The sequence below is a fragment of the Vibrio sp. V33_P6A3T137 genome, assembly GCF_009904835.1.
In the GTDB taxonomy this organism is placed as follows: Bacteria; Pseudomonadota; Gammaproteobacteria; order Enterobacterales; family Vibrionaceae; genus Vibrio; species Vibrio metschnikovii.
This window is the reverse complement of the sequence record NZ_WXWK01000141.1, coordinates 1-42,247: the sequence shown is the minus strand read 5'-3', so window position 1 is coordinate 42,247 and position 42,247 is coordinate 1. Positions and strand designations below refer to the sequence as shown.

General features: G+C 43.5%; 32 protein-coding genes and 1 pseudogene. 22 read left to right on the top strand and 11 right to left on the bottom strand.

Features of this window, described 5'->3' with window-relative positions; all coding sequences use genetic code 11:
* Positions 1–1,456: methyl-accepting chemotaxis protein (locus tag CAG60_RS13735; protein WP_161439184.1), on the top strand; the 1,456-nt coding region annotated here is incomplete at its 5' end.
* 168 nt (positions 1,457–1,624) lie between these two features.
* Here CAG60_RS13735 and rplY read toward each other — a convergent pair.
* Positions 1,625–1,903, bottom strand: a complete 279-nt coding sequence (rplY, locus tag CAG60_RS13730; RefSeq protein WP_004395389.1) for a 50S ribosomal protein L25 — start codon at positions 1,901–1,903, stop codon at positions 1,625–1,627.
* A gap of 179 nt (positions 1,904–2,082) precedes the next feature.
* On the bottom strand, positions 2,083–3,822 hold the full coding sequence (locus CAG60_RS13725) for a DEAD/DEAH box helicase (RefSeq protein ID WP_154168338.1): 1,740 nt from the start codon (positions 3,820–3,822) through the stop codon (positions 2,083–2,085).
* Positions 3,823–3,908: 86 nt separating this feature from the next.
* Between CAG60_RS13725 and rsuA the strand changes: the two genes are divergently transcribed.
* The 3 genes from rsuA to CAG60_RS13710 all read left to right on the top strand — a co-directional run bounded on the left by rsuA (position 3,909) and on the right by CAG60_RS13710 (position 6,675).
* Entirely contained in the window at positions 3,909–4,604 is a 696-nt protein-coding gene (gene rsuA / locus CAG60_RS13720; RefSeq protein ID WP_161439183.1) for a 16S rRNA pseudouridine(516) synthase RsuA, read from the top strand.
* Positions 4,605–4,807: 203 nt separating this feature from the next.
* On the top strand, positions 4,808–6,016 hold the full coding sequence (locus CAG60_RS13715) for a Bcr/CflA family multidrug efflux MFS transporter (RefSeq protein WP_161439182.1): 1,209 nt from the start codon (positions 4,808–4,810) through the stop codon (positions 6,014–6,016).
* Positions 6,016–6,675, top strand: coding sequence for a DUF2913 family protein (locus tag CAG60_RS13710; protein ID WP_161439181.1), 660 nt, complete (start codon positions 6,016–6,018; stop codon positions 6,673–6,675). The genes CAG60_RS13715 and CAG60_RS13710 overlap by 1 nt, the downstream gene beginning before the upstream one ends.
* A gap of 205 nt (positions 6,676–6,880) precedes the next feature.
* On the opposite strand, the gene CAG60_RS13705 is transcribed toward CAG60_RS13710, so the two are convergent.
* The 3 genes from CAG60_RS13705 to CAG60_RS13695 form a co-directional block, all read right to left on the bottom strand.
* Entirely contained in the window at positions 6,881–7,720 is an 840-nt protein-coding gene (locus tag CAG60_RS13705; protein ID WP_161439180.1) for a lipase secretion chaperone, read from the bottom strand.
* Complete coding sequence (locus CAG60_RS13700; protein ID WP_224214109.1) at positions 7,720–8,634, bottom strand: lipase family alpha/beta hydrolase; 915 nt, start codon at positions 8,632–8,634, stop codon at positions 7,720–7,722. Before CAG60_RS13700 ends, CAG60_RS13705 begins: the two co-directional genes overlap by 1 nt.
* A 161-nt stretch (positions 8,635–8,795) precedes the next feature.
* Entirely contained in the window at positions 8,796–10,223 is a 1,428-nt protein-coding gene (locus tag CAG60_RS13695) for a DUF2867 domain-containing protein (protein ID WP_161439179.1), read from the bottom strand.
* A 181-nt stretch (positions 10,224–10,404) separates the two neighbouring features.
* Here CAG60_RS13695 and CAG60_RS13690 point away from each other — a divergent pair, with 181 nt between their 5' ends.
* The 15 genes from CAG60_RS13690 to nspC all read left to right on the top strand — a co-directional run bounded on the left by CAG60_RS13690 (position 10,405) and on the right by nspC (position 30,176).
* Entirely contained in the window at positions 10,405–11,781 is a 1,377-nt protein-coding gene (locus CAG60_RS13690; RefSeq protein ID WP_161439178.1) for an MATE family efflux transporter, read from the top strand.
* A gap of 125 nt (positions 11,782–11,906) precedes the next feature.
* A complete protein-coding gene (locus tag CAG60_RS13685; RefSeq protein ID WP_004395380.1) occupies positions 11,907–12,578 on the top strand; it encodes an ABC transporter ATP-binding protein in 672 nt (223 codons plus the stop codon).
* Positions 12,559–15,018, top strand: coding sequence for an ABC transporter permease (locus CAG60_RS13680; RefSeq protein ID WP_161439177.1), 2,460 nt, complete (start codon positions 12,559–12,561; stop codon positions 15,016–15,018). The genes CAG60_RS13685 and CAG60_RS13680 overlap by 20 nt, the downstream gene beginning before the upstream one ends.
* An 8-nt stretch (positions 15,019–15,026) precedes the next feature.
* Complete coding sequence (locus tag CAG60_RS13675; RefSeq protein WP_237667792.1) at positions 15,027–16,133, top strand: lipocalin-like domain-containing protein; 1,107 nt, start codon at positions 15,027–15,029, stop codon at positions 16,131–16,133.
* Positions 16,134–16,759: 626 nt separating this feature from the next.
* Positions 16,760–17,953 (top strand): Na+/H+ antiporter NhaA, encoded by a 1,194-nt coding sequence (nhaA, locus tag CAG60_RS13670; RefSeq protein ID WP_161439175.1) that lies wholly within the window; start codon positions 16,760–16,762, stop codon positions 17,951–17,953.
* Between the two features lie 491 nt (positions 17,954–18,444).
* Positions 18,445–20,736, top strand: a complete 2,292-nt coding sequence (locus CAG60_RS13665; protein WP_161439174.1) for a putative monovalent cation/H+ antiporter subunit A — start codon at positions 18,445–18,447, stop codon at positions 20,734–20,736.
* A complete protein-coding gene (locus CAG60_RS13660) occupies positions 20,733–21,164 on the top strand; it encodes a Na+/H+ antiporter subunit B (protein WP_161426553.1) in 432 nt (143 codons plus the stop codon). The genes CAG60_RS13665 and CAG60_RS13660 overlap by 4 nt, the downstream gene beginning before the upstream one ends.
* 5 nt (positions 21,165–21,169) lie before the next feature.
* A complete protein-coding gene (locus CAG60_RS13655) occupies positions 21,170–21,523 on the top strand; it encodes a Na+/H+ antiporter subunit C (protein WP_154168320.1) in 354 nt (117 codons plus the stop codon).
* On the top strand, positions 21,520–23,016 hold the full coding sequence (locus CAG60_RS13650) for a Na+/H+ antiporter subunit D (protein ID WP_161439173.1): 1,497 nt from the start codon (positions 21,520–21,522) through the stop codon (positions 23,014–23,016). Before CAG60_RS13655 ends, CAG60_RS13650 begins: the two co-directional genes overlap by 4 nt.
* Entirely contained in the window at positions 23,013–23,486 is a 474-nt protein-coding gene (locus CAG60_RS13645; RefSeq protein ID WP_161426555.1) for a Na+/H+ antiporter subunit E, read from the top strand. The genes CAG60_RS13650 and CAG60_RS13645 overlap by 4 nt, the downstream gene beginning before the upstream one ends.
* A gap of 6 nt (positions 23,487–23,492) precedes the next feature.
* Entirely contained in the window at positions 23,493–23,768 is a 276-nt protein-coding gene (locus tag CAG60_RS13640) for a monovalent cation/H+ antiporter complex subunit F (protein WP_040904345.1), read from the top strand.
* The gene (gene mnhG, locus CAG60_RS13635) at positions 23,761–24,171 is read left to right on the top strand and encodes a monovalent cation/H(+) antiporter subunit G (protein WP_040904343.1); all 411 of its coding nucleotides are present in this window, start codon (positions 23,761–23,763) and stop codon (positions 24,169–24,171) included. The genes CAG60_RS13640 and mnhG overlap by 8 nt, the downstream gene beginning before the upstream one ends.
* Positions 24,172–24,735: 564 nt before the next feature.
* Positions 24,736–27,621, top strand: a complete 2,886-nt coding sequence (locus tag CAG60_RS13630) for a pyridoxal phosphate-dependent class III aminotransferase (RefSeq protein ID WP_161439172.1) — start codon at positions 24,736–24,738, stop codon at positions 27,619–27,621.
* 14 nt (positions 27,622–27,635) lie between these two features.
* On the top strand, positions 27,636–28,880 hold the full coding sequence (locus CAG60_RS13625; protein ID WP_161439171.1) for a carboxynorspermidine synthase: 1,245 nt from the start codon (positions 27,636–27,638) through the stop codon (positions 28,878–28,880).
* Positions 28,881–29,045: 165 nt separating this feature from the next.
* On the top strand, positions 29,046–30,176 hold the full coding sequence (gene nspC / locus CAG60_RS13620; protein ID WP_161439170.1) for a carboxynorspermidine decarboxylase: 1,131 nt from the start codon (positions 29,046–29,048) through the stop codon (positions 30,174–30,176).
* A 76-nt stretch (positions 30,177–30,252) separates the two neighbouring features.
* On the opposite strand, the gene CAG60_RS13615 is transcribed toward nspC, so the two are convergent.
* Positions 30,253–30,765, bottom strand: a complete 513-nt coding sequence (locus CAG60_RS13615; RefSeq protein ID WP_004395364.1) for a glycine cleavage system protein R — start codon at positions 30,763–30,765, stop codon at positions 30,253–30,255.
* A gap of 178 nt (positions 30,766–30,943) precedes the next feature.
* On the bottom strand, positions 30,944–31,840 hold the full coding sequence (locus CAG60_RS13610; RefSeq protein WP_004395363.1) for a DUF3943 domain-containing protein: 897 nt from the start codon (positions 31,838–31,840) through the stop codon (positions 30,944–30,946).
* 286 nt (positions 31,841–32,126) lie between these two features.
* On the opposite strand from CAG60_RS13610, the gene CAG60_RS13605 reads away from it, so the two are divergent.
* Both CAG60_RS13605 and CAG60_RS13600 read left to right on the top strand, forming a co-directional pair.
* Positions 32,127–33,377 (top strand): CinA family nicotinamide mononucleotide deamidase-related protein, encoded by a 1,251-nt coding sequence (locus CAG60_RS13605; RefSeq protein ID WP_161426560.1) that lies wholly within the window; start codon positions 32,127–32,129, stop codon positions 33,375–33,377.
* Positions 33,378–33,569: 192 nt separating this feature from the next.
* Positions 33,570–33,836: a hypothetical protein gene (locus tag CAG60_RS13600; protein ID WP_040904342.1), complete on the top strand. Its 267-nt coding sequence runs from the start codon at positions 33,570–33,572 to the stop codon at positions 33,834–33,836.
* Between the two features lie 26 nt (positions 33,837–33,862).
* Here the strand turns inward: CAG60_RS13600 and yfaE are convergent, their stop codons facing one another.
* The 4 genes from yfaE to ubiG form a co-directional block, all read right to left on the bottom strand.
* The gene (yfaE, locus tag CAG60_RS13595) at positions 33,863–34,141 is read right to left on the bottom strand and encodes a class I ribonucleotide reductase maintenance protein YfaE (protein ID WP_004395361.1); all 279 of its coding nucleotides are present in this window, start codon (positions 34,139–34,141) and stop codon (positions 33,863–33,865) included.
* Positions 34,141–35,274, bottom strand: coding sequence for a class Ia ribonucleoside-diphosphate reductase subunit beta (gene nrdB / locus CAG60_RS13590; RefSeq protein WP_004395360.1), 1,134 nt, complete (start codon positions 35,272–35,274; stop codon positions 34,141–34,143). Before nrdB ends, yfaE begins: the two co-directional genes overlap by 1 nt.
* Positions 35,275–35,350: 76 nt before the next feature.
* Positions 35,351–37,633, bottom strand: coding sequence for a class 1a ribonucleoside-diphosphate reductase subunit alpha (gene nrdA, locus CAG60_RS13585; protein WP_161439169.1), 2,283 nt, complete (start codon positions 37,631–37,633; stop codon positions 35,351–35,353).
* Positions 37,634–38,133: 500 nt separating this feature from the next.
* Complete coding sequence (gene ubiG / locus CAG60_RS13580) at positions 38,134–38,841, bottom strand: bifunctional 2-polyprenyl-6-hydroxyphenol methylase/3-demethylubiquinol 3-O-methyltransferase UbiG (RefSeq protein WP_158138394.1); 708 nt, start codon at positions 38,839–38,841, stop codon at positions 38,134–38,136.
* A 350-nt stretch (positions 38,842–39,191) separates the two neighbouring features.
* Between ubiG and gyrA the strand changes: the two are divergent.
* Positions 39,192–41,748, top strand: a pseudogene (gyrA, locus tag CAG60_RS13575) (DNA topoisomerase (ATP-hydrolyzing) subunit A); the annotation flags it as partial.
* Positions 41,749–42,247 lie beyond the last annotated feature (499 nt).

The window sequence follows — 42,247 nt, the reverse complement described above, 5'->3', positions numbered from 1 at the left end:
CGCTATTGCAATTCGAGATGTTGCCATCGCCCGAAATAGTAGTGAGCTTAATAGATTAGAAAATGAGATAAAAAATTTAGAGCGTTTTTATCGAGACTCTGAAAATAACATGCAAAAAATGATCGCCAGTGGTGTGATATTTACGCCGAAAGAGCAGGCTATCTTACGCAGTATTGATCAAATCCAGCAAAAAACCTTACCCATGGTGCAATCGATCATCAGTGATAAGAAAAGAGACATTAATGCGAATGTAGCGCTCCTTGATCAGGTTCGTCCGGCATTTGTTGAATGGTTGAATAGCATCAACCAGTTTATTGACTATCAAGAAGAGTTGAATCAGCAGATGACGCCCGCGGCTCGTGAACAAGCAAGCGGTTTTCAAAACTTAATGTTACTGCTATCTGCGGTCGCGATTGTTATTTCACTGCTTGTTGCTATGGTGATTGAACGAAGTTTTCGTCAATCATTGGGTGGTGAGCCTTATGAAGCCCAGCAGGCGATCAAACGCTTATCAAAAGGGGATTTAACCCACCGCTATGGGCAACGAGCGAAAGACAGTATTTTCGATTCGTTGTCGGGTATGTCATTAACTTTAACCGCTATCGTCAGTAATATTGTTCAAGCTTCAACCAAGATCGTTGGTCAAGTTTCAGAGGTCTCTGATGGGTCGAGTCGAGTTTTGAGTTCGGCCAAGCAGCAATCAAATTTAACCGCAGATACGCTTTCACGATTAGAAGATATGCGTCATACGATTGATCAAATCGCGGATATTGCTAAACAAACCGAAAGTAATTCGGTCATGACGACAGATAATGCTCATCACGGGCGCGAATTAGTCTTCTCGGTCGCGAAACAAATGGAAAAAATTGCTCTTACGGTCAACTCAACCGTTGAACAAGTCAAGTTACTTGAAGCAAAGACCAAAGATATTGGTGGAATATTAAATGTGATCAGTGGTATTTCAGAACAAACCAATCTACTCGCATTGAATGCCGCGATTGAGGCTGCACGAGCCGGAGAATCTGGTCGAGGATTTGCTGTAGTGGCTGATGAAGTGCGTCAATTAGCTAAGCGTACCGGAGAAGCGACTTCGCAAATTGAATCATTGATCAGTGAAGTTCAGTCTCAAACGGCGATCAGTGTTAAGGCCATGCAAGCAACACAACCTCAGGTCGAAGAGGGTAATCAAAAAACCGCGCAAGCCAGCGATCTACTGATTAATATAGAAAAACAAGCCAAAGATACGCTTCATCGGATTCGAGAAGTGGTTTCAGCGACGGATGATCAAGTGGCTGTGGTTGGAGAGGTAGTTTCAGCGATGGGGCAAATCTCATCAATGTCGAGTGAGTCGATCCAATTGATGGCAGCCAATGAAAATGCGGGGCACGAGTTAAATCGTTTGGCTAACGAACTTAAAAAAGAGGTCGCTTACTTTAATATTTCGCACAACGGCTAACGCGATGATATATGAGGGTAGGGCTTTAAAAGGAAGCCCTTAAAACGGTGAAACCCCGATGTTGGTAGCATCGGGGTTTCTGATTTTTAGATGGTTTGGATGGTAAGGCCAAAAAATCTTATTTATGCAAAAGGTTGGATTTTATCCAACAAATTCCTTGGTAGGGAATTAGATACGGATGAAGTCCATGTGCTCAACTTTTGGCTTGAACACGTGACGTTGAACGTCTTGAGGCTTAACTTTAACTTCAGTACCGTCGATAACTAGAGTAATCGCTTCGTAGAACTCTGGCTTATCCATTTGGTTGATCACATCATCGTGTTTTAGAGCGATAGATACTGGCGCTGCTTCACCACCGTAAACGATAGCTGGGAATAGACCAGTGTGACGTAGGCGGCGGCTCGCACCTTTACCTAGTTCAGTACGCACTACTGCATTGAATTTCATAGTATTTACTCTCAAATTAGTAAAAAAATAGTAAGTGTGACAGCATCAATGCGACCTTGTGCTGTCGTAGCGCTTCGTTAGCGATAATAATCACTCTCAAAACGAGCGCGGATACTAACATTCTACGTTAGGATGAGCAATAAAAATGATGGCTTCATACTAGGCAATCCCCAGCATGGTTAATCACTGAGCTCATCGGCAAAAATTTTATCCCTCAGTGCCCAAAATCGGCCATTTTTTCGTGCGATAACGAATTGTGGTGGTCGAAAACGGTGCTGATGATCGACGACTTTACTCGGTGATGCGGCGTCAAATGCTCGATGTTTATCGGCCAGATGGGGGCGAACGAAACGCTGTTTAAAGATAGCTTTTTGTTTTGGGGTTGTGAGTGACCAAAACTCGTGCACTTGGGCGTTATTCTCACCAAGATAAGTCACTCGAAGATGGTTTTTTCCTTTGCTATCTTTATGAACGCTGAATGTCATGGTGAGACACTCAAACACTAATGCATCTTTTAAGCTTAATGCCTCTTTAAGCTTTTTATCCGGATCCACTAGCGTCGCTTGGCATTCGTGACAAATTCGCGCGGCGATGTCGTTATCGGCTCCGCATTGATTGCAATATTTGGCACGAAAACGGTAGCCGCAATGTTCGCGCTCTGCAGTCTCTTTATCTTCAAAATAGCCTTGGCATCGCCGCCCATAGTGTTCGAGAAGAAAGCCGTTCGCATCCAGTTTGCCCCAAAAGTTATTATTAAAGCCGCAAGCAGGACAAGGAATAGTAATGATTTCACTATTAGAGTCGGGTTTCGGGTCGCCGACTTCGGGTTGATACAGATCATACTGATTACCCGCATAATCAAGCACCAAACATTCGGTTTTTCCCGGAGCGAGACGTAAACCTCGACCGACGATTTGTTGGTATAAACTCACCGACTCGGTGGGCCTTAGAATAGCAATCAAATCGACATGTGGAGCATCAAAGCCGGTGGTTAATACTGAGACATTGACCAAAAATTTGATCTCTTGCTGTTTAAAACGTTGGATGATCCGATCGCGATCTTGTGATGATGTATCGCCAATCACTAAGGCGGATTGTTGTTCAGGCAGTAAACTAAGGATCTCTTGGGCGTGACGAACCGTAGCCGCAAAAATCATTACCCCTTGCTTGTTGTGCGCTAACTGAATAATTTGTTGAACGATTTGTGGTGTTGCGCGTTTGGATTGCTCGATAACCAGATCGAGTTCAGATTCTTTGTATCGTCCGCTAGTCGTTGGGCTTAACTGAGAGAAATCGTAGCTGAGGATAGGCGCATCAATCAGACGCGCTGGAGTTAAGAAACCTTCATCCAATAAGTAGTGGATCGGTAATTCAAAAATGCAATCTTTGAAAAAACGTGGCTCTTCACTGCGCACGAGCCCACGAGTGTGGTACTGATAGATCCATCCCATGCCTAGTCGATAAGGGGTTGCGGTTAAACCGAGCACCTTCATCTTTGGGTTGAGGGTCAATAAGTGGCTAATGACTTTTTGATAGCTGCTGTCTTTATCATCGGGGACTCGATGACATTCATCAATCACTAATAACGAAAATGGCTGTTGAAAAGTCGATAAATTTCGTACCACAGACTGCACGGAAGCAAACACCACCGCATGTTCGCTCTCTTTTCGTCCTAGTCCGGCTGAAAATATGCCACCAGTGAGCCCATAGCCTTCATATTTGGCATGGTTTTGTTCCACCAGTTCTTTAACATGGGCAAGAACTAATACTCGCCCTTTAGCTAAACGTGCTAATTCAGCAATTACTAAGCTTTTTCCTGCACCGGTAGGGAGGACAATCACCGCAGGGGTACTGTGCTGACGAAAGTAATGAATCACGGCTTTGACTGAATCCGCTTGATAAGGTCGTAAGGTATACATAAAGGCAAGGGATTAATTATGTGAAATAGTTCAACTATTTTGAGTGAGGCTTGTATAATACCTGACTTCAAGCAGATGAGGTATTCATGCGTTTAGATAAATTTTTGTGTGATGCGCTCGGCACCACACGTAAAGAGTCGACTCAACTTTTAAAAAGTGGCGATGTAACGGTTGATGGTATTGTTCGCAAAAGTGGTTCATGTCAAGTTACCGAGTTATCGCAGGTTGAGTGGCAAGGCAGAGCGCTGACCTTAAGTGGCCCTCGTTATATCATGCTGCATAAGCCTCAAGGTTATGTTTGTTCTCATGAAGACAGCTTCAACCAAACGGTCTTTGTGTTATTGGATGAGGCTAACCAACGGGACTTGCATTTTGCTGGGCGCTTGGACGTTGATACGACAGGGCTCGTGTTAATCACTGATGATGGGCAGTGGTCACATCGGGTGACGTCACCTAAACATCATTGTGAAAAAACTTACCGTGTCTGGCTCGCAGATCCCATTGCCGCCGAGTATACTGAGCAGTTTGCGAAGGGAATTGAGTTACGCGGTGAGCGAGATCTAACCCGACCTGCTCAACTAGAAATCATAGATCAACAACAGGTTTTGTTGACCATTCACGAAGGTAAATATCATCAAGTTAAGCGTATGTTTGCAGCTCTTGGTAATAAGGTCGTTGGGTTACATCGTGAACGTGTGGGCGATATTGTTTTGGACCCTTGCCTTGATCCGGGAGAATCTCGTTATTTGACCGAGTCGGAAATCGCTTCTGTCTGGAACTGATCGCTCAACCTTAGGAAACACGGCCATCGAGTTTCCTTATATTTGAACATACAATTGGCTTCGTAGCGAACGCTTATCCTAAGCCAGTCGCTTATCTCAGCTCGTCGCAATAAAGAAATGGGTTGCTGATCGGCAAGATCAGCGCTTGGGTCGATAGGCTATCGACCAGAGTTAAATCATATTCATTGATAAAACGGAGACTTATGACTTCCAATACTGCCCCCGCTAAATATGATGCTTCTAGCCTTGGCTTTTTGCTGTTTATTGTGTTGGGCGCTATCGGGGCGTTAACCCCACTCGCTATCGACATGTATTTACCTGCAATGCCCGCTATCGCCAAAGATTTAGGTACTACTGCCGGTTCCGTGCAATTAACGTTAACGGCTTATACGGCAGGTTTTGCGATTGGACAATTATTGCACGGCCCGTTAGCGGACAGTTATGGTCGTCGTCCGGTGATGTTGTCAGGGGTATTTTTATTTGCGGTGGCTTCGGTTTTTAGTGCCATGACACACGGTATCGAGGCATTAACTTATATTCGTGCCGCTCAAGGGTTTGCAGGTGCAGCTGCCGCAGTAGTGATTCAGGCGGTTGTGCGCGATATGTTTGATCGAGAAGACTTTGCACGTGCGATGTCTTTTGTCACCTTAGTGGTTACACTTGCGCCGTTAGTTGCGCCATTGATTGGTGGGCATTTAGCTGTTTGGTTTGGTTGGCGTTCCATTTTTTGGGTGTTGGCTATCTTTGCTGTGGTCGTGATGGCGATGGTACTTTGGAAAGTGCCTGAGACATTGGCAATAGAAAATCGTCAACCCTTGCGATTTATGAACACCATGAAAAACTATGCGCAATTATGCCGTAATGGGCAGGCGATGGGGCTGATTTTCGCTGGGGCTTTTTCATTTTCGGGAATGTTTGCCTTTTTGACCGCAGGATCTTTTGTTTATATTGATATTTATGGTGTGACTCCAAACCAGTTTGGTTATCTGTTTGCGCTCAATATTATTGCGATGATCGCGATGACCAGTATTAATGGTCGATTTGTGCGACGCGTTGGTTCGCATGCCATGTTGCGTTTTGGATTATTTATTCAATTATTGGCGGGCGTTGGTTTATTTGTTGGTTGGGCACTTGATTGGGGATTATGGGGAACCGTTCCTTTTGTGGTGTTGTTTATTGGCACCATTTCAACCATTGGCAGTAATGCGATGGGACTATTATTGAGTGGTTATCCTCGAATCGCTGGTACGGCTTCTTCTTTGTCCGGTACATTGCGCTTTGGAACCGGCTCGGTGATTGGTGCCGTGGTTGCCTCAATGCCAAGTGATGTGACTTGGCCAATGATTTTAGTGATGTCAGCATGTTCAGTGCTGTCTGCGGGTTTTTATTGGACATTGGGAAGAAACGCATAGTGGCGAAGTATTATTTAGAAATTCAGAAGCTGGTGAACAGCGCTTTAGAAGAGTTAGCGCAAGAACACGCTGCTGGAAAGTTGGCGAATGCTCCCGTGGCAAATAATCATTTTTTAGTACATTGGGTGACCAAATCTTTAAAAAATCAGCGTTTTGACCGCTGTGTACGCGATGATTTAACCGTTTGGCAAAAAGCGGGGCGCTCGAAGGGGAATCAATCAGGATTGTGGTTGCAATTTCGACGTATTTCGGCGTATTACGCCCAGTTTTTCAATGAGCATGCCGATAATCACTTAACGGATAAGAAAATAGACGCCTTTTTGGACGAAATGGAACAAGCTGGATGGGAAGTCTCAACCTCTGAACCATTAGTGGATTGTGGTAAAGTACAAATATTTATCGAAGGGCAAAACTCCTTCGCGCTTTGCTCAAGGCAGTGTGATGACTGTTTTGATGGCGAAGCCTTGATAAAACCGATGAACTGGTTTGTGCGTGGCCACCATGCCGGATTTGTCGAGAAAGCAGCGGCGGCAGGGTTTATGCTTCATAAACGCACTGATTACAAATCGAACGTCAAATACCATGGCGAATATGTGATTTTTCCAGATAATCAAGGGACCCAATTAGCGGAAATTCCCCTTTCTTTTCAAGCCTCTTAATTTTACCGTTTTAGCCTAAATCAGAGCGACGATTTATCGTGGCTCTGATAAGTATAAAAGTAACGTTTCCTCTTTGAATCTGCATCAGTTGTTGATGATGTTTGCTCACGTCAATCCAATAATTATTCCCCGCAATGGGGGAGTGACTTATCCGATCTCTTACTTATACTATCTTATTGACCAAAGCGCTTATTGAGCACAATGCTTATTGATCAAAGTGAATGCGTTCTAAACTTTGTACACGTCGTAAATCTTGTTCGGAAAACGTGCGACGACGTAGCTCGTCTAACTGTGTTTGTTGCTGATCAGGATGATCGGCTAAACGTTTAACAATTACTTTTCTTTGCTCAACATAATGCTGCCACTGTTGATCAAACTGCTGTCTTGATTGCCCAAGGTGATTAAGACGTTGAATGGTTTCTTCATCTACCCATTCTTTTAAAGCTAGATAGTGGTCTTGTGGATCTTGCTCATCTAATGTGAGAACCGCTTTTAATAAACGATCATTATGTTCATTACGTTGAATGTAATCCGGTTGTTGGTTTATCTGCTCATCCCATAAGCGTTGCGCTTTTTGTTGTGGATAGATTTCAAACAGTTTTTGTTTATCAATCGCGAGCTGTCGAATACGATTTTCTTCAGTAAATAAAGATTGCTGATCGGTAGAAAAATGAACGCCTTGAAGATGAACGATTTTGTCATGCAGACGTTGCCAATCTGCAGCGAGTCCGTTCAGTGATGAAAAGCTTAACTTATCGAGAGCGTGGTGATAGTCGATTAATTGATGAAACAAAGGCTCATCAAAGCTGATTTTTTCATCAATATAATGCGCAAATTGTTGTTTTAATAAGTTAACATCGATCTGATCCATTTCTGATACCAGATAATTCAAGAAATCGCGAGGGGAGGAAAGATCAACGTCACTTTTCAGTACACTCGGTGGTTGGGCGGTCACGGGTTGATCATCATGCAACCATATTGGTGACAATGTCACTATCAATACTCCGAGTGCTAGGGCAACCCTCATGGGTTTATAACGCATCATTACAGTCCAAGTTGTTGCAAACGATTAGCATGTTGACGATAAAGAGTAACGGGTGAAACCTCAAAAAGATGGCGAATGCCTAAAAGCCCATTGACTTCATCGAGATGATTCATTTTATAGTGGGTACCAATGACTTGACCAAGATGGCTACTGCAGACAGAGACCAAGCCATCATTGGGTTCATCAAAAGCAAGGCTTAAAACTCCGATAGGGATGTCGGTGGGGTCAAGCAAGTTAGTAATGGCCGATGAACCAGTCCAAGAAAAATAGTGAACACCATTACTGGCGATCGCTTCACCTTGCCCACAATAGGTTGTCGGAACGCCCTCTGGATAATGACGGTTAAAAGCCAATGAGCCTTCCGTGGTTAAGGTATCGAGCGCCGCTAAGGCATCTTGTTCTAGCCCCTTGCCACCGGAGAGTACGTTGATCAAAGTGACAAAACTATTGGTGATTTTGACGGCTAAGGCCTCAGAAATCGAGTCTTCTGGTACGGTATTTCTCACAATATCAGCGACTCGCGATCCCCAGTTAACACCACCAACGCTAGTCACCGAAGCAACCAGATCAGGACGCACTGAGGCGACATAACGAGCGGTTGGACTGCCTTGACTGTGACCGATAAGATTGACTTTCTCTTTGCCGGTTAGGGCTAGAATGGTTTCAACTTGTGCCAATAGTTGCTCGCCGCGTACTTCTGAGCGGTTAGCGGCTGCGACTTGCGCAGTAAATACGGTAGCACCATCTTTACTGAGTGCATGAGGAATGCCATAGAAGTAATCTATTTTGGCGATACTATCAAAACCGAAGATGCCATGGACCAGTACCAATGGGTAGCGGGTTTCGGTATAGCCACTATTGGCGAATGTCGCTGGTGTGTGAAAGGATATTAATCCAATACAGAGTAGGCTTATCCATCGATATATGACGTTCACATTGATACCCTTGTGTTATTTATTATAAGTTGGCATTGATATTATCAATGTAAAATAGTGTCAATTCTACGCACTGTCGAGGGTTTTCGCCGTGATTGTGACCGGGGTAACTCATCCGTCGGTCAGTGACACCCACGGGTTCATTTTTTGGTTTTTTTCACGATCGCTCTGACCATACCTTTGAAAATAAATAGGTGCGCAGGCATCATCACAAACCAATAAAGAAGGCCACGAAACCCTTGTGGATGCCACCATGCGGTAATAGTCAGTTCACGTTGTTCACCAAGATCTTTAATGGCAAACTCCAGACGACCTAAGCCAGGCCCTTTCATGCCAAACAATAAAGACAAAAAGCGCGGCGGCTGGCAGCGAATCACCTTCCATGAGTCGATAAAATCGCCCACTTGTAACTCGGTTCCTGGTGGGCTGCGTCGAACCGGTTTTCCTCCACCAAATAACACATCGAGCCATTCACGTGTTCGCCACAACGAATTAGCAAAAAAATAGCCTTGATCGCGTTGGCCCATGGTTTTGACGACTTTCCAGAGCTGTTCTGCACTGGCATCGGTGGTTATGGTTGCGCCGGTATACTTAGGATAAAATCCAAACCCCGGTTGCCAACGCTGCATTGCGCCGGGGTCAAAGCCCCAGACATTACTGCGTACAAAGGTACCCTCTTGTTCGATGGTGGACTTCACCGCATCGTAATAACCAATCATCGTTTGTGGATAACGTTGCTGAAGCGCATCGTTATTGGCAATAAAATCATGGGCAAGGCCATCTAATAGGGCTCGTCCGATACTCGACGGAACCGAGGTGACTAATCCAAGCCAGTAAGAGGCCATTCGAGGGGTGAGTAAACCAGTAGACCAAAGCCGAAAGGGTTTATTGGCTAATCGACAAATAACTTCAAATTGTTCACGGTAGGTGAGGGTATCGGGGCCACCTGCTTCAAATTGTTGATGTTGTTCGGGAGTTTCCTGAGCAAGCGCTAACAGGTAATGGTTAAGATTAGCTAAAGCAATCGGGTTGGCTTTTGAATCGACCCATTGCGGTGTGATCAGAATGGGTAAATTATAAACAAAATCGCGCATGATCTCGAAAGCCGCTGAGCCAGGGCCGATGATCACTCCTGCTCTTAATTCGGTTACGGGAACTTGGCTTTGACGTAAAATTTCGCCAGTTTTTTGTCGAGCGGCTAAATGGTCAGAATGGCCGGATGGTGGTTGTAAAGCACTAAGATAAATGACGTGTTTGACTTGGCTGTGTTGTAAAGCTTCACGCATGTTATTCGCTAGGGATAATTCGTAGTCGATAAAATCGCCGCCTTGGGCCATGCCGTGCACTAAAAAATAGACTAAGTCCGCTTGTTTGACCCAGTGACAAGTCTGCTGTTGATTGGCTAAATCAAGATAAATAATGGTGAGATTTTTATGTTTAGGGGTGCGATCGGTAAAATAATCGACTTGCCGAGCCGCAGCGGTGACTTGATAACCTTGTTCAAGTAATAAAGGGATAAGCTGAGAGCCGACGTAACCTGAAGCACCTAATACTAATACTTTTTTCATTTTTATTCCTTGGGATAGGCTAAGGCTTGAGCGTATAATCTTCAGCCACTATTCAGCCTTCTAACTTGACGTTGTAGCGATATCATTTGGTCCAGTAATCTCGATTAAACGGACCGCCGATTGGTATTGATGCGACTCAATATGTCTTTTTCTGGTTAATGTTTGCCATTGAGGTGCTCCGTTGTCCGTTGTTTCACAAGTGATATATTACACCAAAGGTGACTTTTTGCGCCGCTTGATAGCGATTGCTTTGCCGATTACTTTACAAAGCATCATGTTTTCTAGCCGCGGGCTAGTGGATGTGTTGATGCTGGGACAGCTCGGTGAGGCAGAAATTGCGGCGGTTGGTGTGGCGGCAAGAGCTACGTTCGTGACCACAATTATGCTCGTTGGAGTAACGACAGGTGGGGCACTATTAACCGCTCAATATTGGGGAGCAGCGAATAAACAGGGGGTGAGAGAAAGTACCGCCTTAACTTGGTTGGTGTCGATGTTGTTTGCGGTATTAACGGTGGGTTTATTTTTATTTTTTCCACAACAAATTATGGCATTGACCACCGATTCGGCGCTCGTTAATCAACTGGGCAGTCAATATCTCGTTATTACCTCTTTTAGTATGTTAGCGGTTGCCTGTGTCAGTAGTATGGCGGTCGGCCTACGTGCGATGCATAAGCCAGGCATTAGTACTTTTTTCAGTGGTATTGGGATTTTGGCTAACGTATTTTTGAACTGGGTGCTAATTTTCGGCAAATTAGGCTTTCCAGCACTCGGTATTCAAGGCGCAGCGATTGCAACGTTACTCAGTGGTTTTCTTGAGGTGGGCTGTTTGTATGGTTACTTATATTGGAAAAAGCATCTATTAGCTTTTGGATTACTTGATGTAAAAGCGGTCATGGTCTGGCAAACCATTGAACGATTTCTACGCTTATCACTCCCGACGACGTTTAACTTTTTAGCATGGGCTGGAGGGTTATTTTTTTACCACGCCATCATGGGCCAAAGTGGAGTGCAGGGGCTGGCTGCCTTATCCGTCATGACGCCTGTTGAATCGATTTCTTTGAGTTTTTTAATTGGTATGTCTAATGCGGCCGCGGTACTGATCGGCAATCAGTTAGGCGCTAAGCAGTATGATGCGGTTTATTACCAAGCCATTGGTGTTACGGTGCTGAGCCTGCTGTCTGGGATACTGGTTGCTATGGTTCTGTTTATTGTGCAGATCCCTATCTTAAATGCGTTTAGTGCTCTGACCGCAGAAACTCGTCAGTTAGCAGAAAAATTCATTGTGATTTTAAGCCTTGGCATTGTCTTGCGTTCAGTGCCCATGACAGTGATTGTCGGAGTCCTTCGTGCTGGAGGCGATGTCAAATTTTGTCTTGGACAAGATGTGGTTGCGCAGTGGATTATCGGTATCCCTCTGGCGGCGATTGCCGCTATCTATTTTAACGTTAAACCTGAGTGGATTTATTTGTTGTTTTTAGTCGAAGAATTGATCAAATGGGTCGGCTCATTATGGCGAATGATCAGTAAAAAATGGATGCGGAATTTGATCGGAAACTAGACACATAACAACAAGTTGGTGCAATTGTGTTCATATTCTGTGATCTACAGCCAAAATACTTCCTACCCGAAGGGATTTAGTGTAGATTCTCAATCCTAATTTTAAGCAATGGTGTGAGCGGTTTAATGTTACAGCTGATAGACCTGAGCAAAGGTTTTGTGGATGGTGATGAGTTCCACCCTGTGTTACAAGGTGCAGAGTTGACGTTAAATCAAGGTGATCAGTTGGCATTAATGGGTGAGAGTGGCTCTGGCAAAAGCACCTTACTCAATTTGATCGCTGGTTTAGATAGTGTTGATTCGGGGGAGATTTGGTTTCCCGGCTTTGCGATGCACAGTACATCAGAGCATAAACGCACCGCCTTTCGGCGTAATAACATTGGTCATATATTCCAACAGTTTAACCTGTTGCCGACCTTAAATGTCGCCGATAATATCCGCTTCTGTCGGCAACTTAAAGGTTTACCCGAAGACCAAGGTTTATTGAGACAAATTCTCTCCTCATTAGATTTAATGCCGCTTTTAGGTCGTTATCCTGAAGAAGTGTCGGGCGGTCAACAGCAACGAGCGGCAATTGCTCGTGCTTTGTATATGGAACCCAAAATCCTTCTAGCGGATGAGCCAACCGGTAGCCTTGATGAACGCAATGCTGAAGCAGTGATGCGCTTACTGACTTCATTGAGTCGTCAGTTACAATGTACCTTATTGTTAGTCACTCACAGTGAAAAAGTGGCGCAGCACATGGAAGGTTGTATTCGCTTACAAGGAGGAAGGTTGCATGTTATTGCCCGTAGTTAAAGCGTTACTTGGGCATTATCGTCGCTACCCGTTACAAATTTTTCTCGTCTGGCTGGGTTTAACACTCAGTGTTTCTTTATTAGTTGGTGTGACGGCGATTAATCATCATGCGAAACAAAGCTATCAGCATGGTGAAAAACTGTTTGCCAATCCTCTTCCTTATCGCATTCGACCAAAACATATTGCTAATAAAATTCCTCAAGGTTTTTACGTTCAGTTACGTCGAGAAGGGTTCCATCAATGTGTGCCTATTGATCATTATCGCTTAACCACGACAACTGGGACGGAGTTTTCACTTTTAGGGATTGACCCGGTAGCGATGCTCCCCCTTAATAATCGTCAGCCATTCAATGAAATTAGTACGTTAGCCTTATTTAAATCGCCACATCCGATTTTAGTCAGTGATGGCTTTGCAACGTTACAAGGTTGGAATAATGGCGACTACATTCCATTACAAGATGGCAGCCTGCTTGGCCCACTATTGATTGATACCAATGGGTTGATTCATGGTACACGAGTCGTTGCCGACCTTTCATTGGTGCGCAGTATTCGTCAAAGCTCTGGGTTATCGGTGATTGCTTGCGGTGATATGCCGAAAGAGAAATTGCAAAGATTAACCGATAGTTTACCCAGTGGAATGGCGTTAGTACGCACCACGCGTAGTGAGTTAGAGTCACTCACCCAAGCTTTTCATATGAACTTAACCGCACTGGGTATGCTGTCTTTTTTAGTCGGTATGTTTATTTTCTATCAAGCCATGTCGTTATCGTTAATTCAGCGTCAGCCATTAGTGGGGATCTTGCGACAAACTGGAGTTTCTGGTTGGCAATTAGCGCAAGCGTTATCGATAGAATTGATCGGTTTGATTTTAATCAGTTGGGCCTGTGGTAACGTTTTGGGGTTAGTTTTGGCCAACCAATTATTACCCTCGGTATCTGCTAGCTTAAGCAATTTGTATGATGCAAACGTAGGACTTTCCGTTGGGTGGAGCTGGCGCTGGAGTAGCTATAGTTTACTGATGGCTACTTGCGCTGCATTAGCGTCTTGTGCTTGGCCGTTAATTCGTCTGCTCAAGTCTCAACCGATCCGGTTAACCACACGTTTGTCGATGGTTCGTTTTGCTGGCTCAGAATTTACCTTTCAAGGATTAGTGGCTTGTGGCTTGCTCGTCTCAGCCATTGCGATTTATCAAGCACCGAAAAGTCAAACCTCTGGGTTTGTGATCATTACCTTAATGCTCCTCAGCGCGGCGTTGTTAACGCCTTATTTTATTTGGAAACTGTTTGTCAGTTTTTCTTATACTTTACGTGGCGTAAAAATACGTTGGTTTTTTGCGGATGCCGCTGCCAGCATGAGTTATCGAGGCGTTGCGACCATGGCGTTCATGTTGGCGATGACGGCGAATATTGGTGTAGAAACCATGGTCGGCAGTTTTAGAGACACCACGGATAAATGGTTGAATCAACGATTAGCCGCGGATATTTATCTTTATCCAACCAATAGTTCGGCAGCACGGATGACACAATGGCTGACTCAACAACCTGAAGTGCAAGAAGTCTGGCATCGTTGGGAAAAAGATCTCGCCAGTGACAAAGGTATGATCCAAATGGTGAGTACAGGTGATTCTGAAGGTGAGCGGCAATCATTAACCATTAAAGTTGGTGTTCCCGATTACTGGTATCTTCTTCATCAATCCCGCAGCGTAATGATTAGCGAATCAATGGCGTTACGGCTTGGCATTCGTCCGGGTGACTATATCGATTTATCGATGCCTTTAGGACAACATTGGTTAGTGGTCGGGGTGTATTATGATTATGGGAATCCCTACCATCAAGTCATGATGTCTCACCAAAGTTGGTTGCACGGTTTTATGAGTAGCGGCAATGTCTCTTTAGCGGTGACGCTTAACGCTGATCAGGTAACGGAAGGGGAAGCATTACTGACCCGCTTAAATAGTGTCTTTCGTCTTAATTCTGAGCGTGTATTTGATAACCGTTCTATTCATCATCAAGCCATGCAGGTATTTGATCGCACGTTTGCTATCGCTGATAGCTTAAGTAACATTACGCTGTTTATTGCAGTGTGTGGGATATTCTTTGCAACCTTAGCGGGAGAGGTCTCTCGTCAGCGGCATATCTCCCTTTTGCGTTGTTTGGGTGTATCAGGTAAAGAGTTAGTGGTGATTGGTGCGTTACAGCTATTGGTTTTTGGGTTGATTTCCTTATTGATTGCCTTGCCGCTTGGTTTGGCATTAGCAACACTGGTGATTGATGTGGTGATCCGTTACTCATTTGGATGGAGTATTGAGTTACAACTGATGCCAGCCGCTTATGCGAAAACGGCTATGTTATCGATGCTGGCGCTGATTATTTCTGGGGCGCTTCCTGTGATGCGTTTAGTTCGTCAGTCGGCGATTAAATCATTAAGGGATGCATTATGAGCAAGATCATGAGCTACAAGCGATGGTTGGTGGCGATCTTTTTGGTCGCGCTTTGTTTATTGATCTGGCTAGGTGTGACTTATTTTCTGACTTTATCGGCTGATCGTTTGTCACCTGTTACTTATTCTATCGATGGGCAACAGGCGTTTGCTGATGCCTCTCCCGATAATCCCGTACGCCTACCCCAAGATTTTGCTCTGCATCCTCACTATCAACATGAGTGGTGGCATGTATTCGCTAATGTGCAAGATGAACAGGGCCAAGAATACGGGATAGTATGGAATTTCTTTAAGTTGGCCAATGATTCTGAGCAAGGCGTCGGCTGGCAAAATTCGCAACTATTTTTATCGCATGTTGCGGTAGCGAATGCTTATCAAGTTTGGAAAGAACAGCGTATTGCTCGAGGGGGGATTGGTCAAGCCGATGTGACAACACCGCCATTTCGGATGTGGATCGATAACTGGCATTGGCGATCATTAAGTGCGGGGCCATTGCCGAGTCAGTTAGATATTGCCACCGATAATTTTCAATTGGCGATGCATATGACACCTAAAGGTCCTTATATTTTACCGGGCGAACAAGGGTTTCAGCGGCGACAAAATCATCATTCATCACTGGCTTCTTACTCGGTATATGCGCCATTTGTCTCTATTCAAGGTACATTACGTTTAACGCCTTATACACAACCGATAGCCGTACGTGGCCAGGCATGGATAAGTAAAGAGTGGGGCAGCCGCCTGATAGGCCAAGAGCAGCAAGGTTTAGATTGGTTTGTATTACACCTTGATCAACAGCGAACGTTGAGTGTCACTCGACATCGCTACCTGCATCAAAGACCTCATATTTATGGCACCTTGGCGAGTAAAGATGGAAAGGTGACTCATTTGACTGAGCAAGAAATCAAGATGATACCACTGCCATCAGTCAAACTTGCCAATGGAAAAACGTTACCTTTGCAATGGCAGGTCGTGATCGCTAAAGAAAATATCGATATTACCTTGAGTCCACTGAATCCTAATCTGTGGTTAGACTTCACCCAGCCTTATTGGCAAGGGCCCATTCATTCTCAAGGCTCGCATTCTGCTCGTGGTTTTATGCAGCTGACGGGTTATTAGTTTGATCGTAGCCCGTGTATTTTGGCCTAATCCTTCGGGCAGCGTTGGTGGCTTCTTTCTACCCTGTTATCGGCTTATCAGGTAGAGTTACTACATTCCAACGCTTATGCCTTGTATAAAAAAACCACTAACTGCTGTAAAAATCAGCTCGAAAAGTTAACAGACCCTAGCTCATGCCTTTTATTGTGTTCAACGTTTAAGCGTATGACGACTCAATAGCTGATTTATCTCCCCATCTTCTATTTTTACCTCATGTTTACCGGTACAAGCATGGCTGTTCATTTTATCGTGTCTTGACTTATTTCGAATTCTGAATCCCTTTCTTTAAAATCAATATTATCATTTTAACTATTTGATAAGTTTTATTTTTATAAATGATCTTTTGATGTGATTTTTGAGTGAACATATTTTATTACATTATTTTTGTCTATTTTAACGACGGAAATTACGTTTGTTTTGTCTTTATAGATCGGATTTTCCGATGTTTAGTTTCATTAGAAGCGATTTTTAAACCGAGCAGCGAGTGAGTAGACTCAATCTCATCTTCTTGTACCGGATTTATTGTGTTTAGTGTCGTTAGGTACATTTCATCGTTGATTCTTATCATCACAAAGGACGATATCCCCATGATACGCATGATTCGTAGTTTCTTTAAAACAGAAGCCGCGGGTGGAGTGTTATTAGTTATGGCTGCTATTGCGGCTATGTTGATTGCCAATTCACCTGTTAATGAGCTTTATAAGCATGCTCTGCATGCTTATGTCTTCGGTATGTCTCTCTCTCATTGGGTCAACGATGGGCTGATGGCGATTTTCTTTTTATTAATTGGCCTAGAAGTAAAACGCGAATTAATCGAAGGATCGCTAAAATCAAAAGAGCAGGCTTTATTCCCAGCCATTGCTGCTTTAGGGGGAATGTTAGCGCCGGCATTGGTCTACACTTGGTTTAATTCAGCGGATCCTACGGCAAGCCAGGGATGGGCGATTCCTGCGGCCACCGATATTGCCTTTGCTTTGGGGATCATGGCGTTACTGGGTAATCGAGTGCCTGTGAGTTTGAAGGCTTTTCTATTAGCGTTGGCGATTATTGATGACCTTGGCGTGATTATTATTATTGCTCTATTTTATACCAGTGAGCTATCGAGTTTCGCGTTAGCAATGGGTTTACTGACGGCTGGTGGTTTATACTTACTTAATCATTACAAGGTCACGTCGTTAGTGCCATACTTGATACTTGGCGCAATATTATGGTTTGCTGTCCTACAGTCAGGGATTCATGCCACCCTTGCTGGAGTGATGATCGGTTTTGCGATTCCTTTGAAAGGTAAACAGGCAACCTCTCCATCGCCATTAAAGCGCTTGGAGCATTGGTTACATCCATGGTCAACGTTTGCCATTCTACCGCTGTTTGCTTTTGTGAATGCGGGGATCTCGTTAGAAGGGATCTCGTTAGCGGGATTAACATCAACGTTACCTGTTGGTGTCGCGTTAGGGCTTTTTGTCGGTAAACCGCTTGGCATCTTTACCTTTAGCTGGATTTCCGTCAAGTTAGGGATGACAAAGTTACCAGAAGGGATTGATACTCGGCATATTTTTGCTGTCTCGGTGTTATGTGGTATCGGCTTTACGATGTCGATCTTTATCTCTTCGTTAGCGTTCGGTCATGCTCATCTTATTTTGGATAACTATGCCCGTTTAGGTATCTTGATTGGGTCAACCGCCGCGGCGCTGGCGGGCTATATTATGCTACGTGCTACGCTACCGAAAAAAGTATTGCTTGATGAGCCTATTTTAGTGAAGGAGATCAAAGCGAAGTTCTAATCACTCAATGCTTCGCCAATCTAGTCGGCGGATTAAACATAGTATGATTGGATAGTGGCTTAATGTTTCAAGAGATTGCTATCCTATGGTATTAGAGCCTTAGTTAAGGAGATACTAGGCCTTATTGACTGTTCGAGCCGTATACATCGGTGATAGCAGTAACGTAAGTTCTGGTTGGTGCTGAACAACGATGCATGTGCCTATCTTTACTTTGTGTTAATGCTTCATGGTTTATAGAAAAATCCCTTGAAAGGTCAATATACTCTCAGAAAGCATAAAACTTTGTTTTTATGCTTTCTTGTTTTAGGAAGAGTAAGCTACTCTTCATGTAAGTTGTTTATATTAAAGTATTAACCTTTTAGGATAATACGTAACACGGTTTGCATTCGCCGTGCAGCTTTATTTTTAGTGTGGTTGTCATTTAATCACTTGCATTAGGGAAACGACCCCTTGTTGTCTACAGCAAGATTTCGACGTTTGGAGGTCATTAGATGCTATTAGCATTAATGTCAGGTTTTATTGTTGCTTTTTTTGTACCTTGGCTGTATCGCCAATTAGGTGAGCGTGCAGTATGGTGGGTTGCTTTGCTTCCTGCTTTGCTGTTTGTGTATTTCTTAGGCTTTGTTCCACAGGTGACGGCTGGGCATAGCTTATTATTCTATTATGATTGGATTCCGTCATTAGGCATTTCGCTTGATATTCGTCTTGATGGCTTAAGCCTATTGTTTGCATTATTGATCACTGGGATCGGCACGTTAGTTGTCGTGTATGCAGGGAGTTACCTGTCAGGCCACGTCGATCAGCGTAAGCTAGTGATGTATCTTTGTGCATTTATGGGCGCAATGCTTGGTGTCGTGTTAGCGAACAACATTATGGCGATGTTTGTTTTCTGGGAACTGACCAGTATTACTTCATACATGCTGATTGGTTTTCATCATGAGCAAGAAAAGTCGCGTAAATCAGCCTTACAGGGGCTGTTTGTTACGGTCGGTGGTGGCCTTGCTTTAATGGCGGGAGTCATATTACTCGGTCAGATTGCCGGTACTTACCAGTTGGATCAAATTGTCCGTCAAGGAGCAGAAATCCAGCAACATAGCCTATTTTTACCAATGATGTTACTGGTATTGGCGGGAGCATTTACTAAATCGGCTCAGGTTCCATTTCATTTTTGGCTACCAAACGCAATGGCAGCACCAACGCCAGTTAGCTCATTCCTACATTCCGCTACGATGGTGAAAGCTGGTATCTATTTAATGGCTCGCTTACAACCAGTCATGGCAGGAGACAGTACGTGGACGATGCTGCTCGTTGGCGTCGGTGCATTGACGATGTTGGTAGGCTCGGTAATGGCGGTGACGAGTACCGATCTAAAACGTATTTTAGCTTATACCACGGTTGCTTCTTTAGGCACCTTAACCTTATTAATAGGGATTGGTACGGAAGCGGCGTTAATTGCCGCCATGGTGTTTTTATTGGCCCATGCACTGTACAAGGGGGCTTTGTTTATGGCCGCCGGTACGGTGGACCATGAGACAGGAACCAAAGACATTCGTCAGTTGAGTGGTTTACGGCGCAGCATGCCACAGACGGCGATTTTTATGTCACTAGCGGCATTAGCTCTAGCAGGTATTCCACCGGTTTTCGGTTTTATTGCTAAAGAAGCGATGTTAGAAGGGCTGTTAACCAGTCCATGGCAAAGTGCATTACTGTTTGTTGGCGTAGTCTCTTCCATCTGCTTAGCGGCTTGTGCCGGACTGGTTGCGATTAAGCCGTTTTGGGGAGAGGTGATCACAACGCCGAAAGAAGCCCATGAAGCTCCTTTTGCTATGCGGATTGGTTTTTCACTCCTCGCAAGTTTAGGGCTAATCTTTGGTTTGATTCCATCCTTGGTTTCACCACTGATTACTGCTGCGGCTTCATCCATTTCTGGGTATACGGTTGATCCTATCGCTTTATCTTTATGGCATGGATTTAATTTGCCTTTACTGCTCAGTGCCGTCGCATTAGCAGGGGGCTATTTACTCTTTAAACGCTGGGGCCGTTTAGCGCCTAAAGCTATTTTGGCTAAGCCTTTACTTAACTATGGCCCAGAAAAAGGCTACGACCTCTTTATGCAAGGGTTAGTGATTTTTTCTAAATGGTTAACAGGCCGTGTGCAAAATGGTTATCTTTCAAATTACATTTTAACCATCTTTATTACCACCATTGTATTGGTTGGCTACACCATTGCCACGCGCGTTGGTTGGTATGGTACGCTGGATTTTTCTGGCGTTGAGGTTTACGAGATTCTGATCTCGGGCATCATTATTGCGGTAGTGAGTTATGCCTGTATCACCTCGCAGCGTTTGGGTGCGGTTGCAGCGATCGGCGCACTAGGCTTTAGTATGGCGTTGATTTATGTCTTCTTTAGTGCCCCTGATTTGGCGATTACCCAGATACTGATTGAAACGCTAACGGTGATCATGTTGGTCTTTGTATTGTTTAAATTGCCGCGTTTTCAACGCTTATCAAGTTCAGACGTTCGTTGGCGTGATGCTTTTGTCGCCATTGTGTTTGGTGGCATGATGACATTACTGGTGATGACCGTGACTCAATTTGCCGAACCCGATCGGATCAGTGATTACTTAATTGAAAATAGCTATGTGATAGCAAAAGGACGCAATATTGTTAACGTAATACTGGTTGATTATCGTGCGTTAGATACCTTGGGTGAACTATTTGTTCTTGCTTTGGCCGCCATTGGGGTAACGGCGATGATCAAGTTGGAGAAAAATAAATCATGAAAACAGATAGCGCGTTAATTTTACAAGTCGCGGCACGATTTTTATTGCCAATGTTGTTGTTGTTTTCGATTTTCTTATTGCTGCGTGGACATAATGAGCCGGGGGGCGGCTTTATCGCTGGTCTTGTTGCTTCCAGTGCTTTTGCCTTGCATCTGTTTGCTTTCACACCAGTCCAGACCCAACGCCTAATCGGTGTCGATGGTTCACAATTGATGGGGGTTGGATTAATGATTGCCATGTTTAGTGGTGTGATCGGTGTGATTCTGTCCGGTAGTGAATTTTTGACCAGTGTGTGGTGGACAGTTTATCTGCCTGGTGTCGGTGAGCTGAAATTGAGTACACCATTATTATTTGATATCGGGGTTTATCTGGTCGTTATTGGTATGGTGACGACGTTGTTACTCACCCTCGCTGAAGTGGAGGATTAATTCATATGACCACTTTATTTGCTTTCGTGATTGGCGGATTGTATGCCGCTGCACTATTTATGATGCTACGTCGCAGCATTGTTAAGCTTGTTATTGGTTTAATGATCTTATCCAACGCGGCTAATTTACTGATCTTCACCGGAGGGGGGTTAGTGAGAGGTGCTCCGCCGTTGATCCCGGTAGGAATGACGGTGCCGTTTGCTGAGATTGCCGATCCACTCCCACAAGCTTTGATATTAACGGCGATTGTGATCAGTTTTGGCGTACTGGCTTTTGCCGTAGTACTGATACATCGCGCCTATAAAGTCATTGGTGCGGATGACATGAACAAAATGAAGACGACAGATACTCAATTATGATGTTATTAATGCCTATTCTTATCCCTATGTTTGCAGCAGCGTTGTCTATGATCATTTGGCGTCATAGAACACTTCAACGTTGGGTCAGTGTGGTGACAAATTCTGCATTACTTATTGCGGCATTAATATTGTTTAATGACGTATATAATAATGGAATTCAAGTGACCCATTTAGGTGGGTGGGAAGCTCCATTTGGTATTTCATTGGTTGCGGATTTATTAGCGGTTATCATGGTTACAGTTTCCGCTTTTGTTGCATTTTGTATTGCTATTTATGCATTAGCGACAATGAATGAAGACCATGAAAAATTCGGTTTTTATCCATTGTTACATTTAATGTTAGCTGGTGTTATCGGTGCTTTTTTAACTGGCGATATTTTCAACCTTTATGTTTGGTTTGAAATCATGCTGGTCGCGTCCTTTGGATTATTAATTCTTGGTGGCGAAAGAGAACAGATGGAAGGAGCACTTAAATATGTGACACTTAACTTACTCTCATCAGCGCTATTTTTAAGCGCAGTTGGTCTGCTTTATTCGTACGCAGGCACACTCAATATGGCCGATTTAGGGAGTAAGCTTTCTACATCAGAGAATGCCGGAGTAATTACGGTGATCTCATTACTGTTTTTAGTCGCTTTCGGTATTAAAGCGGCCGCTTTTCCATTGTTCTTTTGGTTACCAGCTTCTTATCACACGCCACCGGTTGCTATTTCTGCGGTATTTGCAGGACTTTTAACTAAAGTTGGTGTTTATGCTCTATATCGTGTGTTTAGTGTTATTTTTGTCGGTGATATTGCATTTACTCATCATACTTTACTACTTTGGATGGGTATTTTAACAATGATAACGGGTGTACTAGGTGCGGCCGCGCAATTTGAAGTGAGACGTATCTTATCTTTCCATATTGTCAGTCAAATTGGCTACATGCTTGTAGGCTTAGCTCTATTTACTCCACTAGCCATTACGGGCGGTATTTTTTATCTTTTTCATCATATTATCGTTAAAACAAATCTATTTTTGATCAGTGGTGTGATCAATAGGCGGCATGGGACCAATAAACTTGATAAATTAGGTGGTTTGTATAAATCAGCACCTGTGTTATCCATATTATTTGCCATACCAGCTATGTCTTTAGCTGGTATCCCCCCATTGTCTGGTTTTTTTGCTAAATATGTAGTTATTAAGGCGGGCTTAGATACACAAGCATGGCTAATGGTTGTTGCCTCTTTAGCTGTTGGGTTATTAACACTCTATTCAATGATTAAAATTTGGTCTGAAGCATTTTGGAAACCACTTCCTAATACTGCTGAAACGAAGTCTTTAATGAGCGATAGCGAGCGTTTTTGTATGTATTTCCCAATCATTTTAATGGCAGGAATGACCATCACCATTGGTCTGTATGCCGAGTGGTTTATACAACTGGCGTCTATGGCTGCTGAGCAGGTGATGAATCCACAAGTTTATATTGATGCGGTACTTGGAGGTCAGTCATGAAAGCCTTTGGATTGAATATGCTGCTTGCTCTAGTCTGGTTAGTATTATCAGGCGTTTATACCATTTCCAACTTATTTGCTGGCATGCTGATGAGTTACGTGATTTTGGCTTATTTGTTAAGAGATAGCCCTACATTTAAGGTTTACTTAACAAAATTACCGAAAATGATTAATTTTGGACTGTTTTTCATTTGGGATTTAATTAAGGCTAATGGGCGAGTGGCTTATGATGTATTAACGCCGACGCATTTAATGAAACCAGCTGTGATTGCTATTCCTCTCGATTTACGAGACGAAGGGGCGATCACTATGTTTGCGACATTAATTACCGTAACACCGGGATCTTTGGCATTGGATGTGGCCACCGATAGAAGCGTGTTGTATGTCCATTTAATGTACTTCGAGAATGAAGCTCGTCAGATTGAAGAGTTCAAGCGTCTTGAAGCTCGTGTGATTGATTTACTGGGGTAACAGACTATGTTGAATATTGTTTATACCCTTTGCTTTGCCATGTTAGCAATTAGCTTGGTTTTGGCAACGGTACGTTTATTAAAAGGCCCATCTTTACCTGATAGGGTCGTGGCCTTAGAGTTAATGGCCTCTTTAACCGTTGGCTTAGTCGTGCTCTACAGCATTCGCTATCAACAACCTTATTTTATTGATGTGGCGATTGTGTTGGCCTTAACGTCGTTTATGGCAGCGGTCGGTTTTTCCCGTTATTTAGAAAAACGAGGACACAGAGACGATGACTGATTTAATTATTGCGATACTCATTCTTACCGGCTCATTTTTAATGTTGCTAGCAGGCATTGGTATTAACCGTATGCCAGATTTATTAACTCGCATGCATGCAACAACCAAAGCTGGGGCATTGGGTGTTGGCTTAATGGTGGTTGCGTTTGCTGTTGTTAACTGGGGAGATATGGCCTTTGTGGTACGAGCACTCGCTGTTGTGGTGTTTGTCATCTTGACGGCACCGATTGCTGCTCATGTTTTAGCTCGCGCTAGTTATTTTGTTGGCGTACCACAGTGGGATGGTGTCGTGAAGGACGTGATTAAAGAACGTTATGATCTAGAAACGCATGAATTGGCCAGCCGTCATTTACCCGTTAAAGAAGCCGAGCCTGCGGGTAAAGACCACGACAACAAAAGCTAGGGTCAACCAACTCTAATTGCTCTTTTATTATGTTTAATCATCAACCTCTAGTGCATGGATTATGCGCTAGAGGTTTTTTACCACTTATTGCTCAAGAGTATGAATGATACAGTGATTATTTGGCTGAATGATAGAATAAAAATCATTGCGAACGCGGTCAATTTTATGTTAACGTCCGCCTCAATCTCGGACTGCGTTTTCTGGGGGATACGCGTGGTGAACATTCAAGCTGATTGCGGCACCACGTAGGGTAGGTATCAGCAAACCTTTTGCTGATAGACGGGATACTCTTGCTGTGGAAACAGCATGTGAATGGGAAACCCAACATTGAACTCACTTAACTTACACACATTAATAATCAGCTTTGTGCTTCCTCTATGCCCTGTTTATCAAGACAGCAGCATAACCGAACCTTGATTCTCTGTTTTAGTGATTTGCCAGTTACGCTAATGGTCCGTATTCCGAAGGTGTCTTACGACAGCATCGGAAATTTTGCTATTTGTCATTTTTCCTCGCACGACGATGAATAATGGACAGAATTTTAACCATTTCAAGGGGACGAAGATGAGTACAGCCTTTGAAGTCGATAACACTATCGCAACCTGTTTTTCCAACCAAGTACCAATACTAGATGGTCTTTATGATCTAACGCCTGATCAAGTTTTGCTTGATCAAGCCGAACACGAATCCGCGGTACGTTCTTACCCACGTCGTTTACCGATTGCGATTAAACAGGCTTTTGGCTGTTTAGTGGAAGATACCCGTGGACAGCTTTTCCTCGATTGTTTAGCTGGCGCAGGAACGCTTGCGTTAGGCTATAACCATCCTGAAATCAATCAAGCATTGAAAGACCAGCTCGATTCTGGCTTGCCTTATCAAACCTTGGATATAGCGACTACGGCAAAAACCCATTTTATTAAAACAGTGAAAGGATTTTTACCGACAGAACTTGCTGAACAGTGTGTCATTCAGTTTTGTGGTCCTTCTGGTGCGGATGCCGTCGAAGCCGCGATTAAATTAGCCAAGCAAACGACCGGTCGTAATACCATGTTTGCGTTTCGTGGCGCTTACCACGGCATGACCAATGGGACGATGGGTATGATGGGCAACCTAAATACCAAGGCTCGTCGTACCGGTTTAATGTCCGATGTGCATTTTATGCCCTTCCCATACAGCCTGCGTTGTCCGTTTGGACTCGGCGGTGATGAAGGAGCCAAAGCCAGCATTCGTTATATAGAGCGCTTATTGCATGATGACGAAGCCGGTATTATGAAACCGGCTGCAATTATTGTTGAGCCCGTGCAAGGTGAAGGTGGCGTTATCCCCGCGCCAGCATTTTGGCTACGTGAATTGCGCCGTATCTGCGATGAACATGGTATTTTACTGATTTTCGATGAGATTCAGTGTGGGGTTGGTAAATCCGGCTATCACTTTGCGTTTGAAGAATCAGGAATCATTCCTGATGTACTTTGCTTATCAAAAGCGATTGGCGGTGGTTTACCGATGTCGATTTTGGTGATCAATAAACAGCACGATACATGGCGTCCAGGCGAACATACGGGTACTTTCCGCGGTAACCAATTAGCGATGATCTCTGGGGCTAAAGCACTAGAAATTATTGTTCGCGATAATTTGGTTGAGCACGCCAATATTGCGGGACAATACTTACGCATGGGCTTAGAAAACATTCAACGCCGTGTGAATTGTATTGCCGAGGTTCGTGGTAAAGGTCTGATGCTTGGCTTAGAAATTCAAGATCCAAGTGGTGAGCTTAATCAATTTGGTGAGCCTAAATCGGCACCGCAATTAACGCTGGCGATTCAACGCGCCGCATTAGAGCGCGGACTAATTGTTGAGAAAGGCGGACGTGATGGTTCGGTGATCCGCTTCTTACCACCATTGATCATCTCTTTCGAGCAAATTGATTTTGCATTACGTGTGTTAGAAGAAGCCATTCTTGCGGCTGGCGGAGGCTCGAAAGAACCTGAAGCCGCGAATGATCAGTGGAAAAAGCATTTTATCCATACTGGGCATTTAGGCAGCCAAGCGTTCGCTCAAGTAATGAATCACACTACGGCTGCAATGAAAGCAGTATTTGAGCAAGTTAATGCGCCTTATTCTGGGTTAGAGCCAAAGATCCTCGAAAATGCGATTAACGCCGTTGATCTGGATAATAAAAATGCGTCTTTGCACGATGTGATTTCAGATACTGCTGAACTGATTGCTAAAAATTCAATCATTGTTCAGCATCCAGATTGTATTGCTCATTTACATACTCCACCATTGATGCCATCGGTAGTGGCTGAGGCGATCATCGCTTCACTCAATCAATCCATGGATTCTTGGGATCAATCTTCTGCGGCAACGTTTGTTGAGCAGAAAGTGGTCGATTGGATGTGTGACAAATACCACTTAGGTTCACAAGCGGACGGTATTTTTACCAGTGGTGGCACGCAAAGTAACCAAATGGGCTTGATGTTAGCTCGTGATTGGATTGCCGATAAATTAAGTGGTCATTCGATTCAAAAACTTGGTTTGCCTGACTATGCCGATAAGCTGCGGATTGTTTGCTCGAAAAAATCACACTTTACGGTACAAAAATCCGCCTCTTGGATGGGCTTAGGTGAAAAAGCCATTCTTGCTGTGGACGCACTGCCAAATGGCACGATGGATGTCACTCAGCTAGACGCTGTGATGCACCAAGCGAAAGCGGAAGGGTTAATACCTTTTGCGATTGTGGGTACGGCAGGGACAACCGATCACGGTGCCATTGATGACTTAGTAGCGATTGCCGATGCCGCTCAGCAACATGATCTATGGATGCACGTCGATAGTGCTTATGGCGGCGCGCTGATTTTAAGTAGTCACAAACAGCGTTTAAATGGTATCGAACGCGCTCACTCTATTAGTGTCGATTTCCATAAGCTGTTTTTCCAAACCATCAGTTGTGGTGCGTTACTACTGAAAGACAAACATAACTTTAAATACCTGCTTCATCATGCGGATTATTTAAACCGTGAACACGATACGTTACCAAACTTGGTCGATAAATCGATTGCGACGACCAAACGCTTTGATGCGTTAAAAGTATTTATGACCATGCAAAACGTGGGACCACAACAAATGGGTGCCATGTATGATCACTTGCTTGAGCAAACTCAACAAGTGGCGCAGCGAGTTCGTCAGCATGACGCTTTTGAGCTATTGGCTGAACCTTGTTTATCTACCGTGTTGTTCCGCGCGGTAAACACACAAGCGTCTGATTTAGATGAGCTGAACAAAACCGTTCGTCTGCAGGCCTTGGTACGCGGTGTCGCTGTACTTGGCGAAACCATAGTGGATGGCAAAACAGCTTTGAAATTCACAATCTTGAACCCATGCTTAAAGATTTCAGATTTTGAATCTTTACTGGCTAAAATTGAAACTCTAGCGGTTGAGCTAGCGAAATAAAGGTAACGGATACTATGTCAATTCTACAGATTGGTGCGGGCGGTGTTGGTTGGGTAGTTGCTCACAAAGCAGCGCAAAACAATGACGTACTGGGTGATATTACCATTGCTTCTCGTTCTATCGGGAAGTGTGAGAAGATCATTGAATCCATTAAAGGTAAAAATAACCTTAAAGATTCGACTAAGAAGCTAGAAGCTCGCGCAGTGGATGCCGATGATGTTGCTGCACTTGTTGCGTTGATAAATGAGGTGAAGCCTGATCTAGTGATCAATGCTGGTCCTCCTTGGGTTAACGTCACAATTATGGAAGCTTGCTACCAAGCAAAAGTCTCTTATCTAGATACGTCAGTGGCTGTTGACTTATGCACAGAAGGGCAGAAAGTACCAGAAGCTTACGATCCGCAATGGGCATTTCGTGATAAGTTTAAACAAGCAGGTATTACCGGTATTTTGAGTGCGGGTTTCGATCCAGGTGTGGTGAGTGTATTTGCCGCTTATGCGGTCAAACATTTATTTGATGAAATTGATACCATCGACGTGTTAGACATTAACGCGGGCGATCATGGTAAAAAATTCGCCACCAACTTTGATCCAGAAACTAACTTACTGGAAATTCAGGGTGACTCTTTCTATTGGGAAGAGGGACAGTGGAAAAGCGTTCCTTGCCATACCCGTATGCTGGAGTTTGATTTCCCTAATTGCGGTAACTTTAAAGTCTATTCAATGTCTCATGACGAGATTCGTTCGCTACAGGAATTTATTCCAGCTAAACGGATTGAATTCTGGATGGGCTTTGGCGATCGCTACCTGAATTACTTTAATGTGATGAAAGATATTGGTTTACTGAATCCAGAGCCATTAACTCTGCATGACGGAACGGTAGTGAAACCATTGCAAGTGTTAAAAGCCATGTTACCCGATCCAACGTCACTCGCTCCTGGTTATACCGGATTGACCTGTATTGGTACTTGGGTTCAAGGTAGAAAAGACGGCAAAGAACGCAGCGTTTTTATCTATAATAACGCTGATCACCAAGTGGCTTATAAGGATGTTGAGCACCAAGCAATTGCTTACACGACGGGTGTACCTGCGATTACGGCTGCGCTACAGTTTTTCCGTGGTGAGTGGGCACAAGCTGGAGTATTCAATATGGAGCAGTTGAATCCCGATCCGTTCTTAGAAACCATGCCATCGATTGGTTTGGACTGGGATGTGATTGAACTTGAGCCAGGACAGCCTGATATTAAAATTCTCAAGTAATGATCGCTGAGGGTATCCTAGAACTGATTGCTTGGATATTGATTCTAGAGATGTGAAATAAATACCGCGTGTTTAAAACAGCAGCTACTGAGTAGCGGCTGTTTTTTCCTTTTTAGGATATTTCCAGTAACGAAAGTCACTGGATATGAATAGGAATAAAATCAGATGCAAAAGAGTGAATTAAACACCCCTTACTTCATGATCGATGAAGCGAAGTTGATCGCTAATTTGGAAATCGCTAAGCGTTTAAAAGAACGTTCAGGGGTTAAATTAGTGCTAGCATTGAAATGTTTCTCGACTTGGGGCGTGTTTGACATCATTAAGCCTTACCTTGATGGCACGACCAGCTCGGGCCCGTTTGAAGTCAAGCTAGGTTATGAGAAGTTTGGCGGTGAAACTCACGCTTACAGTGTTGGTTACAGTGAGCAGGATGTTAAAGAGGTTGCTGATATTTGCGACAAAATGATCTTTAACTCTCAATCTCAGTTGGCGGCTTATCGCCACTTGGTGGAAGGTAAGGCATCACTAGGTTTACGTTTAAATCCGGGAGTGAGTTATGCGGGGCAAGATTTAGCTAACCCTGCTCGTAAATTTTCTCGTCTCGGAGTACAGTTTGATAAGTTAGATACCAGCGTTTTCGACTCTATCAATGGTGTCATGTTCCACATGAACTGTGAGAACAAGGATGTGGACGCATTTATTGCGCTGCTTGATGCGATTTCTGAAAAGTTTGGTGCTTATCTCGATAAACTTGACTGGGTAAGCTTAGGTGGCGGTGTCTTCTTTACTTGGCCGGGCTACGATGTAGATAAACTCGCCGATGCGCTGAAAGCTTTTGCTGATAAGCACAAGGTTCAGTTGTACCTTGAACCGGGTGAAGCGATCATTACTCAAACCACAGATTTAGTCGTGACCGTTGTTGATATTGTAGATAACGAAATGCAAACCGCGATTGTTGATTCGGCAACAGAAGCTCATCGTCTTGATACTTTGATTTATCGTGAACCAGCATCGGTACTTGAAGCCAATCAACAGGGTGAACATGAGTATGTGATTGGTTCTTGCTCTTGTCTTGCTGGTGATCAGTTCTGTGTTGCCAAGTTTGCTGAGCCATTACAGATCGGGCAAAAGCTGCATATCATGGACAGCGCCGGTTATACCATGGTGAAGCTAAACTGGTTTAATGGCCTAAAAATGCCATCGGTGTATTGCGAGCGCCGTGATGGACAAATCATTAAATTAAATGAATTTGGTTATCAAGACTTTAAACGTTCTTTGTCTCAGTGGTCGGTTTAACTTTTGTCTGCTTAGCACTGCATAGCAATTAGGGAGGCGTTTGCCTCCCTTTGTTATTTTATTGGACCCATTTTATTTAAGATTCCAACATCACTCGGGTATCTTCACTGAGTGCTTCCAGCTCTTTAATGACATCTTCAATCCGGATTTCTGCTGGTAAACGAATGGCCATCGTTGAACTAAATAGGCTCGAGCTTACGCCACCACCGGTTGCTAAAAACACTCGTTGACAATCCATATCAAGAATATTGATCCCTTGCCCATCAAGTAAATGGGTGATTTCATTAACAATCCCAAACCGATCATTGGCATCTAAGCGGACGTGATAAATCTGCTCTTCTTGGTTTGTTTGTGCTTCACAATCAATAATTTGTACCAGCAATTCGGAGTGAGATTGAAAGGCGGATTTCACTATGTCCGCGTTGTTTTGCGGTACTTCAATTTTAATCACCGCGGCCACTTGATTGTCGATGAAGTTGACTTTGCTGATTAGCCATTTGCCCTCATTTTCATGAGTGATCGCCGCCAATTGCTTGATCGTTGCGGCAGTGGCTGTGCCAACAAAGTTTACAATAAAAGTACTATTCATAATGACCTCCTAGCATAGCCTGAACGCTTATTATCAGTGTAGGCGGTTATGATGAATAAAAATTGAGGTAGGTCAATGTTTGCGAAAAGGATACCGATCAAGGTCTGATAATTCTATTTTTCGCACAAAAGTCATTGAATAAGGTGACCTTTAGCGAAAAGGCCACCTTGAGAATCCGTTAAAAAGAAATTTTAAAATCAATACCATAGAACTGACTATCGTATTTTGCACCGGAATCGAGGGCAAATTTAGCCGCATTGCTATCACCAAACCAAGGTGTACTTTGGAATGTCACTTCAGCGCTACCACCCCAAGCATCACTGACCCAACTATGAATGTGTCCAACAGGATTCAACAGAAAGAGGCTGACGCTGCCTAGACGTTGAGAACCAAATACTTCACCACCATTGGCGACAATGTCTTGCTCTTTCTCAAACATCAGTTCCCCGACTACCGCGCCAAAGAAAGGGGTAATAAAGAGGTCTTGCCAAGAGGGGACTTCAGCAAACGCTTCTACACCATACTCCCAGAAGAAACTCGACATCGTGGCCGAATAAAGAAAAGACTCAAATTCATTAAAGCCAGCATGTCTTGCCGCGGTGTAGTACACCCCGCCAAAATATGGATGCATAATATAGTTCAGAAAATGCTCATCGCGATCCCACGTTGGTCCAGAAGTGACATTATCTTTCCATTTTCGGCCTAAGCCACTTAGATTGCGGTCCTCTTCATCCCATTTTGTGATCGATTCAGGGAGCAGAGTCATCAATCCTACCGTCGCAACACTGAGTCCTAATATGGTGTATGTTTGACCTCTTAAATAAGCCCAGTCCCGAGTATCTGAAATGGTTAAATAACGCGGTAGTGATGAATCTTCGATTTTTAGTGTTGGTTGTTGCTTTAATGGTGTAACAAAAGTGAGTTGCGAAGGAACTACGGCTTCTGGCTGATGACAAACGACTTGTAGACAGTCGACATTATAAGATAACTCTATATGTTGGGGCATTTGATAGTACGCCGCATTGGCATAAGAAGTGCAAGATAATAGCAATGCAAGACTATATTTTTTAGGCACAAAACGCTCCAATCATTAAATAAATCGTTGTTGATGGGGTCAAGCGGTTGAGTTTTTAGCTCGCTCAACATGCTCAGTAGTATAAAGGGTTAATTATCCATGAAAATGCTCATGATGAAAATGATCAATAGGCTTATTCATTGAACGACTTACCGCTTGCGGTCATTTTCAGTGTTCAAGTATAGCGTTGGTTCGGATTTAAGCATTCAACCAAGTATATCTAATGCCATCGGTTGGTTATACTGATGGCTATAATGAGAAACGAGTACTCAAATAAGGTCAAACTATGCTCAAGATAGCAATGTTAAGTACTGGAGAAGAGGTATTGCATGGTGACATCGTCGATACCAATGCGGCTTGGTTATCACAGCTATTTTTTGAAAATGGCTTTAGTCTCACCAAACGTTCTACGGTAGGTGATAGTCAATCTGCCTTGGTCGAAGAGTTGTTAATGCTCAGCTTCAATAATCAGGTCGTCATTGTGAATGGTGGATTAGGCCCGACCAGCGATGATCTCAGTACAGCGGCGGCGGCTCAAGCCGCTGATCAACGTTTAGTCGTCTTTCCTGAATGGGTTGAAGTATTACAACGTTTTTTTGCTCAGCGCCAAAAAACCATGCCAGACAGTAATCTTAAACAGGCGATGTTACCAGAGAAAGCGACCCTGATTGATAACCCTATTGGTACCGCATGTGGATTTAAATTGTCTATCAATGATTGCTGGTTTTATTTTACGCCAGGGGTACCAAGCGAGTTTAAGTTGATGGTTCAGCAACAGATTTTGCCAGATCTACAACAGCAGTTTCCGCAACAAGTCGGTTTTGAATGCAGCAAATTGTATACGTTTGGTAGCTCGGAATCCGGGCTTTCCGATAAGCTTGATAAGTTACAGCTTCCACAAGGTTATCAACTTGGTTATCGCTCGTATTTGCCTTTTATCGAAATTAAACTTTTTGGCCCGGCTAATGATTTAGCGACACGAGTACGGGTATTACAGCTGATTCATTCGCATATTGAAGCTTATGTGGTGAGTGTCGATGAACCTATGCTGACTCATCTTGGGCATTTATTGCGAGATAAAGGGCTGTCGTTATCGATAGCTGAGCAGGCGACGAAGGGATGGCTTTCCTATTGGTTACTCAGTGATGAGCAAATTGCTCGCTTAAGTGGTCATAGTTGGATATTAAGTCATGGTGCTGAAGCCGGACTGAGTGAACAAGAGCCTCTTGCTGCGGTATTTGCGTTGGCAGGAGCGACAAAAGAGAAGTGTGCCACAGATCTTGCGTTAGTAAGTGGCCCACTGCAAGACGATGCCTTTTGTTTGGCATTATCGACCCCTCATGGCGAATGGGCACAACAGTTAAAATTTAATCGTACTTATTCTATGGATGATCAAAAACAGCTGATCGCAACCATTGCGGGGGATATGCTACGTCGTTATTTGTCAGCGAAGCCGATATTCGCTCACTATAGCAGTGTAACGAGCCTTAAAGAGATGCATTTACCAGCTAGCATGCTCAATAAACAACCATCTTGACCTGATAAGATGGTGATTTACCAACTTATTACCAGAGACGTTTTAGATAAGCCGCAGTATGCCTAATTAGTCTAAATAGTAACCGTTTGATTTGCTGAAGCTTGCCCTTTTAGCTGAAAAAATGATCGATCCAGCGAGTGAATTTATCTGTAGACTAACAACTCGCTCGATTCATTTCGGCAGGAGGCTGGTATGTTCCATCAATCTAAAATTCTCGTTTGGTATAAAGTCGCAAGTCAAAAAGTTATCTTAGGTGAGGCGTTAATTCATCAACATCAAGATGTGGTTTCACTTTGGCTGCATACCCCAATAGAAGAACCGAATAGAGAGGATTGCTCACCAAATCAATACGGTTATCAATTGTCTCTATTTGATGATGGGGGAAGGGAGATTGCGCAAAAATCGGTATCAGGAAGTACGGTCGATAGACTGTTATTTGGTATTAAAGCCAGCGCATAGTGCTGGCTTTAGATAAACACGAGAAATTAAGCGCGCTTGGCTTTTGGGCGATAATTCACCCCAACCAGCTCAAGTGCGCTTTTTGCTTTGCAGATACAGGGTAGAATTTCATTACCTTGCGTATAAGCCATCGCAAAACCAACATATTCCACTTCACCGGAAACAAGGGTGCAGCGGCACGCGCCACAGTGCCCGTCTCGGCAATTATATTCTGGCTCTAACCTCGCTTGTTCCATGCTTTCTAACAGCGTATTAGAGGAATTAGACTCAATGGTTACGGTATTGTTGATTTTGACACTGGCCATTACAGTTGGAAATCCTCAAAATCATCAGCATTGACTTCATTATCAATTTGACCGACTAAGTACGAACTTATCTCCGCTTCTTGTGGGGCAACTTGAACATTATCAGAAGATAACCACGCATTAATCCAAGGGATCGGATTACTGGTTGCTTTTGGATAAGCTGGCTCTAGGCCGACGGCTTGCATGCGGATGTTAGTAATGTATTCAACGTATTGGCATAAGATGTCGCGGTTTAGACCAATCATCGATCCATCTTTAAATAAATACGCTGCCCACTCTTTTTCTTGTTCAGCTGCTTCTTTGAACAAATCAAAACATTGCTGCTTACATTCTTCAGCGATTTGCAAGAAGGTGAAATCATCCAATCCGTTACGAAGCAGATTAATCATATGCTGTGTACCGGTCAGGTGTAATGCCTCATCACGAGCAATCAATTTAATGATTTTCGCATTCCCTTCCATCAGTTCACGTTCGGCAAACGCAAACGAACAGGCAAAACTAACGTAAAAACGAATCGCCTCTAGCGCATTAACCGACATCAAGCAGAGATAAAGCTTCTTCTTTAACTCAGTCAAGCTAACATTAATCGTTTCATCATTAAGCTGGTGTTTCCCTTCACCAAAACGATGATAATCATTCGTCGCTTGGATTAAGTCATCGTAGTAATGGGCGATGTCTTTTGCACGCTTAAGGATATGCTCATTTTCAACAATATCATCAAATACAACCGCAGGATCATTGATGATATTACGAATAATATGTGTGTAAGAGCGAGAGTGAATCGTTTCAGAGAATGACCACGTTTCAATCCACGTTTCAAGCTCAGGTAATGAGACTAAAGGAAGTAGCGCAACGTTCGGGCTGCGTCCTTGAATAGAATCGAGCAGAGTTTGATATTTTAAATTAGAGATAAAAATATGCTTTTCATGATCAGGTAATTTACCATAGTCGATTCGGTCGCTCGATACATCGACTTCTTCTGGTCGCCAGAAAAAGCTTAATTGTTTTTCGATCAGTTTTTCGAAAATTTCATATTTTTGCTGGTCATAACGAGCAACGTTGACTGGTTGACCAAGAAACATAGGTTCTTTCAGTTGGTCATTTTTTTTCTGAGTAAAAGTGCTGTAAGCCATAGTGGTTTCATCCGTTTAGCCCCTTACTCTGCAAGGGGCATACAAATTATCAGTGAATAACATTCAAAAAAGTTGCTTAGATCTTACATCCGCCGCCAGCGCAGTCATCATCTTGTGCTTGCACAGCATCTTTTTGATCATCTTTAGCGCCATCACGCGTGTTATGATAGTAAAGCGTTTTTACGCCATACTTATACGCAGTGAGCAGATCTTGGAGCAATTTTTTCATCGGAACTTTACCAGAATCGTACTGGCTTGGATCATAATTGGTGTTCGCTGAAATCGCTTGATCAACGAACTTCTGCATAATACCGACTAAATGCAGGTAACCATCATTAGAGCCAATATTCCATAACAACTCGTAATTTTCTTTAAGCTTGATGAACTCAGGAACGACTTGCTTAAGAATGCCATCTTTAGACGCTTTGACCGATACATAGCCACGTGGTGGTTCAATACCATTGGTCGCGTTAGAAATTTGCGATGACGTTTCAGACGGCATTAAAGCGGTCAACGTTGAGTTACGTAAACCAAATTCCATGATCTCAGTACGTAAGCTATCCCAATCGTAATGCAATGGTTCATCACATAATGCATCAAGATCTTTTTTGTACGTGTCGATCGGTAGCAGACCTTTAGCGTAGTTAGTCTCGTTAAATGCAGGGCAACGGCCTTGCTCCTTCGCTAACAACACCGAGGCTTTGAGCAGATAATATTGCATCGCTTCAAAGGTACGATGCGTTAATCCGTTCGCGCTGCCATCGGAATATTTCACACCGTGTTTTGCCAAGTAGTAAGCGTAGTTGATAACACCTACGCCTAACGTACGGCGGTTCATGGTTGACTTACGAGCCGCTGGAAGAGGGTAATCCTGATAATCGAGTAGAGCATCTAATGCACGCACCACCAATTCAGCTAACTCTTCGAAATCATCGAGTTTTTCTATTGCACCTAAGTTAAAGGCAGACAGAGTACAGAGTGCAATCTCACCGCTATCGTCTTCGACATTCGTCAGTGGTTTGGTAGGTAGAGCAATCTCTAAACACAGATTCGATTGACGTACTGGTGCGACGCTAGCATCAAATGGACTGTGAGTATTACAGTGGTCCACGTTTTGAATGTAGATCCGACCTGTTGAGGCACGCTCTTGCATTAACAGCGAGAAGATCTCTAACGCTTTGACGGTACGTTTTTTGATACTAGGGTCATTTTCATAGTTAACGTACAGACGTTCAAATTCATCTTGATCTTGGAAGAAAGCGTCATATAAGCCAGGGACATCAGACGGTGAAAAGAGGGTAATATTGCCGCCTTCCACTAAGCGTCTGTACATCAGTTTATTGAGCTGAACTCCATAGTCCATATGACGAACACGGTTTTCCTCGACACCACGGTTATTTTTCAAAACCAATAAGGATTCTGCTTCACCGTGCCACAAAGGATAGAATACCGTTGCTGCACCGCCACGAACGCCACCTTGTGAGCAGCATTTCACCGCCGTTTGGAAATACTTGTAAAATGGAATACAACCCGTATGGAATGCTTCACCGCCACGAATTTCAGAGCCTAATGCGCGAATGCGTCCAGCATTAATACCGATCCCTGCACGTTGTGAGACGTAACGGACAATCGAGCTTGCCGTTGCATTAATCGAGTCTAAGCTATCACCACATTCAATCAACACGCATGAGCTGAACTGACGCGTAGGGGTGCGCACACCTGACATAATCGGTGTCGGGAGTGATATTTTAAAGGTCGACGTCGCATCGTAAAAACGTTTAACAAAATCAAGACGTGTTGCTTTGGGATACTTGGCGAATAAACAAGCGGCCACTAACAGATACAAAAATTGTGCACTTTCGTAAATTTGTCCAGTGACTCGGTTCTGTACGAAGTATTTGCCTTCCAGCTGTTTGACGGCGGCGTAAGAAAAATCTAAATCGCGTCGATGATCAATAAACGTATCCATCATCGCAAATTCTTCGGTGCTATAATCTTCAAGTAAGTGACTATCATACTTACCTTTTGCGACCATTGCAGAAACGTGATCATAGAGTGCGGGTGGCTCATATTGACCATAGGCTTTTTTGCGTAGATGGAATACCGCGAGCCTTGCTGCAAGATATTGGTAATCTGGTGTCTCTTCAGAAATCAAATCAGCGGAAGACTTGATGATCGTTTCATGGATATCAGAGGTGGTGATCCCGTCATAAAACTGGATGTGAGCGCGCAGTTCTACTTGTGAAACGGAGACGTTATCCAGACCTTCAGCGGCCCATTCGATTACGCGATGAATTTTATCTAAATCGATATTTTCTTTGCGGCCATCACGCTTGGTGACAGTAAGTTGTTGGTTCATTCTGCTTTATTTCCCTAACAAAACTGATAAAAGCCATGTTTTGGTGTAATTATTGTAAATCAAACGTTGGCTTTGTGATAAAAATCGCCCTACAGCCAGTGGTGAGAAACACTATATATAGGGGTGTATCAGTGTTCGGGTTACAAGATAGTGCTATCTGGTCATGAATGCAAGTTACAGAACTTGCACATATTGTGGATAACCTGAGAAATAAAAAAATTCAGTTAGTAGCTACTTACCGACAATCAAAGGGTAGATTTAATGGTAAAAAATCTGCCTTTGCAGATTGCTTTTTTACTAACCAAGCTTAAAAAAAAATGACTTGATCTTTCAGTAATTTTTTCAGTAAAGATTGAGACCCGAGTCAAAGGTTTACTAAGGTCTTGTCAAGCACCAATTGACACGATAAATGTGCTGGTCATGATGCCCAAGACCCGTTGTTCGTTCTACTTATGGTTGCCAACGCTCTTTGCTATCGATGAGCAAAGAGAGCGGTTATTTTAGAGCACTCGGGTATGAATGATGTAATTCACATCCACATTCTTTCCCAAACGGTAACGATCAGTAAGGGGATTGTAATGCAAACCAGTGATGCCTTGTTCTTGTAATGCAGTTTGATCAATCATACGTAACAGCTCAGAAGGGCGAATGAACTTGCTGTGGTCATGGGTTCCTTTCGGCACAATCTTGAGCAGTTGCTCAGCACCGACAATCGCAAATAGATAAGATTTAATATTGCGGTTTAAGGTAGAAAAAAACACATGGCCGCCGGGTTTCACCAAACGAGCACAGGCTTTGACCACGGAGAGAGGATCGGGTACGTGTTCGAGCATTTCCATACAGGTGACCACATCATAATGATGCGGATATTGCTGGGCGTGATCTTCGACGGTACTTTGTAGATAAGTCAGCGTTGTGCCTGTTTCAAGCGCGTGTAAGCGAGCCACTTCCAATGGTTCTTTGCCCATATCAAGGCCAGTCACGATTGCGCCTTCTCGAGCCATACTTTCGGCTAAGATCCCCCCGCCACAGCCAACATCCAGTACGGTTTTATCAAATAAACCATTAGCATTATCCAGCACGTAATTAAGACGTAGCGGATTAATTTGATGCAATGGTTTAAATTCGCCGTTTAAATCCCACCAACGTGATGCCATATCGGCAAATTTTTGAATTTCATTTGGATCGACATTTTGTGCTTTGGTCATACTTCTGATTGCCTATGTTTTCCACACGAATAAGCGCTCATTATAACCCGCTGAGCAATACACACCAGCCGTTATCTTTAACCCAAAGAGAGTTGATGGAAAAGTAAGCACTTATCAGTTAGATATAAGACGAATGTGTGATTTCTCGGCAGTTGATACTTAACCACGGTCACAACCTGATAAAAGGGCAGGGAAAGTGATGCCGAAATGGGTCAACTTGTGTTATATTTTTCAACCTTATAAGTATCAATATTATTCGGCCAACAAAACAGTTAAACCAAGGCTCGTTGTCGAGCAAAACTGAGTGTGGTTTGAATAATCCGATCAAACTATAGAGGGATAATGGCTCTATGAGCGATCTAGCTAAAGAGATCACACCCGTAAACATTGAAGATGAGCTACGAAGTTCATACTTAGACTATGCGATGTCAGTCATCGTTGGTCGTGCTCTTCCAGATGTGCGTGATGGTCTAAAACCAGTGCATCGTCGCGTGTTGTTCGCGATGAGTGTCTTGGGTAACGATTGGAATAAACCCTACAAAAAATCGGCTCGTGTAGTAGGGGACGTCATTGGTAAATATCACCCACATGGTGATAGTGCGGTTTACGATACAATTGTACGTATGGCGCAACCTTTTTCTCTGCGTTATATGTTGGTCGATGGCCAAGGTAACTTTGGTTCGATTGACGGTGACTCAGCGGCAGCGATGCGATATACCGAAGTTCGGATGTCGAAAATTGCTCACGAGCTTTTGGCCGATTTAGATAAAGAAACGGTTGATTTTGTACCTAACTATGATGGTACAGAGCAAATTCCTGCTGTCATGCCGACAAAAATTCCTAACTTATTGGTGAATGGCTCGTCTGGTATTGCGGTCGGTATGGCAACCAATATCCCGCCTCATAACTTGACTGAAGTGATCAATGGCTGTTTGGCTTACATTAGTAATGAAGAGATTACTATTGATGAGCTGATGGAGTATATCCCAGGTCCCGATTTCCCAACTGCTGCTCTGATCAGTGGTCGTAAGGGCATTGTTGACGCCTATAAAACGGGGCGCGGCAAAGTCTACATGCGTTCAAAAGCGGAAATTGAAACCGAGAAAAATGGCAAAGAGACGATCATCGTTAGTGAAATTCCTTATCAAGTGAATAAAGCCCGCTTGATTGAGAAAATTGCCGATTTAGTAAAAGAGAAAAAAGTCGAAGGGATTAGCGCATTACGTGATGAGTCTGATAAAGACGGTATGCGTATCGTAATTGAGTGTCGTCGCGATGCCGTGGCGGAAGTGGTATTAAATAATCTTTATGCCAATACTCAATTGCAAACGACGTTCGGCATTAACATGGTGGCACTTGATAACGGTCAACCAAAACTGTTCAACTTAAAAGAGATGTTGAAGTGTTTTGTTAACCACCGCCGTGAAGTGGTTACTCGCCGCACCATTTTTGAACTACGTAAAGCGCGTGAAAGAGCCCATATTCTTGAAGGTTTATCACTCGCGTTGGCCAATATCGATGAGATCATCGATCTGATTCGTAAAGCCCCGACACCGGCTGAAGCAAAAATGGGTCTTGTTTCTCGTGGTTGGGATTTAGGCCATGTTGCCGCTATGCTTGAGCGTGCTGGTACTGATGCCGCGCGTCCGGAGTGGTTAGAGCCGCAATACGGTATTCGTGACGGTCAATATTTCTTAACTGAGCAACAAGCTCAGGCGATTCTTGACTTGCGTCTACACCGTTTAACGGGTCTAGAACACGGCAAAATTCTTGATGAGTACAAAGCGTTATTGGATGAAATTGCCGAGCTAATCCATATTTTGTCGAATACAGAACGCTTGATGGAAGTGATCCGTGAAGAGTTAGAAATGGCTCGTGATAATTTTGGTGATGCACGTCGTACCGAAATTACTGCCGCTAGCCACGATATCGATATGGAAGAGCTGATTGCTCGTGAAGATGTTGTCGTTACTTTGTCACATGAAGGCTATGTTAAGTATCAGGTATTGACCGATTACGAAGCGCAGCGTCGTGGTGGTAAAGGTAAGAGTGCGACACGAATGAAAGATGAAGATTATATTGAGCGTTTATTGGTAGCCAATACGCACGATAATATCTTATGTTTCTCAACTCGTGGTAAGACCTACCGTCTGAAAGTGTATCAATTACCACTGGCTAGCCGCACCGCACGTGGTAAGCCGATTGTTAACTTATTACCACTTGAAGAAAACGAGCGTATTACTGCTATCCTACCAGTAACGGAATTCAGTGAAGATAAATTTATCTTTATGGCAACCGGTGATGGTACGGTTAAGAAGACCTCACTTGATCAATTCTCTAATGTTCGTGCTAATGGTTTGATCGCTGTTAACTTACGTGATGATGACTCATTGATTGGTGTTGAAATTACCGACGGTGAAAGCGATATCATGTTGTTCTCAAAATCAGGCAAGGTGGTTCGTTTTAACGAAAAACCGATTGTTGATGATGAAGGTAATGTGAAAGGTGGTGTTCGTCCAATGGGACGTACTGCATCTGGTGTTCGTGGTATGAAGCTGGTTAAAGGCGATCAAGTCGTATCTTTAATTGTGCCAAAAACCGATGGTGACATCTTAACCGTGACTGAAAATGGTTACGGTAAACGAACTCAGCTTTCTGAATACCCAGCGAAGAGCCGTGCGACACAGGGCGTTGTGTCAATCAAAGTTTCAGAACGTAATGGTAAAGTTGTCGGAGCGGTGCAAGCCGATGAAGGCGATGAATTCATGATGATTACCAATGCAGCAACTTTGGTTCGCACTCGTGTTTCTGAAGTGAGTCAGGTAGGGCGTAATACCCAAGGTGTCACGCTTATCCGTACTTCAGAAGGTGAGAAAGTGGTTGGCCTGCAACGTATTGAAGAGCTTGATGAAGCAGATTTGCCACAAGATGATGATGTTTCTTCTGAAGATCAGTCATCGGTGGAGTCAACGTCAACGGTGATCGACACTGATTCAACGGATGTAAATACGGATCCTACTGAATAAGTTGTCATACTCACACCGCTTTAATAAATAAGCAGTGGTGAATATTACGAATAAAAGACCGAGATTAAATACTCGGTCTTTTTTATGGTTAAAAGAAGTGCAGATATTAAGATCATAATAGGATCATTAAGAACGATCGATATAATTGAGCGATCATTTCCTGTCATGATTTTACTCTTCACTCACTCTCAATGATCCCTTTTATTATATAGTCAACGTATTGGTGATCGTCTTAGATTCAAAACGCTCTATTGGCTAATATAAATAAATAGTGTGATTATTATTGCAATTCTAAAATATTCTTGCTAGATATTAACAGGAAGTGATATTATTTTTAGAGTAAATTATAATCAAATCACCATAGGATATTTGCCGTGGAC

What these genes read in the sequence shown, in the direction of transcription:
- rsuA (WP_161439183.1), top strand. Translation starts at nt 3,909, where the DNA reads ATGCGTTTAGATAAATTTTTGTGTGATGCGCTCGGCACCACACGTAAA.
- ubiG (WP_158138394.1), bottom strand. Translation starts at nt 38,841, where the DNA reads ATGACCAAAGCACAAAATGTCGATCCAAATGAAATTCAAAAATTTGCC.
- CAG60_RS13625 (WP_161439171.1), top strand. Translation starts at nt 27,636, where the DNA reads ATGTCAATTCTACAGATTGGTGCGGGCGGTGTTGGTTGGGTAGTTGCT.
- CAG60_RS13640 (WP_040904345.1), top strand. Translation starts at nt 23,493, where the DNA reads ATGTTGAATATTGTTTATACCCTTTGCTTTGCCATGTTAGCAATTAGC.
- nspC (WP_161439170.1), top strand. Translation starts at nt 29,046, where the DNA reads ATGCAAAAGAGTGAATTAAACACCCCTTACTTCATGATCGATGAAGCG.
- nrdA (WP_161439169.1), bottom strand. Translation starts at nt 37,633, where the DNA reads ATGAACCAACAACTTACTGTCACCAAGCGTGATGGCCGCAAAGAAAAT.
- CAG60_RS13665 (WP_161439174.1), top strand. Translation starts at nt 18,445, where the DNA reads ATGCTATTAGCATTAATGTCAGGTTTTATTGTTGCTTTTTTTGTACCT.
- CAG60_RS13685 (WP_004395380.1), top strand. Translation starts at nt 11,907, where the DNA reads ATGTTACAGCTGATAGACCTGAGCAAAGGTTTTGTGGATGGTGATGAG.
- rplY (WP_004395389.1), bottom strand. Translation starts at nt 1,903, where the DNA reads ATGAAATTCAATGCAGTAGTGCGTACTGAACTAGGTAAAGGTGCGAGC.
- CAG60_RS13645 (WP_161426555.1), top strand. Translation starts at nt 23,013, where the DNA reads ATGAAAGCCTTTGGATTGAATATGCTGCTTGCTCTAGTCTGGTTAGTA.
- CAG60_RS13660 (WP_161426553.1), top strand. Translation starts at nt 20,733, where the DNA reads ATGAAAACAGATAGCGCGTTAATTTTACAAGTCGCGGCACGATTTTTA.
- CAG60_RS13695 (WP_161439179.1), bottom strand. Translation starts at nt 10,223, where the DNA reads ATGAAAAAAGTATTAGTATTAGGTGCTTCAGGTTACGTCGGCTCTCAG.
- CAG60_RS13605 (WP_161426560.1), top strand. Translation starts at nt 32,127, where the DNA reads ATGCTCAAGATAGCAATGTTAAGTACTGGAGAAGAGGTATTGCATGGT.
- yfaE (WP_004395361.1), bottom strand. Translation starts at nt 34,141, where the DNA reads ATGGCCAGTGTCAAAATCAACAATACCGTAACCATTGAGTCTAATTCC.
- CAG60_RS13655 (WP_154168320.1), top strand. Translation starts at nt 21,170, where the DNA reads ATGACCACTTTATTTGCTTTCGTGATTGGCGGATTGTATGCCGCTGCA.
- CAG60_RS13705 (WP_161439180.1), bottom strand. Translation starts at nt 7,720, where the DNA reads ATGATGCGTTATAAACCCATGAGGGTTGCCCTAGCACTCGGAGTATTG.
- CAG60_RS13675 (WP_237667792.1), top strand. Translation starts at nt 15,027, where the DNA reads ATGAGCTACAAGCGATGGTTGGTGGCGATCTTTTTGGTCGCGCTTTGT.
- CAG60_RS13630 (WP_161439172.1), top strand. Translation starts at nt 24,736, where the DNA reads ATGAGTACAGCCTTTGAAGTCGATAACACTATCGCAACCTGTTTTTCC.
- CAG60_RS13650 (WP_161439173.1), top strand. Translation starts at nt 21,520, where the DNA reads ATGATGTTATTAATGCCTATTCTTATCCCTATGTTTGCAGCAGCGTTG.
- CAG60_RS13715 (WP_161439182.1), top strand. Translation starts at nt 4,808, where the DNA reads ATGACTTCCAATACTGCCCCCGCTAAATATGATGCTTCTAGCCTTGGC.
- mnhG (WP_040904343.1), top strand. Translation starts at nt 23,761, where the DNA reads ATGACTGATTTAATTATTGCGATACTCATTCTTACCGGCTCATTTTTA.
- CAG60_RS13600 (WP_040904342.1), top strand. Translation starts at nt 33,570, where the DNA reads ATGTTCCATCAATCTAAAATTCTCGTTTGGTATAAAGTCGCAAGTCAA.
- nhaA (WP_161439175.1), top strand. Translation starts at nt 16,760, where the DNA reads ATGATACGCATGATTCGTAGTTTCTTTAAAACAGAAGCCGCGGGTGGA.
- CAG60_RS13725 (WP_154168338.1), bottom strand. Translation starts at nt 3,822, where the DNA reads ATGTATACCTTACGACCTTATCAAGCGGATTCAGTCAAAGCCGTGATT.
- nrdB (WP_004395360.1), bottom strand. Translation starts at nt 35,274, where the DNA reads ATGGCTTACAGCACTTTTACTCAGAAAAAAAATGACCAACTGAAAGAA.
- CAG60_RS13680 (WP_161439177.1), top strand. Translation starts at nt 12,559, where the DNA reads ATGTTATTGCCCGTAGTTAAAGCGTTACTTGGGCATTATCGTCGCTAC.
- CAG60_RS13615 (WP_004395364.1), bottom strand. Translation starts at nt 30,765, where the DNA reads ATGAATAGTACTTTTATTGTAAACTTTGTTGGCACAGCCACTGCCGCA.